General features: G+C 49.6%; 50 protein-coding genes and 2 pseudogenes (1 of these 52 running past the window's edge). 18 read left to right on the forward strand and 34 right to left on the reverse strand.

From position 1 onward, the window contains the following. The first annotated feature begins 259 nt into the window (after positions 1–259). Positions 260–2,449 (forward strand): glutamine synthetase III family protein, encoded by a 2,190-nt coding sequence (locus ACYVGO_RS24440; RefSeq protein ID WP_460971516.1) that lies wholly within the window; start codon positions 260–262, stop codon positions 2,447–2,449. 223 nt (positions 2,450–2,672) lie between these two features. Here ACYVGO_RS24440 and ACYVGO_RS24445 read toward each other — a convergent pair whose 3' ends face one another. The 18 genes and pseudogenes from ACYVGO_RS24445 to ACYVGO_RS24530 form a co-directional block, all read right to left on the reverse strand. Then, on the reverse strand, positions 2,673–4,247 hold the full coding sequence (locus ACYVGO_RS24445) for a glycoside hydrolase (protein WP_460971518.1): 1,575 nt from the start codon (positions 4,245–4,247) through the stop codon (positions 2,673–2,675). Positions 4,248–4,597: 350 nt separating this feature from the next. Continuing rightward, positions 4,598–5,092, reverse strand: coding sequence for a cupin domain-containing protein (locus ACYVGO_RS24450; RefSeq protein ID WP_460971519.1), 495 nt, complete (start codon positions 5,090–5,092; stop codon positions 4,598–4,600). Positions 5,093–5,133: 41 nt separating this feature from the next. Beyond that, a complete protein-coding gene (locus ACYVGO_RS24455; protein WP_460971520.1) occupies positions 5,134–5,859 on the reverse strand; it encodes a carboxymuconolactone decarboxylase family protein in 726 nt (241 codons plus the stop codon). Between the two features lie 26 nt (positions 5,860–5,885). Continuing rightward, on the reverse strand, positions 5,886–8,048 hold the full coding sequence (locus ACYVGO_RS24460; RefSeq protein WP_460971521.1) for a molybdopterin cofactor-binding domain-containing protein: 2,163 nt from the start codon (positions 8,046–8,048) through the stop codon (positions 5,886–5,888). A gap of 16 nt (positions 8,049–8,064) precedes the next feature. After that, positions 8,065–8,706 carry a hypothetical protein gene (locus tag ACYVGO_RS24465; protein WP_460971522.1) on the reverse strand — a complete coding sequence of 214 codons (642 nt, stop codon included), beginning with the start codon at positions 8,704–8,706 and terminating at the stop codon, positions 8,065–8,067. Between the two features lie 71 nt (positions 8,707–8,777). Continuing rightward, a complete protein-coding gene (locus tag ACYVGO_RS24470) occupies positions 8,778–9,260 on the reverse strand; it encodes a (2Fe-2S)-binding protein (protein ID WP_460971560.1) in 483 nt (160 codons plus the stop codon). A gap of 234 nt (positions 9,261–9,494) precedes the next feature. Next, positions 9,495–10,397 carry an alpha/beta hydrolase gene (locus ACYVGO_RS24475; RefSeq protein ID WP_460971523.1) on the reverse strand — a complete coding sequence of 301 codons (903 nt, stop codon included), beginning with the start codon at positions 10,395–10,397 and terminating at the stop codon, positions 9,495–9,497. Positions 10,398–10,622: 225 nt separating this feature from the next. Further along, entirely contained in the window at positions 10,623–11,606 is a 984-nt protein-coding gene (locus tag ACYVGO_RS24480) for an aldo/keto reductase (protein ID WP_460971524.1), read from the reverse strand. Between the two features lie 10 nt (positions 11,607–11,616). Next, entirely contained in the window at positions 11,617–12,246 is a 630-nt protein-coding gene (locus ACYVGO_RS24485) for a flavodoxin (protein ID WP_460971525.1), read from the reverse strand. 100 nt (positions 12,247–12,346) lie between these two features. Further along, entirely contained in the window at positions 12,347–13,522 is a 1,176-nt protein-coding gene (locus ACYVGO_RS24490; RefSeq protein WP_460971526.1) for an aldo/keto reductase, read from the reverse strand. A gap of 64 nt (positions 13,523–13,586) precedes the next feature. Beyond that, positions 13,587–14,069: a nuclear transport factor 2 family protein gene (locus tag ACYVGO_RS24495; RefSeq protein ID WP_460971527.1), complete on the reverse strand. Its 483-nt coding sequence runs from the start codon at positions 14,067–14,069 to the stop codon at positions 13,587–13,589. A 98-nt stretch (positions 14,070–14,167) separates the two neighbouring features. Beyond that, on the reverse strand, positions 14,168–15,619 hold the full coding sequence (locus tag ACYVGO_RS24500; RefSeq protein ID WP_460971561.1) for a PQQ-dependent sugar dehydrogenase: 1,452 nt from the start codon (positions 15,617–15,619) through the stop codon (positions 14,168–14,170). 129 nt (positions 15,620–15,748) lie between these two features. After that, positions 15,749–16,117, reverse strand: a pseudogene (locus ACYVGO_RS24505) (c-type cytochrome); the annotation flags it as partial. Between the two features lie 105 nt (positions 16,118–16,222). Continuing rightward, positions 16,223–16,702: a nuclear transport factor 2 family protein gene (locus tag ACYVGO_RS24510; RefSeq protein WP_460971528.1), complete on the reverse strand. Its 480-nt coding sequence runs from the start codon at positions 16,700–16,702 to the stop codon at positions 16,223–16,225. Positions 16,703–16,721: 19 nt separating this feature from the next. After that, positions 16,722–17,183: a cupin domain-containing protein gene (locus ACYVGO_RS24515; RefSeq protein WP_460971529.1), complete on the reverse strand. Its 462-nt coding sequence runs from the start codon at positions 17,181–17,183 to the stop codon at positions 16,722–16,724. 351 nt (positions 17,184–17,534) lie between these two features. Further along, positions 17,535–17,918, reverse strand: coding sequence for a nuclear transport factor 2 family protein (locus tag ACYVGO_RS24520; RefSeq protein WP_460971530.1), 384 nt, complete (start codon positions 17,916–17,918; stop codon positions 17,535–17,537). A gap of 128 nt (positions 17,919–18,046) precedes the next feature. Continuing rightward, positions 18,047–18,895 carry an aldo/keto reductase gene (locus tag ACYVGO_RS24525; RefSeq protein WP_460971531.1) on the reverse strand — a complete coding sequence of 283 codons (849 nt, stop codon included), beginning with the start codon at positions 18,893–18,895 and terminating at the stop codon, positions 18,047–18,049. Positions 18,896–18,920: 25 nt separating this feature from the next. Beyond that, positions 18,921–20,012, reverse strand: a complete 1,092-nt coding sequence (locus tag ACYVGO_RS24530; protein ID WP_460971532.1) for an aldo/keto reductase — start codon at positions 20,010–20,012, stop codon at positions 18,921–18,923. A 263-nt stretch (positions 20,013–20,275) separates the two neighbouring features. Here ACYVGO_RS24530 and ACYVGO_RS24535 point away from each other — a divergent pair, with 263 nt between their 5' ends. Then, positions 20,276–21,214 carry a helix-turn-helix domain-containing protein gene (locus tag ACYVGO_RS24535; protein WP_460971533.1) on the forward strand — a complete coding sequence of 313 codons (939 nt, stop codon included), beginning with the start codon at positions 20,276–20,278 and terminating at the stop codon, positions 21,212–21,214. Positions 21,215–21,320: 106 nt separating this feature from the next. Here ACYVGO_RS24535 and ACYVGO_RS24540 read toward each other — a convergent pair whose 3' ends face one another. Next, the gene (locus ACYVGO_RS24540) at positions 21,321–22,169 is read right to left on the reverse strand and encodes an aldo/keto reductase (RefSeq protein ID WP_460971534.1); all 849 of its coding nucleotides are present in this window, start codon (positions 22,167–22,169) and stop codon (positions 21,321–21,323) included. A gap of 156 nt (positions 22,170–22,325) precedes the next feature. On the opposite strand from ACYVGO_RS24540, the gene ACYVGO_RS24545 reads away from it, so the two are divergent. After that, on the forward strand, positions 22,326–23,228 hold the full coding sequence (locus ACYVGO_RS24545; protein WP_142773484.1) for a helix-turn-helix domain-containing protein: 903 nt from the start codon (positions 22,326–22,328) through the stop codon (positions 23,226–23,228). A gap of 163 nt (positions 23,229–23,391) precedes the next feature. Here ACYVGO_RS24545 and ACYVGO_RS24550 read toward each other — a convergent pair whose 3' ends face one another. Both ACYVGO_RS24550 and ACYVGO_RS24555 read right to left on the reverse strand, forming a co-directional pair. Beyond that, complete coding sequence (locus ACYVGO_RS24550) at positions 23,392–24,411, reverse strand: LLM class flavin-dependent oxidoreductase (RefSeq protein ID WP_460971535.1); 1,020 nt, start codon at positions 24,409–24,411, stop codon at positions 23,392–23,394. Between the two features lie 202 nt (positions 24,412–24,613). Beyond that, positions 24,614–24,994, reverse strand: a complete 381-nt coding sequence (locus ACYVGO_RS24555) for a winged helix-turn-helix transcriptional regulator (protein ID WP_460971536.1) — start codon at positions 24,992–24,994, stop codon at positions 24,614–24,616. A 106-nt stretch (positions 24,995–25,100) separates the two neighbouring features. Here ACYVGO_RS24555 and ACYVGO_RS24560 point away from each other — a divergent pair, with 106 nt between their 5' ends. The 3 genes from ACYVGO_RS24560 (at position 25,101) to ACYVGO_RS24570 (ending at position 27,399) form a co-directional block, all read left to right on the forward strand. Further along, positions 25,101–25,853 (forward strand): SDR family NAD(P)-dependent oxidoreductase, encoded by a 753-nt coding sequence (locus ACYVGO_RS24560; RefSeq protein ID WP_460971537.1) that lies wholly within the window; start codon positions 25,101–25,103, stop codon positions 25,851–25,853. Positions 25,854–25,904: 51 nt separating this feature from the next. Beyond that, positions 25,905–26,528: an NADPH-dependent F420 reductase gene (locus tag ACYVGO_RS24565; RefSeq protein WP_460971538.1), complete on the forward strand. Its 624-nt coding sequence runs from the start codon at positions 25,905–25,907 to the stop codon at positions 26,526–26,528. A 112-nt stretch (positions 26,529–26,640) separates the two neighbouring features. Then, a complete protein-coding gene (locus tag ACYVGO_RS24570; RefSeq protein ID WP_460971539.1) occupies positions 26,641–27,399 on the forward strand; it encodes an SDR family NAD(P)-dependent oxidoreductase in 759 nt (252 codons plus the stop codon). Positions 27,400–27,502: 103 nt separating this feature from the next. Here the strand turns inward: ACYVGO_RS24570 and ACYVGO_RS24575 are convergent, their stop codons facing one another. Together ACYVGO_RS24575 and ACYVGO_RS24580 are read right to left on the reverse strand one after the other, a co-directional pair. Further along, on the reverse strand, positions 27,503–28,759 hold the full coding sequence (locus tag ACYVGO_RS24575) for a PQQ-dependent sugar dehydrogenase (protein WP_460971540.1): 1,257 nt from the start codon (positions 28,757–28,759) through the stop codon (positions 27,503–27,505). Between the two features lie 80 nt (positions 28,760–28,839). Beyond that, a complete protein-coding gene (locus tag ACYVGO_RS24580) occupies positions 28,840–30,438 on the reverse strand; it encodes a carboxylesterase/lipase family protein (protein WP_460971541.1) in 1,599 nt (532 codons plus the stop codon). A gap of 307 nt (positions 30,439–30,745) precedes the next feature. Here ACYVGO_RS24580 and ACYVGO_RS24585 point away from each other — a divergent pair, with 307 nt between their 5' ends. The 6 genes from ACYVGO_RS24585 to ACYVGO_RS24610 all read left to right on the forward strand — a co-directional run bounded on the left by ACYVGO_RS24585 (position 30,746) and on the right by ACYVGO_RS24610 (position 39,868). Beyond that, complete coding sequence (locus tag ACYVGO_RS24585; RefSeq protein ID WP_460971542.1) at positions 30,746–32,407, forward strand: carboxylesterase/lipase family protein; 1,662 nt, start codon at positions 30,746–30,748, stop codon at positions 32,405–32,407. A 12-nt stretch (positions 32,408–32,419) separates the two neighbouring features. After that, on the forward strand, positions 32,420–34,861 hold the full coding sequence (locus ACYVGO_RS24590) for an alpha-L-rhamnosidase-related protein (RefSeq protein ID WP_460971543.1): 2,442 nt from the start codon (positions 32,420–32,422) through the stop codon (positions 34,859–34,861). A gap of 181 nt (positions 34,862–35,042) precedes the next feature. After that, positions 35,043–35,405 carry a hypothetical protein gene (locus ACYVGO_RS24595; RefSeq protein WP_460971544.1) on the forward strand — a complete coding sequence of 121 codons (363 nt, stop codon included), beginning with the start codon at positions 35,043–35,045 and terminating at the stop codon, positions 35,403–35,405. Between the two features lie 462 nt (positions 35,406–35,867). After that, complete coding sequence (locus ACYVGO_RS24600; RefSeq protein ID WP_460971546.1) at positions 35,868–37,001, forward strand: XdhC family protein; 1,134 nt, start codon at positions 35,868–35,870, stop codon at positions 36,999–37,001. A 59-nt stretch (positions 37,002–37,060) separates the two neighbouring features. Further along, positions 37,061–37,516 carry a (2Fe-2S)-binding protein gene (locus tag ACYVGO_RS24605; protein WP_142773472.1) on the forward strand — a complete coding sequence of 152 codons (456 nt, stop codon included), beginning with the start codon at positions 37,061–37,063 and terminating at the stop codon, positions 37,514–37,516. Positions 37,517–37,615: 99 nt separating this feature from the next. Continuing rightward, the gene (locus ACYVGO_RS24610; RefSeq protein WP_460971547.1) at positions 37,616–39,868 is read left to right on the forward strand and encodes a xanthine dehydrogenase family protein molybdopterin-binding subunit; all 2,253 of its coding nucleotides are present in this window, start codon (positions 37,616–37,618) and stop codon (positions 39,866–39,868) included. 120 nt (positions 39,869–39,988) lie between these two features. Here the strand turns inward: ACYVGO_RS24610 and ACYVGO_RS24615 are convergent, their stop codons facing one another. Continuing rightward, positions 39,989–40,174, reverse strand: a complete 186-nt coding sequence (locus ACYVGO_RS24615) for a hypothetical protein (RefSeq protein ID WP_168207819.1) — start codon at positions 40,172–40,174, stop codon at positions 39,989–39,991. A 226-nt stretch (positions 40,175–40,400) separates the two neighbouring features. On the opposite strand from ACYVGO_RS24615, the gene ACYVGO_RS24620 reads away from it, so the two are divergent. The 4 genes and pseudogenes from ACYVGO_RS24620 to ACYVGO_RS24635 all read left to right on the forward strand — a co-directional run bounded on the left by ACYVGO_RS24620 (position 40,401) and on the right by ACYVGO_RS24635 (position 45,834). Next, positions 40,401–41,132, forward strand: a complete 732-nt coding sequence (locus tag ACYVGO_RS24620) for an AraC family transcriptional regulator (RefSeq protein WP_460971548.1) — start codon at positions 40,401–40,403, stop codon at positions 41,130–41,132. A 32-nt stretch (positions 41,133–41,164) separates the two neighbouring features. Further along, positions 41,165–42,416 (forward strand): annotated as a pseudogene (locus ACYVGO_RS24625) (IS256 family transposase). A gap of 467 nt (positions 42,417–42,883) precedes the next feature. Further along, on the forward strand, positions 42,884–43,291 hold the full coding sequence (locus ACYVGO_RS24630) for a PadR family transcriptional regulator (RefSeq protein ID WP_460971549.1): 408 nt from the start codon (positions 42,884–42,886) through the stop codon (positions 43,289–43,291). Positions 43,292–43,326: 35 nt separating this feature from the next. Beyond that, a complete protein-coding gene (locus tag ACYVGO_RS24635) occupies positions 43,327–45,834 on the forward strand; it encodes a PspC domain-containing protein (RefSeq protein WP_142772909.1) in 2,508 nt (835 codons plus the stop codon). A gap of 88 nt (positions 45,835–45,922) precedes the next feature. Here ACYVGO_RS24635 and ACYVGO_RS24640 read toward each other — a convergent pair whose 3' ends face one another. The 10 genes from ACYVGO_RS24640 to ACYVGO_RS24685 all read right to left on the reverse strand — a co-directional run bounded on the left by ACYVGO_RS24640 (position 45,923) and on the right by ACYVGO_RS24685 (position 56,503). Next, positions 45,923–46,990 (reverse strand): AI-2E family transporter, encoded by a 1,068-nt coding sequence (locus tag ACYVGO_RS24640; RefSeq protein ID WP_142772910.1) that lies wholly within the window; start codon positions 46,988–46,990, stop codon positions 45,923–45,925. 181 nt (positions 46,991–47,171) lie between these two features. Further along, the gene (locus ACYVGO_RS24645) at positions 47,172–48,554 is read right to left on the reverse strand and encodes an L-serine ammonia-lyase (protein WP_460971550.1); all 1,383 of its coding nucleotides are present in this window, start codon (positions 48,552–48,554) and stop codon (positions 47,172–47,174) included. Positions 48,555–48,627: 73 nt separating this feature from the next. Next, a complete protein-coding gene (locus ACYVGO_RS24650; RefSeq protein WP_142772912.1) occupies positions 48,628–49,386 on the reverse strand; it encodes an oxygenase MpaB family protein in 759 nt (252 codons plus the stop codon). A 66-nt stretch (positions 49,387–49,452) separates the two neighbouring features. Continuing rightward, positions 49,453–50,181 (reverse strand): OmpA family protein, encoded by a 729-nt coding sequence (locus ACYVGO_RS24655; RefSeq protein ID WP_142772913.1) that lies wholly within the window; start codon positions 50,179–50,181, stop codon positions 49,453–49,455. A 105-nt stretch (positions 50,182–50,286) separates the two neighbouring features. Continuing rightward, on the reverse strand, positions 50,287–51,246 hold the full coding sequence (locus tag ACYVGO_RS24660) for a nitrilase family protein (RefSeq protein WP_460971551.1): 960 nt from the start codon (positions 51,244–51,246) through the stop codon (positions 50,287–50,289). A gap of 11 nt (positions 51,247–51,257) precedes the next feature. After that, entirely contained in the window at positions 51,258–52,409 is a 1,152-nt protein-coding gene (locus ACYVGO_RS24665) for a hypothetical protein (protein WP_460971552.1), read from the reverse strand. Positions 52,410–52,482: 73 nt separating this feature from the next. Then, positions 52,483–53,835, reverse strand: coding sequence for an erythromycin esterase family protein (locus ACYVGO_RS24670; protein ID WP_460971553.1), 1,353 nt, complete (start codon positions 53,833–53,835; stop codon positions 52,483–52,485). Positions 53,836–53,887: 52 nt separating this feature from the next. After that, entirely contained in the window at positions 53,888–54,496 is a 609-nt protein-coding gene (locus ACYVGO_RS24675; RefSeq protein WP_460971554.1) for a hypothetical protein, read from the reverse strand. A gap of 226 nt (positions 54,497–54,722) precedes the next feature. Beyond that, positions 54,723–55,793 carry a branched-chain amino acid aminotransferase gene (locus ACYVGO_RS24680; protein WP_460971555.1) on the reverse strand — a complete coding sequence of 357 codons (1,071 nt, stop codon included), beginning with the start codon at positions 55,791–55,793 and terminating at the stop codon, positions 54,723–54,725. 158 nt (positions 55,794–55,951) lie between these two features. Continuing rightward, positions 55,952–56,503, reverse strand: coding sequence for a cob(I)yrinic acid a,c-diamide adenosyltransferase (locus tag ACYVGO_RS24685; protein ID WP_460971556.1), 552 nt, complete (start codon positions 56,501–56,503; stop codon positions 55,952–55,954). Between the two features lie 173 nt (positions 56,504–56,676). Here ACYVGO_RS24685 and ACYVGO_RS24690 point away from each other — a divergent pair, with 173 nt between their 5' ends. Continuing rightward, positions 56,677–57,186 (forward strand): hypothetical protein, encoded by a 510-nt coding sequence (locus ACYVGO_RS24690; RefSeq protein WP_142772920.1) that lies wholly within the window; start codon positions 56,677–56,679, stop codon positions 57,184–57,186. After that, positions 57,179–57,671, forward strand: the start of a protein-coding gene (locus ACYVGO_RS24695) for an S-adenosylmethionine:tRNA ribosyltransferase-isomerase (protein ID WP_460971558.1). The gene runs 752 nt beyond the window's last position; only the first 493 of its 1,245 coding nucleotides appear in the window; it begins with the start codon at positions 57,179–57,181; its stop codon lies beyond the right edge, outside the window. The genes ACYVGO_RS24690 and ACYVGO_RS24695 overlap by 8 nt, the downstream gene beginning before the upstream one ends.

Below are 57,671 nucleotides of genomic sequence, written 5' to 3' on the forward strand. Positions count from 1 at the left end.
GGGATGGGATGATCAATACCTAATTAGGATGCTACTCAAGATTTAAATGCGTTTAACCTGGAGTTTTACCAGGGTTTATGCTTCGAGTCCAATCGCTCTGGTTGAACTTGACTGAAAAGGCTGCCTGGAAGACCGCTGGCCCAGCACCACAGCCCGGCTCCTTTCGCAGCCGGGCTTTTTTGTGGTATTCATTGTAATCTGTGCTGAAGGCGTGTAAGTTTGACAAATATTTAAAACCTAAAACCTTAAAGCCGTATCAATGTCAAATTTTCGGTTTAAAGCCCTCGAAATCGCTCAAAGTCGTCAAGCCATGGCGGTAGCTGCTCCAACTGAGCGTGTTGGCGATTTTTTTGGAAGTTATACATTCAATAATGAAGTCATGCGGGCGCTCCTCTCGCCCGAAGCTTATCTGAAAGTTACCGAAGCCATTAGTACCAATGGCCAGATTGATCGGGGTATTGCCGATGAAGTAGCCAGCGCCATGAAGTCGTGGGCAACCTCCAAAGGGGCAACCCACTACACCCACTGGTTTCAGCCGCTAACGGGCGAAACAGCCGAAAAACACGATGCCTTTTTTGATATTACCCTCGACGGTAAAGCCGTTGAGAAATTCAAAGGGAGTGCATTGGTACAGCAGGAACCGGATGCATCGTCGTTTCCGAATGGAGGACTGCGGAATACCTTCGAGGCTCGGGGTTACACCGGATGGGACCCCTCCTCACCTGCCTTTCTGATGGACAATGGGGCAGGGGGTAAAACACTCTGTATTCCATCGGTTTTTATTTCGTATACGGGGGAAGCGCTGGATTACAAAACACCCTTGCTGAAAGCACTGAATGCACTGGATAAAGCGGCAACGGCTGTTTGTCAGTATTTTGATCGGAATATCACGAAAGTAACCCCCACACTCGGTCCAGAACAGGAATATTTTGTGGTTGACCGGGCGCTGTTCTATGCCCGCCCTGATCTGGTACTGGCTGGCCGAACGGTATTTGGACATGCTCCGGCACGGGGCCAGCAATTGGAAGATCACTATTTTGGTTCTATTCCGCCACGCGTCAATGCGTTTATGGTGGACTTTGAGTTCGAGTCCATGAAACTTGGCATGCCGGTTCGGACGCGACACAATGAAGTGGCACCGGGTCAGTTTGAGGTAGCCCCGACTTTCGAAGAAGTCAATCTGGCCGTTGACCACAATGCGCTGCTGATGGATTTAATGGAAAAGATATCGGAGAAGCATAACCTGAAGGTGCTCTTCCACGAAAAACCATTTGCCGGAGTTAATGGGAGTGGCAAACACAATAACTGGTCGATGGGGACCAATACAGGTGTTAACCTGCTGGCTCCGAGCACCAAACCAAAGGAAAGTCTACGGTTTCTGACGTTTCTGGTGAATGTAGTAAAAGCGGTTCACGATAATGCCGATTTACTACGTGCCAGTATTGCCTCGGCGGGTAATGAACACCGGTTGGGTGCTAACGAAGCTCCCCCGGCCATTGTCTCGATTTTCCTGGGTGAAGCTTTAACGCTGGCTCTTAATGATCTGGAAACCAAGTCGGAAGTGACCGTGAATAAGGGCGATAACGTGTATTACAAGCTGGGACTCAACCGTATTCCCAGCCTGATGCGCGACAATACCGACCGGAACCGAACCTCACCTTTCGCCTTTACGGGTAATAAATTTGAGTTTAGAGCAGTGGGAAGTTCAGCCAACTCGGCGTCGACTATGACCGTTTTGAACGCCATTGTAGCCGATCAGTTGAACCGATTTAAAACCGATCTGGATGTACGGTTAGCAAAGGGTGAGAAGAAGGAACTGGCTATCGTTGATATTTTAAAAGAATACTATGCCAACAGCAAACGCATCCTGTTTGAAGGCAATGGGTACTCGGACGAGTGGGTTGACGAAGCGGCTCAACGGGGCTTGTCAAACATCAAATCATCGCCCGAAGCATTAGGCGTGTTTGTTCAGCCCGAATCGCTGGCCCTGTTTGAGCGGACGGGGGTTATGAACCACGCTGAGGTTGAATCCCGCTACGAAATTGAACTCGAAAAGTATATCAAAAACGTGCAGATCGAGTCGCGCGTGATGGGCGATCTGGCCATGAACCACGTAGTATCAACCGCACTGAAATACCAGAACAAGTTAGCCGAAACTGCCCGGAATCTGGTTGAGTTAGGCATGACTGCCGAAGCTGAACCGATTAAAGATATCCTGCGTGAAATTTCAACCCGGGTCATTGTGATCAAGAAGGGAGTGGAAGCCATGATCGAATCCCGCAAAAAAGCGAACAATGTAACCGATACTGCCGAACGCGCCAAACTCTACGCTACCGAAGTAAAGGATCACTTTGACCTGATCCGTTACGAAGTGGATAAGCTCGAAGAAGTGGTTGACGATGAAGACTGGCCATTAATAAAGTACCGCGAATTATTATTTGTGAAATAGAGTTTTGACCGATGCCCGTGGTCATAACTTTGTTACTGAACGAAGAAGCTGATTACTTATACGGGAGGATTAATGTCTAGTTATCAGGCGATTACTAACGAGAATGGTCAGCTTTAGAGCTGACCATTCTCGTTAAAAGATCAATGCTAATTTCAATGGTTCACCCATCTGCAATGGCATTTGTAATTTCCACTCCGTCAATAAACACGCATTAACTGAGCGTTTATTGAGTTAAATTCCCAACAACTGTAACGATGCTTTTCGCTCCAATAGTTAGGCTACCATCGTAGTTCCTGATAGAAACAGGGTCAAGATCTGCCATTGCCGACGTTGTATAGCGTGTTACGTTGGATAAATTGCCAGATGCCAAAATCAGCTTAACTAATTGGTCCTCACTCCCCGCGTTGATACATACGGTAACGAGTTGCTGGTTCTTGTTCCTATACGATGATACCAGAAGCCCTTCATTGCTTTGCGTAACCGACGTATTTACCCGCACGGCACCGGGACGTATAAATCGACTGAAATTGCCGAATGCCCAGAGCATCTTCGATGAATAGTAATTGCCGTCCGTTTTCGTTTTGTCGATATAGATCAACCCATCTTTGTAATTGTAAGGCGATATGGCAATCCACCAATGCCAGGCTGAGGCATTTGCATTGACGAGGTCAGTATGGATCACTTTCGCGACGTACAAGCCGGGGTCAATACCAAGTTCTCGTCCAGATCCGTTTATTTCCCCGCTGTTTTCGCCCAGAATGCAGTATTCCGACATCCAGTAGCCAAGATTCGGAACATCGGATACGCTAGTCGCAAGCTGGTTGCGCTTCTGCACGGCAATGTTGTACGGAGAGGTCGTAAAATAACTATGAGCAGAAACCGCCTTCGTGAGGTTCGGTAGATTACCAATATAGTCCGTTGAGGCTTTGTTGAAAAATGAACTGATCTGCTTGCCTTTTCCCTGACGATTGTGCTCTGAATACAGAAACTCAATCTGACCCGCTTCGGCGACATTTATCTGGGTAGCCAGTTTATTGTTCAAAAGGGCGCTACTGAGCGACCGGGTTATACTGGCGATCTGGTTGTTGTAAAAAGGAGTGCCCTCCTGACCCCCATCGCTCCAGTCCCATTGGGGTTCATTGACCGGACTGATGTAATTGAACAAAATCCCGGTTTTGTTGCGGATGCCTGTAATCACTGTAGCCAGAAACCCGGCGTACTGATCAAACTTATCCGCATTCAGATTAGGGATTGCTTTACTTGCATACCCTTTGCCATTGATCGTGTACTGGACGGGTGGGCTGTTTGGGAATGCTAAAAAGGTAGCGACACCGCGTTCTTTTGCAGCCTTTAAAAACCAGACTTGCCCAGCCTGCTTAGACCAGTTATAGGTTCCATCGTTGTTGAGGAATGATTCCGCACGTCGCCATTCATCCTTTATACCACTGCCATTGCCCTGTTCAGCGGTTCCCGCTCCAATGTTAAATCGCCAGAGCGACAAGCCAATTCCCTTAGGTTTTCCATTGGGGAGGGTATCCCTACTGAAGAGCAAATCGGCTATGGCCGTTTTTTTTGCCTCTGGCCATTGACCCACAAACTGGCAGGACCAGGCATCGGAAGCCCCAAAATGATCAATGGTTTGGGCTGTTTTTGCGGGGTCTATGGTAACCGTTATTCCTGTGGTAGCACCTGGTTTCGTCAGGATGTCTGTTCTAGGGCTGGCGTTGCTAACGATAGCAGCCAGCAAAAGGACAAGTACGTTTAAGAGTCGAAAAGAATAAGAATTGGGAAGATGCATAAATGAGGAGGGCCAGATTTAGATTGCCTAAACTAGGATTAACTCATCAATTCGCATACGAACAGCATGTATTTTTACGTAATTAGCTCTTTAGATTCATGAGCTAACCGATAGCCTGTAGCCAATTTACCGACGCTGAGTATCCTGACGGGAGGCCATTACCAATTAAACGGTCAACGTGTCAGCGCGGAATTATCCTGTCCTGGAAAAAGTTGACCATAAACTGGTTCACTAATGGATCCATTTATTGCCCAAAATTGGCCTGTTGACTTGCCCGGTGCCAAACAGACTTGACTGATAAAATTACTGGGGTATTCTTCAGTGAATTGCTAGATCAACTTGGTGAAAACTTACTTCTTAACGTTGTTGTACTCCTGATCCGTTACCGGTTGCATCCACGTTACCCGACCTGTAGCCGTGTTAGGCGTAATAGCGACTTGCCTAAATTCGACCGTTGGCGAAGCTCCATGCCAATGGGGTATGTTTGGTGGACATTTCACCGCGTCGCCTTTTCGGAGGATTTGAATGGGTTTACCCTGCTCCTGATAGTAACCAATGCCGCCCAGTGCCAGCAGTACCTGCCCGCCCGCGTGGCGATGCCAGTGCGAGCGGGCACCCGGCTCGAAGGTCACGTAGCCCACGGGAATATTGATCGCGCTGTCGGGCTCGATTAACTGCTGCACCCAGACGGTGCCGGTAAAGTTGCTGGCTAGTGCCCGCTGGCCTTTTGGAAAAATGGCACCCGCGTCCATCACCGTTGCCGGTTGGGTTTGCGCCCTTACCTCGCTACCGATCAATGAGATCAGTAAACCTACAGCTAGTAAGCCTATCGCGTTGTTTTTCATTGATTTCACTGTAAAAGCGCTCTCCTTGTATATAATTTCACTTACCGTCTGGCTGCTGTAGCCTGCGTCAAAACCAGTCGGCCAGCGTCGGCTTCCGATTTACCGACGGTTGTTTCGATCAGTGCCATCGCCTGCTGTAGCTGGGGTCCGGTCAGGCCCAGGTGCAAACAGATACCCAGGTGGCTTTGCAACATGGGCTCAACGCCCCCGATACTGGTCAGCACCGAAATGGTCGTCAGCTCCCGGTCGGTATAGCTGAGTACATCCCGCTCGAATAGATCGGCAAACAGGTGCTCTTTCAGAAACACGTCGATCTCCGGGCTAAACGCCGAGTACCCTCGCTTCGGCCCGGTTTCGGGCTGTCCACTCAGTTGTTCGAGGACCTTTTTGCCGCGCTCGTACTTCGGTTCGCTGCTGGTAATCGGTGAGGCTTCCCGGCCCACCTTGTCGGTGATGCCCTTTTTCTTGCGTTCGTCCAGTACCGTTATGAACGTCTGTAACCCACGAATACTTCGTGGAAATCCACAATAGGCATATAAATGGACCAGCACTTCCTTGATTTCGTTGACAGTCATCCCTGCATCCAGACCTGCGGTTAGGGCTGGTTGTAGTTTTTGCAGATCGCCCTTGGCGGTCAGGGAAGCAATAGCGACAATACCTTGTTGCTTCGGCGACAAGGTGGTTGGCTGACTCAGTTGGTTTTGCGCGTGGAGCTGGTTAACTGAGATACCCCAACTGACAAGCATACATACTAGAGCGATCCGCATATTAGGTAATAAGGAGATGGTATTCTTTATACCGATGTCAGATTAAACGGTAGCTTCCGGATGCGTTTGCCGGTCAGGTCAAATATGGCATTGGTCAGGGCAGGAGCAAAGGCAGGCAAACCCGGTTCGCCAACACCACCCGCCGGTTCGTCGTTGTCCATGACATACACATCAATGGGTGGAATATCGGTGATGCGGGGCAGTTGATACGAGTAGAAATTCTTGTCTACGGGCACGCCATCCTTGAATGTCACCTGATGCTGGGTAGCGGCTCCCAATGCCATCACAATAGACCCCTCTACCTGCGCTTTGATGGTATCGGGATTAACGTACCACCCGCAATCCATCACCGCCCAGACATGGTCGATTTTTAGTTTTCCGTCCGTGCCTTTTGATACTTTCACCACCTGCCCAACCGTACTGGAAAAACATTCGGTGATGGCCATACCGTACCCATACCCGTCACCTGGTTTATGGGTTTTCCAGCCCGATACCTCGGCCAGTTTGTCAAGTTGCCGATGCAGTCGCTCATCAGGCAGGTGTTCCCGGCGGAAGGCCATTGGATCTTGCCTGGCTTCATGGGCCAGTTCGTCGATGAAACTCTCGTAGGCAAAGCCGTTGGTCGAGGCATAGACCGACCGCCACCACATGGTTGGAATGGGCGTTTCGAAGGGCACATCGGCAATGCTGAGGTTTTTGATGCCGTCGGCATAGGGTTTCAGGAAGCCTTCCGACGTACTCCGATTGGCTTTGTCTTTCGGGCCTCCGCGCCAATGGTCATTGTTTTGACCAGCCATGCGAAGCTTGAAAGCACTGATTTTACCCTTATCGACAACCCCCTCGCACCGGTACGTAATACCGGGTCGATACGGGCCATTCGTTGCATCATCTTCGCGAGTCCAGACCACCTGCACCGGCGCTTTTATTTCTTTTGAGATCACAGCTGCTTCATGCGGATAATCCATAAATGCCTTTCGGCCAAATCCACCTCCCAGAAAGGTCATGTGGACAATTACCTTTTCGCGGTCCAGCCCCATTTCTTTGCTGATGGCATCCTGTACCCACTCGGGTGCCTGGATGGGTCCCCAAATTTCGAGTTTATCGTCCTGATAGTGGGCAATGCAGTTCAACGGTTCCATGCACGCGTGATACTGATAGGGCGTTTCATAGACAACATCGAGTTTCTTAGGTGCCTGAGCCAGAACGGCTGATGCGTCGCCCTGCTGCTTAAACGAAAGCCCTTCCTGCGTTTTTAGGGCTTGCTGTTGGCGTTTGAAAATCTCGTCGGTGTTTAGGTGCTCAAATCCACTATCGTCCCATTCAACTTTCAGGGCTTTTTTTCCCTGCAAGGCGGCCCAGGTCGAGGTGGCTACGACTGCTACGCCCTCACGGTACGTATTAAATACCAGCATTTTGGTCTTGAACACGTGTTTGACGCCGGGTACTTTACGAGTAGCCGTATCATCAAAACTCTTGACTTTACCCCGCAGACGGGGGTTACGTTCCACGGCGGCATAGAGCATACCCGGAATTTCTTTGTCCAGCCCAAACGTGGCCGTCCCATTGGTTTTTAATTTGGTATCCTGCCGAAGCAACGGCTTGCCAACGAGCTTGTAGTCGGATCGCTTTTTTAAGACGACGTTCTTGGGCGTTTCCAGCTTCATCGCGTCTGCCACCAGTTCTCCATAGTGGAATCGCTTGTTGCTGGGCCGGTGAATGACCTGTCCTGATTCGGCATAACAGTCCGCTATCGGCACGTTCCATTTGGTTGCGGCTGCCTGAATCAGCATTTGGCGGGCAGTAGCGCCCAGCGTCAGCAAGTTCTTGTAGGAACCCCGCACGGTTGAACTACCCCCCGTAACCTGATTGCCGTATTTTTTAGAATCCCCTTTGGCAAAAACGATATTTACTTTGTCCAGATCGACTTCAAGTTCTTCGGCAACCATCTGAGGAATGGACTGATAAACCCCCTGGCCCATTTCGGCCCGGTGCGAGAAAATAGTCACCTGGCCGGACGGTTCGATATGGACCCAGGCATTCATTTCAATACCAAAACTATCGGCTTCAGCCGCTTTGATCATTTCGGCTTCTTCGGCATTCGACGGGATATAGAATCCCAGCGAAAGCGCCAGACCGGTCAGGCCCGAGGCTTTCAGGAAATGGCGTCTGGATACGGGTTGTGTGTCCATGTTGATGTTGCTTTTGTTACCGTTGAGGGGCGTAGGCGCCTGTGTTGATCCAGGTCGTCCAGGCTTTTTTAAATTCAGCATGACTCATGGGGGGCAGCGTCCGGCCTTCACCGGGGTTCCAGCCAGCCTTTACCAGGCCATCGTCTGCGTGTTCCAGCAGTTTTTCCACGTTCTTATTCCCATTTTGCTTGGGATCGACCAGTTGTTTGGCTAATTGGCGGGGTGTTCGTCCCTGAAAAACCATACGCATAGTTGCCGGGGGTAAATGCCATTCTGGATTGCCCGGTGGCGTATGCAGACCCGGCGTGTTGGTTGGCTGATGGCAGTTCGAACATTTCATAGCATAGATCCCTTTGCCATCCGTACCCCGACGAGGGCCCATCGTGTGCAGGTGATTGTCGTCGCCCTGGAGCGGTATATCACCCGATGGATGACAGTTCATGCAGCGCGGACTCATCAGCACTTTGTAGACATTGGCAAACGCTTTCACCGACGTAACGCTGTCCCTCCGGACCGGATCTTTTTTGATGGGTGCAACATGGGCTGCTGTGTTCATCGGGCTGGTACTGATCGGATCAGTATGCGTGGTAAACGTAGAGGCCATAATCCCTGTCACCGACAGAAGAATGGCCAGGTTATAGATTGTTCGTAAAGGCATAGACGGACGTGCTTTCGTTTCTGAATGCGTTTATGGAGGTGGCTACCGGCTTTATTGTTGACGACGTAACATTACTCGCTTTTGCCGAGCTTTCGATCCGCTCCACTGGCGGCTACATGAATGGCTTTCCGAATGCGGGGGTACGTGCCGCACCGGCAAATATTGCCCGCCATAGCCGCATCGATATCCGCATCGGTCGGGTTGGGGTTCTCCCGAAGCAGCACCGCGGCCGACATGAGCTGTCCGGAGTGACAGTAACCACACTGGGGCACGTCGATTTGCTGCCAGGCCTGTTGCAGGGGGTGATCGTTGTTTTGAGAGAGCCCTTCAATGGTGACCACCCGCTGGCCAGCGGCCCGGCTCATTTTGGTGACGCACGAACGCACCGCTTCACCGTTCAGGTGGACCGTGCAGGCCCCACACTGGGCGACGCCACAGCCGTACTTCGTACCTTTCAGGCCCACTACGTCCCGGATGGCCCACAGGAGGGGCATCTGCGGATCGACATCCATCGATTGCTCCTTGCCGTTGATCGTTAACTTAATGATTGCCATAACGTTGCTGTTGAGAAAATACATTCAGTTGCCATTATAGTCGTAACAACAGCTCATGCTTGCCGTATGTTTAACCGATTAATCGCCAAAGTTCCTGCTGTTTCTTCAGTTGAATGGTATATAGATTACGGTATTTCATACCAAAATCACTGATTTGGCGGGCACAGGTCAGTAACTCACCCATCCCGGAAAGCTTGAAATTGCCCGATGTTCGCTTTAGGGTTGCCTGATTATCTAGTTGGTGAGATGGTTTTTCCAGAATTCGATGGCGTACTGCATCCAGCCTGCGGCATCGGTGCCTATCCCCGTCCCAAAGCCATGACCAGCCTGGTTGTATCGACGGTATTCGACGGCTACACCCGCGTTTTTTAAATTCTGAACACGCCGGTCCACCGTCATTGCGTTCGCGATCCCATCATTGGCACTAACGGTTATGAATGTCGGTGGAAAATTGGGCGAGTAACTGGACTGGCCGGTATAGGCAATAACAACAGTTGCCGGTTGAGGCAGGTTGCCTACGCCGTAACTGGCTACGCCGTTTAGCGCAATGTTACCAACCATTCGGGCACCTGCCGACCCGCCCCATAAGGAATAACCTTTTGTACTGACACCAAGAGTTTGGGCGTTCTGAAAAATATACGCGATAGCTGCGGCCAGATCTTCGGTGGCAACCTGTTCTCCAATGCGGTACCGGATCACAAACGCGTTCAGTCCTTCTTTACTGATCTCTTCGGCGAGCGGAAAGCCTTCGTGCAGCGAACCTACGTACGAAAAGCCACCTCCCGGACAAACGATAGCGAACGGAGCGCCCGGCTTGCCCCGGTAAAAAAACAAACCCGTTCTAGTTTTGGCCCGATCCGTTTGCTTTTGCTGGTCGGTGTAAACATCGTAAAAGACCTGCTTTTTTGCATCAACATCATCGATCATTCGGTTCAGTGCGCCTACGACAACGTCTGGGTTCACGTGACTGTGGTAGGGCATAAGTGAACCCACATCCTGCAAGCGCGTGTCATAATAACGGGTATTGTCATCCCAGGGCAACAGTAATTCGCCAAAGCCCTGAAAGGCCGAATGAGTGACAATGTCCCGGACGTAATTAGTGGTAGTTAAATGACCTTTTTTAGGTTGTGTTGCCATTCTACCATTGTTTAGTCTACATCCGATCTGGGTGTTGTTGCTACTGACCATAACTCTTTCCGCATCTGTAGTTTGTATCAGAAAGAGTAATCCGACTAGTAATTTCCCCGAGAAGCCAAAGGGCAAAACCAGTGCTTTTGCCTGAAAAAAATCCCAGGGCTGTTTCATATCTATCCAGACAGGTGATAGTAAGGATTACATAGCGGTGTCATGAGGGCGTTGCTCTTAATTACCCACCCGTTTTTGCAGGTGTGCCGGGTAACGATCTCCCTGTACCGGAATCTGGGAAAAGGCAGAATCAATCTGACTAATGTCATCAGGACTCAGTTCAACATCGACTGCTCCACTATTTTCTTCCAGACGGTGCAGCTTGGTCGTGCCGGGGATCGGGACAATCCAGGGCTTCTGCGCCAGTAACCAGGCCAGGGCAATCTGCGCCGGTGTGGCGGCCTTTTGTCTGGCCATATCGTCTAATAGGTCAACTAACTTCTGATTGGCTTTCCGGTTTTCTTCCGAGAAGCGGGGAACCACATTGCGGAAATCGGTCTTGTCGAACTGCGTATTTTCGTCAATTTTTCCCGTCAGAAACCCTTTACCCAGCGGGCTGAACGGAACAAAACCAATGCCCAGTTCTTCCAGGGTTGGTAAGATTTCTTTTTCCGGCTCCCGCCACCATAACGAGTATTCACTTTGCAAGGCGGCCAGGGGTTGTACGGCGTGGGCTTTACGAATCGACTGTACACCCGCTTCGCTCATCCCGAAGTGCTTTACTTTGCCTTCCTGGATCAGCTCTTTGACCGTTCCGGCCACCTCTTCGATCGGCACATTAGGATCAACACGGTGCTGATAAAACAAATCGATGCGGTCGGTTCGTAATCGCTTCAGCGCTTCTTCGGCCACCTGCCGGATTCGTTCGGGGCGGCTATCCTGACCTTTGGTGGAATCTCCCTGCTGAAACCCGAATTTAGTGGCAATCACCACCTGGTCCCGGAAAGGCTGCACCGCTTCACCTACCAATTCTTCGTTGACAAACGGACCATAGGCCTCCGCTGTATCGAAGAACGTAATGCCCTTATCGAACGCGGCACGAATCAAGTTAATCGCATCCTGCTTATCGGTTGCCGGGCCATAGCCATAGCTTAAGCCCATGCATCCTAAGCCCAATGCGGACACCCGTAGGCCACTAGTTCCTACTAATCTTGTTTCCATTATAGTTGATTTATTTCAATAGGTTAATCGTACGCAACCATTTCACTATGTTCGTTTCGGCTTCTTTGGCCTTATCGCCTTGAATAACCAGCAATTGACCGTCCCGTTCCGATCCACCCCGCATCGTAAAACCTTCCAGTATGTTGCTGTTGGGACACAACTGCTTTACCGTCTCGAACGTACTACCTATTCCATAACCGCCATTGCTATTAAACGGGATGATGGTTTTACCGCTGAAATCATACTGACGCAAAAAACTTTTCATGGGCGGGGGCAATTGCATGCCCCAGGTTGGGAAGCCAACAAACACAACATCGTACGTTTGGATGCTGTCAATTTTTGTTTTTAACGGGGGCAGGAAACCAGTCTCATTTTCCTTCGCTACCTGTTCTACGGTAGCCCGGTAGTTTGCGGGGTAGGGGGTCGACAATTCAAGGGCCACCAATGTTCCACCCACATGCTTGTGAATGATGTCCGCTAAGGCCCTGGTATTATTGGTTCTGGACAAATACACAATCAATACCTTGCCTGGCAAGGCGTTGCCGGGCTTTACAGTAGGCTCATCGGTAACCTGAACGCTCTCCGTTTGGGAAGAAGAGCAAGCTCCAATCAACAGAAGTAATGCCAACAGTATGTGCATTATAAAAGCAGTTATTCTCATTCCGGTCGGATGTTTCATGGCGACTAGCGTAGCTAAGCACAAAGGCTATAACTCACCCCAGTGAATGAAGCGTTATCTGTTACTTTTTCGCGGGTGCTTCCACATTCGAGAACGCAAGCACCATTTGCGGCAAACGCTCTCCCTTAACCTCAATTTTGGCTAATTCGGCATTAAATTGGGTTAGCTCATCGGCAGTAAACCGGACATCGGCGGCCCCAACGTTTTCGAGCATGTGCTCCATCTGCGTGGTGCCCGGAATCGGCACGATCCACGGTTTCTGCGCCAGCAGCCAGGCCAGCGATACCTGCGCGGGTGTGGCTTTTTTCTGAGTAGCCCAGCTTTTTACTACGTCCAGGAGTGCCAGATTGTGGGCCACATTCTCGGGCGAGAACCGGGACTCCATGCCGCGAATGTCGCCGGGCGCGTACCGGGTATTGGCGTCGATAGCGCCGGTCAGAAAACCTACGCCCAGCGGACTCCAGGGTACGAAGCCGATACCCAGTTCCTGGCAGAGTGGAATAATGACCTGCTCCGGTCCACGCCAAAGAAGCGAGTATTCGTTCTGAATGGCTGTAACCGGATGAATGGCATGGGCTCGCCGTACGGTTTGCGGTCCGGGTTCAGACAGGCCGTAGTGCAGTACCTTCCCTTCTTTGATCAGGTCTTTGATCGTTCCAGCTACGTCTTCAATCGGAACGGCCGGATCGACCCGGTGTTGGTACAATAAATCAATACGGTCGGTGCGAAGGCGTTTCAGCATGCCTTCCACGACCTCCTTGATGTGCTCGGGTCGGCTGTTCAAACCAGGCAAACGCTGACCGGTTTTCTGGTCGATGTTCCAGCCAAACTTGGTTTCGATCACCACTTTGTTTCGAATCGGGACCAGCGCTTCGCCCAGAATGCGTTCCACCTCAAAAGGCCCGTAGGCTTCGGCGGCATCGAATAGAGTAACTCCCCGGTCAAAAGCCGTCCGGATGATCTTATGCATTTCGGGACGGGAAGGGATCGTCGTCTGATAGGTACGACTCATATTCTGCACGCCAAGACCAATGCTGGAAACCTCCAGTGTACCCAGTTTACGACGTCCAGGTTTGGCGTTTGGGGCCATCGACGCTGGCTGACTCGATGGGTCGGTAGCCGAAAGAGCTTTAGCTTCCTGGCCTAACAAGGTACCGCCTGCCAGCGCCAGGCCCGATTTTAGGATGGTCCGACGAGTTAACTCAGTGTTGGCTTGTTGGTTGTTTGTCGATTGCATGGTTAATAGGTTGCTAATCTGTTGCTGGGTTTACTTATAGGTAGGCAGAAAACGAGATACCTCGTTAATGCTTAATCACATGGGTATCCCGAACACTGCTAAACGTCAGGGCTAATAGTTTCCAGTCTTTTCTTTGTTTTTTATAGACTTCGGTAACGGTAAACTCCACTTTTGCCTCACTGCCCCGAACCGTGGACTCCAGGGTAATGCGGGACCAGATAATGGCCGTGTCGTCAAATAGTTCTACCGCCACATCGTGCACATCCGCTTTTCGGTACCAGATGCTCCCGGTTTTGATAATATCGAGCTCTTCGTCCTTTTTCCAGGTGCCGCTCATATGGACAAATTTTGACTTATCGTCAAAGAGCTGCGCCAGCTTGTCTACATTTTTGTCGGCCATCCATTGCCATTTTTGCCTGGAGAGGTCAATGATTTCCTGCTGGGCTTTCGTGGGGGGTGTAGTAGCAGTGGTTGACGTTGGGGCCTGGGCGAAGGATGCTTGCATGCCCGTAAGCAGTAAACCCAGAGCGAGAATTGATGCTTTCATAGTACGCGATTGATGGAAAGATTAACTGTTTAGTAGTAATTCTTACTTTCTGTAGAGACAATAATGCCTGATTCAGCGCGAGCGGTATTGGTGAGAAACTATTTAACACTTATAAAAGCACGAATCATACCGTCCCCTTTGGTCAGCACGTACAGTTCTCCGTCGTTATCCTCGGCCAATCGTAGGTCAATACGACCTGCCCCCGCAACGGCTCCCCGGCCCGGTAGGCTCGGGTTTCGGCCACCGCGACGCCTGTAAGTCTCCTCCGACAGCGCTCGGACCCGTGTGCCCAGTTCGTGTAGTGGTGCCATGGTGAGCGGATTACTGTCATCGGCGGCCAACACGTCTTTCATGTTGGCATACCAGATACGACCCGTCGTAATATCACCGAACACTAGCGTCTCTTTCAACGCTGGAATTCGCTTCCCTCGATAGACGAAGCCGTTGGCAATCGCATCGCCACCGCCGGGCGTGTGAGGATAGGCAATAACAGCATAGGTAGGCTTCACGGTGCCATGTGTCACCGTATCTGAGACCTGGACAGGAAGCACATCGTCAGCCGGCAATGCCCCCATCCCGTTGCTTGCTGACATACTCTGTGTTCCCTCGCGAAATGGATAGCCGTAATTCGCCCCCTTTTTGATAATCGCCACGGTCTCCCAACTGACGAGGCCAATGTTGAAGGCAAGCAATACAGGTTCGCGTGGACGTGCGGGGTCGACATACCAGGTCAGGCGGTGCGGATTGCGCAGACCATACGCCCAGATTTCCTTTCGAGCGCCCTCAACCGAGACGAAGGGATTGTCGTTGGGAATTCGATAGCGGCCATTCTCACTGACTTTACTCGTCGACACGTGATCGCTCAGTGTCGGAATGATGCGAAGAATCTTTCCCTGGTACGTATCGAGCCGTTGGGCATGCAACCGCATAGGGCCTGGCCGCTCGCCCGTACCAGCGTCCCCAATGCCCAGGTACATAACTCGCCAGTCTGGGTCGCCCGGCCGAGCCGCCGGATTGAATGTGATTTCATTGAGGGGATGAAAGAGCCCCGGTACATACAGACGAAACACCTCACGTGCCGTCCCTTCGAACGTCATATTGCCGAGTTGCCGATCCGTCCACTCTACAATGACCAACTCACGCGCAAACCGCGCATCACTAGCTACTGTCGGCTTGGCCAGTGCCGGTGTGGTGGTGTAGCCTGCCAAATTTAGTCCGGGTAATACACCGGGCTTCGGTATAGCGCTCTCGTCTGGCGTAGTGGCATTTTCCATGTGCAGCGTATAGAAAATGCCGTTTCGCGCATAGTCCGGATCGAACACGAAGTTCATCAGACCCGATGCGTATCCCGTGGAGGCCGCGAATTTGGGGAACAACCCAGCGTGGTCGCCCGAGCCGTTGAAGTTTAGATAGGGCGTGAGTTGTTTGGTCTGCTTGTTAAGGATATAGAGCGGACCGTTCAGGTCGTTGACAAAGAACCGTTTGCCGCCCGGCTCGTCACGCAGGATGCTACCGCGCGCCAGCACTCCAGTGACACGATCTGCCGACATGTCGCCGGTAATCGGCAGCTCAACGTAGTCAGCTAACTCAAGCGTATGCTCCGTGCTTGGTGCGGCAGGTGCCTCGGCTTTCGGTACTACCGCGGTGGTCCCCGGCTGAGCTGACACGAGGGAACGAACATACGCGACCACGTTTCGGATCTGAACGTCCGAAAGGCGACCCTCGAAGGGCGGCATCATACTTGACGGAATTCCCTTTTTGACTGCGGTAAAAAAATCAGCATCGGTCGAACCGTGATCCCAAGTCTGATCGGTGAGGTCGGGCGGCTGCTTTCCGCCCCGCTCCGTGATGATGGAAATCTCGGTGCCCTCCTTGACCGCTCCCTGAGCGCGATCGCCGTGACAGTTGGCGCAATTGACAGCGTACAGACGTTGCCCGTCAGCTAGTGATTTGGGCGATGTCTGCGATCTAACTGATGTCGTAACTGTGGCGACAAGTAGCAGAGACGTCACAAATCCGTTGGCGATCTTCATAAGAAATTGCTTCATTAGATAAAGCGTTGAAATTCGTTCACCGTGAGCACAGTAAAAGCAGAGAGCCTAATTTCTGTAGGCATAATGTTGCCTGGTTCGGCGCGAGCAGCAATCCCGAAACTAGTTTTTGACGGGCCGCATCAGTCTGGAGAAGGAGAGTTGCCCTAACATCCATTTGCCGTTCTCTTTCACAAAAACCTCCGTCACCATAAAGGGATTGACCACTTCGTTGCCGCCTACGACGGCTACCAGATCGAGGTCGCTCAACAGGATGGCCGTATTGTCAATCATATGGAAGGTCGTTGAATGAACCGTCGCTTTCTTGTACCAGATATTTCCGCTTTTTATTACATCCAGTTCCTGGCCCTTGCCCCAGCTGCCACCCATGTGAACAAACATCGATTTGTCGTCAAATAAGGTTGTTAGTTTGTCCACATTCTTGTCAGACATCCATTGCCATTTGTCCTTCGAGAGCGCAATGATTTCCTGTTCTGAGTTCGGCGTTGCCTGCGCGCGGGCAGCTTGTGCGCTTAGCAGCGTAAAACAAAACCCCAGAATGGATAGGGCCAGGAGGTATTTTACCACGGTTGGTCGTTGCATAGGTTTATCGTTTAGGGGTTTATTTTTTGGCCGTATATTCTGCGTCGGTCACTCGTTGCAACCAGATTGTTTTTCCTTTTGCCGGACTGGTGGCCAGGTACGTAACACCCGTAGTCGGGGTGGCTCCGTGCCAATGTTCCACACCCGGTTGACATTTGACCATCTGCCCTTTACGAAGGGTTTGCCGGGGTTTACCCCGTTCCTGATAGTAGCCTTCTCCATCGGTAAAAAGAAGAATTTGTCCGCCTGGGTGAGAATGCCAGTCGAGCCGGGCGCCGGGGGCGAAAACGGCTTGTGCAATGCTGAATGCGAAGGTGCTGTCGGGACCGCTGACCTCGCTTAGCCAGACATCGCCCACGTGGGTTTTGGTGGTCGCCAGCTCCCCTTTGGGAAAGATGGAAGTGTTTTGTGCCATTGCCTGCGTCGAGAGTGTGGCTACGGCTACCAGCATGATCAGTTTACTGATATGTCTACGATTCATTGTTAGGGTGTTTTATTAGTTTAGTTCGCGCTCCCCGGCTAGTTGACTCTAGCCGGATTGTGGTGATTGCTAGCTCTGTAACCAATCACTCCGCAAAGTTCCGTCCTTTAACCCAGCAGAATGGTATATAGATTACGGATATAACTACCAGTTTTACTGATTTAAGCGGACTGCTTAGCAAACTGTAGGACAACTCAACTTAGTGTTCTTTCAATCAGCACGAAACCGCCCGTCTACTGATGGTGATTCTCCTGGATTTATCCTAAGTACAGTCCAGGCCAATGTCGTAGGATAGTTTGTAAAGAACTCAGGATCAATGGATCGACTATTGACTACGATGGGAGAAATGCGCTAGGGAACCAGTAGCTTGGTAAACGAGAGTGCCCCTAATTTCCAACCTGCCTGTTGCTGAATATAGACTTCCGTCACTTCAAATTCAGTGGTAATCTCATGCTCGTTAACTACCGCCAATAAGGTAATTTTAGTCAACAGGATGGCCGTTGAGCCGATGATATTGACCGACACTTTATGGATATCCACTTGCTTGTACCATACGAACCCGGTTGCAATGATCTCTAGTTCACGGCTCTTGTCGAAGCTACCACCCATGTGAACAAACATCGCTTTTTCATCGAATAAGTCATTTAGCTTGTCTACATTCTTGTCGGCCATCCACTGCCACTTGTCTTTGGAAAGGGTAATCAGTTCCTGTTCGATATTCGGGTTAGTTGTCATAAAATAGTTTGTGTTTTAGAATTGAGAGATGACTGTTGAACAATAAAATAGAAAGAGGGCAAAGCGTCAGGCAGAGGCTCCGGAATAAATTATCCCTGATCCTCTGCCTACCGTGTGTCAGTATGTTGTTAGTCAATTTTAAATCCACCCATCCATTTGACCATGGCTGGATCCCGATTATCGAAGAATAGGCTTGCCTTGGTGTCCAGAGTGGTAATGGCTTCCATGTCCTCAGCACTTAACTCAAAATCAAGGCTGTTAAAGTTTTCGGCCATGCGCTCTTTGCGAACCGATTTGGGAATGGCCACCACGCCCCGCTGGGTCAGCCAGCGCAGCACAACCTGAGCGATGGATTTGTTATATTTTTTCCCAATCGAACGTAGTAAATCATTGTGGAACAGGTCGTTTTTGCCTTCGGCGAAGGGGCCCCATGACTCGATCTGCACGTTGTTGTCGATCATGAACTGCTGGGTGTCGATCTGCTGATGGAACGGATGGGTTTCCACCTGGTTGACCGCCGGAACAACCTCATTGTGAATGATCAGGTCAATCAATCGGTCGGGCTGGAAATTGCTGACGCCAATGGCCCGAACCCTACCCGATTTGTAAATCTCCTCCATAGCCCGCCATTCGCCATACACATCGCCAATTGGCTGGTGTATTAAGTACAGATCCAGGTAGTCGAGTCCAAGCTTCTTGAGCGACTTGTCGAAGGCTTTTTTGGTCCCTTCGTAGCCATCGGACTGAATCCAGAGCTTGGTCGTAATAAATAGTTCTTCTCTGTTTACACCACTTTTTTTAATGGCCTGTCCCACGGCTTCCTCATTACCGTATGAAGCAGCCGTATCAATTGATCGGTAGCCGGTGGCAATGGCATCCAGCACACTGCGTTCACACTCAGCCGGATCGGGAACCTGGAATACGCCAAACCCGAGGATGGGCATTTCTACTCCGTTGTTTAATGTTACTTGTTGCATAGGTATTTACTATTTATTGTAATGATTAGTACCGGTCCTTGTCTGATTTTGGCGTCATCGGATATTCGTAGGGCGTGACCCCATTCACCGATATACCCCCGTGCTGGAAGCTGCTGGTGACTCGTTGCTGCATCGTGGTGAACATAGCCGGTGGCGTCGAAAGTTGATCCAGCGAGGCCAGTTCCTCCGCCGAAAGTCGGATATCCAGGGCCGCAACATTCGCCGTCAATTGGTCGAGTGTTCGGGCACCGATAATAGTTGAGGTAACCCCCGGACGACTGATTTCCCAGGCCAACGCAATGGCGGCAGAGGTGGTCTGATGGGTCTCGGCCAGTTCGGCCAGGCGGTCTAGAATGGTAAACGCCTTCTCATCCAGCAGTGACACCATCCCCATCACTTCGCCACGACTGCCACTCACTTGGCCCGCATTGGTCCGGGTGAATTTGCCCGACAACAGGCCTGACTTTAACGGCGACCAGGGCGTCACGCCGATTCCCAACGCCTGGGCCATAGGCAGCAGCTCGTCTTCTACCGTCCGTTCCAGCAGCGAGTGTTCAATCTGAAGGCCGATAAACGGCGTCCAATCCCGTAGCAGGGCCATGGTGTGGGCCTGCGCTACCTGCCAGGCAGGTGTGTCGGAAACACCGATGTAACGCACTTTGCCACTCGTAACTAAATTGTTGAGGGCTTTCATGGTTTCTTCCACCGGCGTGTTCCAGTCCCAATGGTGAATCCAGTACAGGTCTATGTAATCGGTTTGCAACCGACGCAGTGACTGCTCACACTGTTCGATAATCGCCTTGGTACCATTACCCCCTCCGTTTGGGTCGCCCGGATACAGGTTATTGGCAAATTTGGTCCCGATGACCATCCGGTCGCGTTTAGCGGATTCGCGACCAATCGAGTCCCCAATAATCTTCTCCGAATGGCCGTTGTTATACGCGTTTGAGGTGTCTAAAAAATTGCCGCCCAACTCCCGATAACGGGCGAGAATTGCTTCCGCTTCCTGTGGCGATGAGCCAATGCCCCAACCTTCTCCGAAGGTCATGGTACCCAGGCAGAGCGGGCTGACCCGCAGGCCTGATCGACCCAGGGTTACATACGAATTAAGTGACATGAAACGTAATTTTAAGTGAATACGACTGTACTAAAAAAGGCATCAGGAAACCCAAACAGGGTTGATATTTGCCACCCTGTTTGGGCTATCTGGCTTTAGTTGACCAGGCGAATGCCCTTTTGTTTGACAAAGGTCTTGCTGCTTTCTGGCCGGATAGGTATACGGATTACGGGTATACTTACCATTATTACTGATTCGGACTGGCCGACTCACGGGGGGAGGGATTAAGCGTTATTTTTGAGATAGATAAACCGATCATGCTTATGGATACTCCGCACCGCATTGAAACAATCAGAGCATTCAATGCCCTGAGCAATCAGGAAACATTACACCCGCTGGTGAGTGTCGTTGATATGTCAAAAGCAGCCCCAAGGAAGGCGTCCAGTGAATCCGTGGGGTTTTCCATGGATTTCTATACCGTCTTTTTGAAAGAAGTGAAATGTGGTGACCTGCGGTATGGAAAGAACACCTATGACTACCAGGAAGGAACCCTGGTGTTCATGGCACCTGGGCAAGTGGTTACGATTGAAAGTAGTGAAGACGTTTTAGAACCGAAAGGCTATGGCCTGGCCTTTCACCCCGATCTGATCCATGGTACGTCGCTGGGACGACATATGCAGGAGTACACCTTTTTTGGCTATCAATCCAATGAAGCGCTGCATTTGTCGGAACGGGAACGGCAAATTGTCCTGGATTGTCTGGCTCAGATCAACTATGAACTCCAGCATGCGATCGACAAACACAGCAAAAAGCTGATTGTGAGCAATATCGAGCTCTTTCTGGATTACTGCATCCGGTTTTATGACCGACAGTTTATAACCCGGAATCATGTCTATCAGGGCGTTCTGGAGCGGTTCGAAGCCCTGCTTACGCACTATTTTTCAACCGATATGGCTCAACGCAATGGCCTGCCATCGGTCAGCTACTGTGCCGAACAACTGAATTTGTCCGCTAACTATTTTGGCGATCTGGTGAAAAAAGAAACGGGTAGATCTGCCCAGGAGTACATCCATTCCAGGCTGATTGATGTGGCGAAAGAGCGACTTTATGACCGTAATAAACCGATCACTCAAGTCGCTGATGAATTAGGCTATAAGTACCCGCAGCATTTTGTTCGCCTGTTTAAGCAGCGGGTTGGGCAATCGCCCAGTGAATACCGTCGGTCTGCGGGTAGTGAATTTAACGCCCTAAGCGTACATTAATTCAGACTTTGAAATTTTGGGCTATTCCCTGAGCCGACAGAACAACTGCGGCTACAAGCATGGCCGATTTTGGATTGTGCATACTTGTAGCCGTTATGGGGTTTTACTAAGCCAGTTTTCGCTCGCCCAACCATTTGACCATGGCCGGATCACGATGGTCGAAGAAGAGACTGGCGTTTGTATTCAGGCTTTTGATGGCATCCATATCGTCGGCACTTAACTCAAAATCGAGGCTGTTGAAATTCTCTTCCATCCGCTCTTTTCGAACAGACTTAGGAATGGCCACAACACCCCGTTGAGTCAGCCAGCGTAGCACAACCTGAGCAATGGATTTGTTGTACTTTTCGCCAATTGACCGCAATAGGTCATTGTGGAACAGGTCGTTTTTGCCTTCGGCGAAGGGCCCCCATGATTCGATCTGCACGTTGTTGTCGATCATAAACTGCTGGGTATCGATCTGTTGGTGAAACGGATGGGTTTCCACCTGGTTGACCGCCGGAACGATTTCGTTGTGAATGATCAGGTCAATCAATCGGTCGGGCTGGAAGTTGCTGACGCCAATGGCCCGAACCCTACCCGACTTATAAATCTCCTCCATAGCCCGCCATTCGCCGTATACGTCCCCGAAAGGCTGGTGTATCAAGTACAGATCCAGGTAGTCGAGCTGTAGTTTTTTCAACGAAGTTTCGAAAGCTTTTTTGGTCCCTTCGTAGCCATTGGATTGAATCCAGAGCTTGGTGGTAATAAATAGTTCTTCTCTGTTTACACCACTTTTTTTAATGGCCTGTCCCACGGCTTCTTCATTACCGTATGAAGCGGCTGTGTCAATTAACCGATAACCGGTAGCGATAGCATCCAGCACGCTCCGTTCACATTCGGCTGGATCAGGCACCTGAAAAACGCCAAATCCCAGGATGGGCATTGATATCCCGTTGTTCAAAACTACGTGTTGCATTGTACTTACTTAGTTTACAGGGCAAAGGTCTCTTCATTTCTTCGCCCGAATGGTATATAGATTACGGACATTACTACCATTATTACAGATTAATGTTTACCCATCTGGTAGGCTGATAAGAATGCGGTAATTTTGGTGTAGATAACCAACCGTGCTATGGATACCCTGCGACGATTCGAGACAATTGCCGATTATAACGTCTTCAATAATAATGAAACCCTTCACCCACTGGTGAGTGTCGTTGATCTGTCCAAGGCCGATCCCCGACAAGGCTCCCGGATGTATTTTGGCTTTTACGGTATCTTCTTAAAAGATCTCAAATGCGGTGATTTGGTGTATGGCCGTCATACCTATGATTACCAGGAAGGAACGCTGGTTTTTATGGCACCGGGACAGGTGGCCGGTCTAAATAGTAACGGGGAAACCTATCAGCCCAAAGGGTACGCGTTGGTTTTTCATGCTGATTTAATTCATGGGACACCCCTGGGACGACATATTCAGGAATATAGCTTCTTCGGCTACCAATTCTATGAAGCGTTGCATTTATCGGGTCGGGAGCGGCAAATTGTGATGGATTGCTTTTCTAAAATCGAGTACGAATTAGAACATGCCATCGATAAGCACAGTAAAAAGTTGATTGTCGCGACAATTGAACTCTTTCTGGGGTATTGTACCCGGTTTTATGATCGGCAGTTTATTACCCGTGAAACGGCCCACAAAGGCACACTGGAACGCTTCGAGACATTGTTGAACGAGTATTTTCAGACCGACAAACCACAGACGATCGGCTTGCCTTCTGTAACCTATTGCGCGGGTGAATTGAATTTGTCGGCCAACTATTTTGGTGACCTGATCAAAAAAGAAACGGGCAAAACGGCGCAGGAATACATTCAGGCGAAGGTGATTGATCTGGCTAAAGAACGCATATTTGACCAAAGCAAATCGGTGAGCCAAGTCGCCTATGAATTAGGCTTCAAATATCCCCAACACTTTATCCGATTGTTTAAGCAACGGGTGGGACAATCCCCCAATGAGTACCGGATGCTCCACTACAATTAACGTCCAATTCAGACGGGAGGTAAGCTGCCAATTTTCACGATCTGTCAAACGCGACGAGTCGCATATGGGGACCTATAAACTAGCTTAAGAAATAAACTTAAGCTAGTTTAAGAATCAGGATGACGGGATATAGGGCTACCCCTTCTTGTTACCGTCGACATGTCTATTTCGGTTTGATCAGGGGCATAACCTCTTTGCCGATCAGCTCAATGGCGTTCATCAACTGCGAATGGGTGAGGCCCGCGTTATCCATTTGAAAGGTAAACCGATCAACACCCCCCAGGGCTTCACTGTGCCGCATCAGTTTTTCGGCAACCTGTTCAGGGCCGCCAACCACTAGTACGCCTTCCGGCCCCATCAGGGAATCGAACTGAACTTTTGTTACCGGAGGCCAGCCGCGTTCACGGCCCAGTTTCGTCCATAATTCAGCGTAACCAGGATAATACTCAGCAACCGCTTGCTCATTGGTGCGCGCAACATAACCAGGTGAGTGCAAACCAACGGTTAATTGGTCAGGCGTAAATCCGGCTTTTCGACCGGCTTCCCGATAGAGATCGATCAGGGGACGGAATCGGGCTGTATAGCCACCGATTATGGCCACCATCAACGGAAGGCCCAGGCTGCCCGCCCGAATAAATGATTCAGGGGTACCGCCTACGCCGAGCCATACGGGCAGTTTAGGTTGTACAGACCTCGGGTAGACGGGCAGGTTCTGGATGGCCGGGCGAAACTTTCCTGACCAGGTAACAAACTCGTTATCACGTATTTTTAGTAATAAATCCAGCTTTTCCTGAAATAGCGCATCATAGTCGTGCAAATTAAACCCGAACAGCGGATAGGCTTCCACGGATGAACCCCGCCCCACCACGAGTTCGGCTCGTCCTTTGGAGACCAGATCTAAGGTGGCAAAATTCTGGTAAACCCGCACCGGATCAGCAGTGCTCAGTACGCTGACGGCGCTCGTCAGTCGGATCCGTTTTGTCCGACCGGCGGCAGCAGCCAGTATCACCGCCGTTGCCGAATCCAGAAATTCCTTTTTATGATGCTCGCCAATACCAAATACATCCAGACCAGCCTGGTCCGCAAAAACAATCCGATCCAGTAATTGCTCCATCGCGTCCACGCTGCTAAGCGTATGGGAGCCATACATGGCAGACGCGAAACTATCTATTCCTATTTCCATGCTACAATCTTATTGGTCAGGCTACCAACAGAGCCTGATATTTACGGCTAGTCGTACTACACGGCAAGCTATATAGTAAAGCCGAGTCGGCCTGTTAGCGTTCCCCGCTTTGGCTGACTACTGGCAAAAGACCAAATTACGGAATAGTACCAGCCATCAAACCCATTTTTAGCTAACTGATAATGGGCCAGTTCCGGTCTTTTTAGGGTAAGCAGTCTGTGGGAAGCTTACTCCATTTGTAATCACCCTCTTTGTGGATTGGCGAGACTTCATATTTTAAATTCCATTCTTTTATGGCTTCTAAAATTGGTAAAAAAGCCAAGCCTTTTTCAGACAACTTATAATCTACCCTTGGCGGTAGTTCCTTATAGGCCAATCGTTCCAATAAGCCATCCTCTTCCAACTCTTTTAACTGTTCGGTCAGTACTTTCCTTGAAATGTGGGGTACGATGGCGTCTAACTGACCAAAACGCATGGTTCGGGTGCCAATGACATTGATAATGATCGGCTTCCATTTATTACCAATGGTGCCAATAGCTCTCGTAAATGGGCAATTCGCGTTGCAAAAGCGGTCGTCTCTCATACTTAAAATTTGTAGTTACCCCATAGTAACCAGAATAAACTATTATAGTTTCAAAGATAAACTATTGATAGTTCCTTTGTGAAACAAATGTAAAAGTAGCTAAAAAATGAGTAAGCTAACAAGTAAAGTTGCCGTGATTACAGGTGGTAATAGTGGTATTGGATTGGGCATTGCCCAGGCGTTTAACCAGGAAGGGGCAGTAGGCGCTATTGTCGGCAGGAATCAGGAAACGTTAGCGAGTGCTGCGGCTCTGCTTGGCGATACGTTTATAGCCATCAATGCCGATGTAACCAACCTTACAGACCTGGAACGAGTGTTTAAAGAAACCGCTGAAAAATTTGGTAAAATAGATGTGATTGTAGCCAATGCGGGTGGTGGAACAATTGGAACAGTAGCAGATATAAGCGAAGCCGACTATGACAAGGCAATGGATCTGAACCTGAAGAGTGTCTACTTCACAGTTCAGAAAGCACTGCCTTATATGAATGAGGGGGGCTCTATTATTCTTATCGGGTCCAATGCCGCGCATCGGGCCTATTCCTCTTTTACGCTGTATGGCGCTGCCAAAGCGGCTGTTATCTATTTAGCAAAAGGATTGTCAAGCGACCTTTTAGATAGAAAGATCAGGGCAAATGTCATAACACCCGGTACAACCGATACACCCGCATTTGACAAGTTTGTTCCCGCCGAACAAATTGAAGCAGTAAAAAAACACTATGCAGGTGTAATGCCAATAGGCAGAATCGGGCAACCTTCTGACATTGGTAAAACAGCGGTTTTCCTGGCCTCCGATGATTCTTCGTTTATGCTGGGTGCCGAACTCCTAGTGGATGGCGGTATGACCTATTTGTCTAAATAATTGAGTACACACGGGCACGCGTTCAAGTTCGTGCCATTACTGATTTTCAACATGAGTACATCAGAAAACAACGTAGCAAACTACGCCATTATCGGCTTCGGCAAAATCGGCAAGGCCCTGGCCAAGGCTTTTGCCCGCAAAGGCATTGAGGTATCCGTTGCCACCACGCGTGACCCGGAACGCTTTGCAGCCGATGCGGCCGCGATCGGTTCCACGATCATTCCCACCACACTCACGGAAGCTGTTAAGGCAGACATCATCTTTTTGGCGGTGCGTTTTGACGCGCACCCGGATGTTGCCAAGGCGCTGCCCACCTGGCAGGGGAAAACTATCGTCGATGTGACCAATGCCTACGGCGTACCCCCTGAGCAACTGGGAGGACAGCCTTCCGGCAGGGTTGTCGCCCAGGCCTTCACGGGTGGGAAACTGGTCAAGGGCTTCAACCATTTGGGCGCTGCCATCCTAGAACAAGATCCGGCCGTTCATGGTGGCAGGCGAGTCGTGTACCTGGCAAGCGACGATGACGACGCAGCAACGGAGGTTGGTGCGCTTACCGAAAACCTCGGTTTTGCACCTGTCCAACTGGGCGGAATTTCGGAAGGCGGACTGCTGGTGCAGGCGCGCGGAAACAGCTGGGGTCAACTGATCTTTATGGACTTGGTCAAGTTCGACTGATGAGTCGTTATCGCAACTGTCAATGCGATCCTGCTTAGTGGACAAAGTGAACTACAGATTAATTGAAGCGACTAAACTGAGTTTGTCGCTCAACCATAAATTAATAAACGGAATGAGTAAATTAAAAAACAAAGTAGCGGTCGTTACCGGTGCGTCAAAAGGGATAGGTGCATCGATCGCAAAACACGTTGCGGCAGAAGGCGCCAAGGTGGTTGTGAATTATGCCTCCAGTAAAGAAGGCGCCGATAGAGTGGTAAAGGAGATCACAGACAGGGGAGGAATCGCCATTGCAGTACAGGCCGATGTATCGAATGAAGCCGATGTAACCCGGCTGTTTGACGAAACAAAGAAGGCGTTCGGTACCCTGGATATTTTGGTCAACAACGCCGTCTTTCAGCAATTTTTACCAGTTGAACAGGCCTCAGTAGCCGCTTTTCATCAGCATTTCAACGTCAATGTGTTGGGCCCTGTCCTGACCATCCAGGCAGCTTTAAACCTGTTTGGTTCTACGGGCGGCACGATCATCAATATCAGTTCGGGTGCCAGCAAATCGCCGATGGCGGGCGTGTCGTTATATTCGGCTACGAAAGCAGCCTTAGATGCCCTAACGATTTCATTGTCGAAAGAACTGGGAGCAAAAAACGTTCGAATAAACTCGATTTTGCCGGGCGCTACGGAAACCGAAGGTGCAACCAGTGCTGGTGTAACGGCTGGTAGTGAGTATGAGAAACTATTTATTGCCAATACCCCGCTGGGTCGTAGGGGCCAGCCCGAAGATATTGCCAAAGCGGCCGTTTTTCTGGCTTCCGATGATGCTGCGTGGATCACGGGCGAGCAACTTTCGGTTTCGGGTGGTATGTATGGTTTTTAAATCAGTAATACCACTACTTTGTCCCAAAAGCAAAAAGCCACAGATACACCAGTTATCTGTGGCTTTTTGCTTTTGGGGCAACCCATTTGGGAGACGTATCCACCTACCGCCTATCGATTCGATACAGCCTTCCGGCGTCCGTAATGGCATATAAGGCTCCGTCCGGTCCCTGGGTTATATCCCGGAAACGCTGACCCTCACTCGCCAGCAATCGTTCTTCACCGACAACCCGATTAGCTTCGATCACCAGTCGGACAATGTGCATTCCACTCAGCGCCCCAATAAATAGATTGTTTTGCCACTCTGGAATACGATTGCCGGTGTAGAAGGTCATGCCACTGGGCGATACCACCGGGTCCCAATAGTAAACGGGCTGTTCCATGCCTGCTCGCTGCTGGATGCCATCTCCCAGGCGTTGTCCACTATAGTCGATCCCGTACGTAATGATGGGCCAGCCATAATTCGCCCCGGGCTGGATGCGGTTGATTTCATCTCCTCCCCGAGGGCCTAGTTCGCCTTCCCATAAATCACCCGTTACCGGATGGATCGCTAGTCCGTGCTGATTTCGGTGGCCAATAGAATACAATTCGGGACGGGTATCCGCCTGCCCGGCGAACGGATTACCCGGAGCGGCCATGCCATCGGTTGTGATCCGGACAATCTTACCCACTGCTGAGTTCAGGGCTTGGGCCTGTACCCGAATGCCCGGATCGGAACGGTCGCCACTACTCACGATCAGGTTTCCGGTCCGGTCAAAAATAACCCGGCTGCCGTACTGATTAACGCCTGTATACGCTGGCGTAGCCCGGTAGATAACCGTTACGCCTTCAAGTGCGGTTTCATTGGCTGAAAGCCTGCCCTTGGCAACGGCCAGTAGACTACCCGTAGCGCCCCGCTCCGAAAAGCTCCAGTAAACCATGCGATTGGTCGTAAAGGCGGGATCGACGCACAAGCCTAGCAAGCCACCCTGACCACTGCTATTGACCGCCGGTATGCCGCTAAGCGGAGCACTCACTTGCCCGGAAGCCGTGACCAGTCGCATCGTGCCTGCTTTTTCGGTGATGAGGAATCGGCCGTCCGGCAGGCTGGCAATGCCCCATGGACTCGCAAGGGTTGACGTTAAAACGGTGCTTGTGAAGGGGGTGGTGGTACGAACACCTGCCACTCGGGTTTGTCCCGAAAATGCGGGACTGTAGGTTGAGTTGGGCGGGTTCGTTTCAACCGGTGATGTACTTGTTGTCGTTGTTCCGGAAGTCGGCGGAGTTGTTCCTGTAGGGGTAGCTGGCGTATCGCTATCCGTTTTGCAAGAGGCCACCGCTAGTAGGGTACCGGCGGCAATAATGAGCAGTTGAGTTTTCATAGTTGTTGCGTTGAGTGGTAACGTCAATAAGTAGAGAAAGCCGGATTAACTGATTCGGCCTTCTCTAGTCTGTGTTTTCGCTAATTTACCTTCGCCGAATTAGCAGCCTTCTCGATCACATCCAGTCTGGCTTTCCGTTGATCGGGCGTACTGGCGGCTGTTCCATCGGATTTGAATTCGAAGACCTCATTCTTTTTTGGATCGTAGACCGGCCATTGGGGCAGTCCCTTGCCATTGGGATTACCCGTCCTGGCGAAGTTGGCCCAGTAGGTGTTCATCAGGCTGGCCACTTCTTTGTCTTTCGGTGTCACAGTAACGCCATTCCGGTCTCTCAGATTGTCGAACACATACCCAATTTCGGATGCGTGTGCTGCGCCAAAGCGCATCCTGGCCTGCAAGGCGGTGGGAACATAGGAAAAAAGATAGAGGTAAGCCGGTGCGCCTTTAGCGACAAAGGACCGTGCGGAGAACCGGGCTGGCTCCGCCCAAACCTTATCGGTGTTGACTAGGGAGAGCATTTTAGCGAAATCCGTCATACCATCTGGATCGTAGGCAGCGGTCATTTCATCTTTTAGGGGCGCAAACATAGCCAGCAATTCCTCCTTCGATCGGGCATTGACAAAGCCAGCGGGCACTTCGGCACTGTTCGACCCGATGAGCAGCGGAACCTTCGCCTGCCTGCCCGCTTTAAAGGCACTCTCAGCCGTTTCTACCACGAGCTTACCATCGAGAATCGGGCCTGAGTAGGTTGGCGGGCCACCCTGACCAGCCGTTTCCTGTCCACCATCAACAATCTCGGCCGCAGAGAGCGCCCGGAGTTTGGCCAACGCAGCGGCATCTGTACCCTCAATGCTATATCGCTTGGCGAAGTTTACGCCCATAGTTTCTGCTGAAATTGGGTAATTGACATCCGCGTTTTCTTTGTTGATCGGTCGACCGGTCAGCACACCGTCGCGGGCACCACCTGATTCACTGATCGCTTTCTGGAAAAGACCTTTTGCAGACGGTATCGACAGCAATGAAAGCACCGAGACACCACCGGCCGACTCTCCGAAAATGGTCACGTTTTTGGGATCTCCGCCAAACGCGGCAATGTTCTGTTGTACCCACTTGAGCGCAGCAATCTGGTCCATATATGCATAGTTGCCCTTGGGCTCTTCCGGATGTTCTTTACTCAGCGCGGGGAACGCGAAGAAGCCAAGCCGACCCAGCCGGTAGTTGAACGTGACCAGCATGACGCCCTGTTTCGCAAACTGAGTCCCATTGTAATCTGGCTGAGAGCCGCTGCCAAATACGAAGGCTCCTCCGTAAATCCACACCATAACCGGAAGCTTTGTTTTGGCCGTTGCATTGGCTGGTTTCCACAAATTGAGAAACAGGCAATCTTCGGAGGATGTTGTCGACATGGCGGCAGCACCCGGCCCAAAGCCCCGCTGCGGGGGATCGGCTCCAAACTGACTGGCATCACGCTCTCCCTGCCAGGTAGGAGCTGGTTGGGGTGGGCGCCAGCGATTAGCCCCAATCGGGGCGGCTGCATACGGAATGCCTTTGAAGCTGGAAACATCTCCCTCGGTCACACCACGCACGACGCCCGATGCCGTCTGAACCGTAGGCCCAGTTTGTTGTGCCTGTAAGGCATAAGTAATCAAAAAGGAAAACCCCAGAATTAGTTGCTTCACAGTACTCGCGTTTAGGTGATTATAGGTTGCAGCAGATTAGGCTACCCGACAAAGGTCACCTATATGTATGGAGTAACTGGTATACAGATTACGGATGTTACTACCATTATTACTGATTTAATTGGGGCAAACCACGCCAGAAGGTCTGTAAAGACTATCTTTGGCGATCGTGGAAACTTCCTATTTAATACGTGTAAAGTGTAGTTTCTGGTAATACGTGAACGGATTGAACTCCTTCCTAGTCTATCGCCGGGCTTTGCCGATAGTTTCGAACCCTATTTAGTCTAAACCCTGACCAATAAAGCTTATGAACCGAATTGATCGCCGAACATTTTTAGGGAATCTGTCGCTGGTTACGGCCGCTATGGCTGCACCCCAATATGGGTTTCCGTCGATTGCGAAAGCCGACGAGTTTGTTGAGGTGAATACCACGCATGGCCGTATTAAAGGTATGCGAAATGAGGGGGTAAGTGTCTTCAAAGGTATACCGTACGCAGGGCGTATCTCCGGTGACCGGCGCTTTCGGCGACCGGCTCCCCTCGAACCCTGGACGGGTGTTCGGGATGCGTTGCAATTTGGTGCACCCGCCATCCAGGCACCGCGTCGGAACGAACCCGCTCCAGCCGAAGATTGCCTGTTCCTGAATGTGTGGACGCCCGCCAGCGACAATCGCAAACGCCCGGTGATGTTCTACAGCCACGGCGGTGGGTTTGTGATTGGCTCGGGGGCTTCGGGCGGTCAGGATGGATCGAATCTGGCTCGTAACTTCGACGTAGTGGTCGTTGAAACCAACCACCGCTTAGGCTTGCTGGGCTTTCTGTATCTGGATGAGCTAGCCGGGTCCGACTATGCTGGCTCTGGCAATATGGGTATGCTCGATATTGTGGATGGGCTAAAATGGGTCCATGATAACATTGCGCAGTTTGGGGGCGATCCGAATAATGTGATGATCTGGGGTGAATCGGGTGGGGGAGCCAAAACGTCCTGCTTATATGCCATGCCTTCAGCAGCTCCTTATTTTAACAAAGCCTCCATTGAAAGTGGGCCGGGAGTTCGGATGACGCCGAAGGAGACGGCTGCTGAAACAACCGCTCTACTGCTGAAAGAACTAAACATTGCGCCTAAAGACTGGCGTAAATTATTGGATATACCAGCGGCCGACTTGCTGGTCATGCAGGGCAAACTGCCTTCTGTTGCCCCGTTTCTCGGGAAAAGTAACACGAAGGGAGCCGCCCCCCGTCGGGCTGGAGGATTTGGTCCTGTTGTCGACGGCCATGCGCTACCTCATCATCCCTTTGACCCGACGGCCCCTGACCTATCTCGAAATAAACCGTTGTTAGTTGGCTGGAATGAGGATGAGTTCACTTTTTTTGCCTGGGAGCGCAAAGACACGGAGTTTGCCAAACTGGATTTCGAGGGATTACAGAAACGGCTGGAGCCCCAGTACGGTGAGGATACGCCTAAACTGATCGAAGCCTATCGCAAAGCCACACCCAACGCGACGGCCCCGCAACTCTATATCGCCATTTCTTCTATTGCGATGATGGGCCTGGGCTCGGTAGACATTGCGGAAAAAAAGGTCAAACAGGGGGGAGCGCCGGTTTACCTGTATAATTTCGGCTACAAGTCCGAGAAACCGATTCCCGGTACGGATTATCCGATGGGTACGCCCCACGCCATGGATATTTCCTTCAAGTTCAACAATGAAATTCCGCCCCGCGACGGCTCTGCGCCTAAGGAAAGCTTCTTCGGGGGCAATCGACCCGAACGCTTCGTGGCTTCACGTCACTTTGCCGAACTGTGGACCACCTTCGCCCGGACAGGTAAACCAGCTGCCAACGATGTGCCCCAGTGGCCAGCCTATAACCTCAAAACCCGACCCACGATGCGGATCGATGCCACCTGTGAAGTGATTGACAATCGGTTCAGCCAGGAACTGGCACTATGGCGGTCCATTGGGAAATTGTAATTAACTCCGACTATGAAATTGACTAAAATTCTCGGAGCGTGCTTTTGGGCAACGTCCTTCCTGCTGGCCCTCCAATTGCCCGCCCAGCCAATAAATCCTGACATACTAACAAAGCCCTGGAAAGCGCAATGGATCACCGGACCCGGTAGACCCATCAATCGGTTCACGGCAGCCTCTGATCTCACCCTGAAAGAGTATGGCGTTGTCAAATTCAGAAAAACGATCACGTTGAACGCCAAACCCACGTCATTCGTCATTCACGTGTCGGGGGATAATCGCTACAAGCTGTTTGTCAATGGCAGGCAGGTGGGGCAGGGTCCCGCCCGTGGCGATCTGTACTTCTGGAATTTTGAGACGGTTGACATTGCCCCCTACCTACAGGCGGGAAATAATCTGGTAGCGGCTGTGGTCTGGAACGATGGCCGTCAAAAGCCGGAAGCCCAGATTTCGTATCTGACCGGGTTTATCGTGCAGGGTAATACGGCCGCCGAAGAAATCCTCAATACGGACGATAGCTGGAAGGCTGCTAAAGACGACAGTTACCAACCCTTGCCGGTGCGTGTGCCGGGATATTACGTGGCCGGTCCTTCAGAACTAGTCGACATGAGCAAGCACCTGAAAGGGTGGGAGCGGGTGGATTTTACTGACAGCAACTGGACCAAAGCGCGTACGATTGGACCAGGTATAACCAAAGCTACGGCCGTCAACTCGACGGGCTGGATGCTGGTGCCGTCGCCCCTGCCACCCATGGAAATGACTCAACAGCGGCTGGTGGCCACCCGCAAGGCCGAAGGCGTCGACGTACCGGCGAGTTTCCCCGCTACGCCCACGAAAGTAACTATTCCAGCCAACACAAAGGCGACCATTCTGCTCGATCAGGGAATGCTCACTAACGCCTATCCAACACTCGCTTTTAGCGGTGGGAAGGAGGCCACGCTTTCGATGGGCTATGCGGAAGCCCTTTATTTGCCGAGAGCACCCAGTACAGGCTCAGGCCGTCCGGCTCCACCCGCCAAAGGGAACCGCAACGACGTGGAAGGGAAGACCTTCATCGGTAAAGCGGATAGTGTGTTATCCTATGGATCGGCCAATCAGGTGTATAGTCCGCTATGGTGGCGAACGTATCGCTATATACGCCTGATGGTCAACACGAAAGCGGAACCATTGGTCATCGATGACTTGTATGGCACGTTTACCGGCTATCCGTTCGAGGCAAAAGCCAAACTCCAGACGGAGAACGCTGAACTTGGCAAGATGCTCGACATCGGCTGGCGAACGGCCCGGTTGTGCGCCTTTGAAACCTACATGGATTGCCCCTACTATGAGCAGTTGCAATACATTGGCGATGCGCGGATACAGGCTATGGTTTCGCTTTTCTACGCGGGCGACGACCGATTGGCGCGTTATGGGCTGACGTTGATGGACCATTCTCGTATCCCCGAAGGCATCACCCTGAGCCGGTACCCTACTGATCTGCATCAGCAAATTCCCACGTTTTCGCTGTGGTGGGTGGCTATGCTTCACGACTATTATATGTACCGGCCCGACAGCCAGTTTATTAAAGACAAGTTACCCGGTGCCCGACAAGTGTTGTCATTTTTTGAACGCTACCAGCAGGCCGATGGCTCGCTGAAGAACGTTCCCTACTGGGTATTTACGGACTGGACACAGGGAAAAGGGTGGAATTTCGGGATGGCCCCAATCGGTCAGCAGGGCGAATCGGCGGTGCTGGATATGCAGCTCATGTGGACCTACCAGTTAGCCGCTGATCTCGAAAAGCAGTTGGGCGTAACCGAGTTAGCCACGCTCTATCTGCGCCGGGCTGAGCAGTTAAAACAAACCATTCAGCGAAAATACTGGAATCCGGGTAAGCAATTGTACGCTGATACGGAAGCTAAGGACACCTATTCCCAGCACGCTAATTCGTTAGCCATCTTAGCAGGCGTACCGCCAGTAAGCCAGGTTAAGCTGATTGCCGGAAAAATGCTGACGGATACGACGCTGGCACCCGCTTCGATCTATTTTAAATATTATCTCCACCAGGCGCTCGTTCAGGCGGGCCTGGGTAATGACTACCTAAACTGGTTGGGCAAATGGAAAGAGAACATGGCGATGGGGCTAACCACCTGGGCCGAAACGTCAGACGTGAACACATCCCGTTCCGATTGCCATGCTTGGGGAGCCAGCCCTAACATTGAGTTCTTCCGCACCATTCTTGGTATAGAAAGCGGTGCTCCCGGCTTTACCAGCGTCAGGATTACGCCCCACCTGGGTTCCATTCGTTCGATTAGTGGAGAAATGCCCCATCCCAATGGGAAGGTTGCTGTTAATTACAGGGTTCAGCAAGGGGCACTACGGGCTGACATTTCACTTCCGCCAAAAACCACCGGTAGTTTTGTCTGGAAAGGAAAGACACATGTACTCAAAGCTGGAAAAAATAGCCTTGCGTTATAAAGCAAACTCTTGTCTGACTATCAGTCTTTCTTACTCGTAATGATTTGTTTCCCGGTCTAAAAAAACGCGACGGTAGGGGCAAAACGAGCCCAGCTAAAACCGGGCAGTTGTGCCTAGCCAATGATCCTAATAGGTCGAACGAGCTAAATTAATTTCAGCACTTGAAGCCAGATCAGCTGATATGAATTCAGAGGACTATAAAGAGCTAATTCTGGAATTAGCCTATGAATGGGCCAGAGCCAGGCTACCCGGTAAGCGTATATCCTACGGTAACTGCATTGAACTGATTGCTGAACTATTACTCATAACTCGGGACAGGGATCGTACCAGAGAAATTTTCATGGCTGTGCTTAGTCAGGCAATTGACCTAGATAAAACATCAGCCTGGGTTGAAAATGAACTCTTTTTTGAAGTTATGGCGATAACCTTCGACGGAAACAGAGAGGATGCATTGAAATATGATTTGAAACTCACTAAAATCGTTGGTGATCAGGCGCTTGACCTATACAATGAACGTCGAAAAAGGTTTTTGCAGGACAATTGAGGCTGACCGTAAGTTGAATTTCTTGTCTCGTTTAGCCTGGATTTTAGCCAGGCTGGTTTAGCGGTATATAGGGCACCAGTTCGCCAATCAGATCAACGACCGATTTTTACGACCAACTGCACTGGTTGCTCTTTTTGGTTGTTTGGCGGTGTTTGCCGGTCGTTTGTCTGAAAATTTTCCTGCATCTGGAAATAGTGTATTATCTTGCTTAAGTGGAACTTTTCCTGGGTTTTTCTCAGCTAATATCTACTACCGTCTAAGGTAGGTTTAACAGAAATTCAGGGTGATTTGGCTCGGTTAAATCAGTAATATTGGTAGTAATATCCGTAATCTGTATACCAATCGGTAGGCGTATAAACGAGACATTTGTTCGGATACTATCGAGTTCAATTAGCGGATGGCGGCCCGCTCAGATCTTGTTTTCGAGCGTTGCTGGCTACCATCTCAACGGAGCATAAGGGCATGAAAGAAATTAACCGTATACTGGCCATTTATGATCAGATTGACCATGCTCAGCGTAAAGTGGCATTGGCAACGGTCGTTTATGTAGAAGGGTCGGCCTACCGACGGCCCGGTGCCCGGATGCTGGTGAGTGACGATGGCCGCTGGGAAGGAGCCATCAGTGGTGGCTGTCTGGAAGGGGATGCCCTGCGCAAAGCCCGCCAGGTCATGCTCGATGGCAAGCCCATGGTCGTGCGCTACGATACCATGGATGATGACGCCAATAGCCTGGGGGTTGGCCTGGGTTGCAATGGCATCATCGACGTATTTATTGAGCCTATCGATCCCGCCGATTCAACCAACCCGATTGCCTTGTTGCGCGAATTTAGTTTGCTTCGTGACCGGCGCGTTATCGCCACCGTTTGCCGTAGCACAAGTGGAACAGGCATATGGGAGGGGAGTCGCTTTGTGCTCACGGGGCAACCAACGGATCAGATTCCAGGCTGGCTTCGGCAGGATATGGAACTGGTCATGGAGGTCGGCAAGCCGTTGACGTCAATTATACCGGTTGTCGGTGGTTTCGTCGACGTGTTTATCGAGCGCCTGGATCCGGGTATTGAGCTGGTTATTTTCGGGGCGGGTTACGATACGATTCCGCTCACCCGGCTAGCTACCGAAATCGGCTGGCGGGTTACGGTGACCGAAGATTGCATTGCCCACCTGGCACCCAAACGCTTTCCGGAGGCAACCTGCCTGCTCTATGCCGATGCCGATGCAGTGACCGATAAACTTGTCTTCACGGATCGGACAGCTGCGATCCTGATGTCGCACAACTACAAGTACGACCTGGCGGTGCTGACCAACTTGCTATCGACCCAAGTTCCCTACATTGGCGTACTTGGTCCGCGGAAACGCTATGATAAAATGAAGAACCAGTGGGATAAAACGGGCCCGTCTTTTGCCCCATCAGTGCTGAAGCGGGTGCATTCACCCATTGGCTTAGACCTGGGAGCCGAAACCCCCGATGAGATCGCACTGTCCATTTTAAGTGAAATCAAAGCCTTTTTCAGCCAGCGGAACGGCGGATTTTTAACTGACCGAACCGGACCGATTCATGAGCGGATATCGCTTGAAGAGGAACAGTTTTTAGCCTAATCGCGATTATACGAATCGACCGATACTAGTTCAATTTAAACCCTTTATCTCTTACCACTGTGGCAAAATATAGCTTAAAAATCAACGGTAAAATCAGGCAGCTGGACGTCGATCCAGCCACGCCCATGCTTTGGGTGCTACGCGATCACCTGGATATGCCCGGCACCAAATACGGCTGCGGCATTGCCCAGTGCGGAGCCTGCACGGTTCATTTAAACGGAACAGCAGTACGTTCCTGCCAACTACCCGTTTCGGCCGTAGGCAAAGAAGCCATCACCACCATCGAAGGGCTGTCGGCGAATGGCGACCATCCGGTGCAAAAAGCGTGGCTGGAACACGATGTGGCGCAGTGTGGCTATTGCCAGTCGGGGCAAATGATGAGCGCGGCTTCCTTGCTAAAGACTAACCCGAAGCCCACCGATGCCGACATCGATGCGGCCATGAGTGGCAATATCTGCCGGTGTGGAACGTATTTACGCATCAAAGAGGCTATCAAATCAGCATCTAAAAAATAATGCCTAATGCATGATGGATAATGCACAATGATTATCAGCCATTATCCATTATGCATCCGCGGCCGCCCGTGCGATCCATTATTCATATCCCTTAATGACATGACTACAAATAAAACATCCGTTACCAGGCGTTCTTTCTTAAAGGCTTCGCTGCTGTCAGGTGGTGGCATGCTACTCAGTGTGAGCTGGCTATCCAACGCGAAAGCGGCCGATAAACTACAGGCGCTGAATGTACCCGAGCAATGGGCGCAACTGAACGGTTATATACAGATTACCCCCGATAACGTTATCAAACTCATATGCCCTAACCCGGAGTTTGGGCAGAACGTGATGACGTCGCTGCCGATGATGGTGGCCGAAGAACTGGATGCCGACTGGAAAAACGTGGTGGTTGAAATGGGACCGCACGACAACGCCAAATTAGGTCCCCAGTTTACGGGAGGCAGTAACTCGGTTCGCATGTACTGGAAACCACTCCGGGAAGCCGGGGCAGCCGCTCGCCAGATGTTGTGCGAAGCAGCCGCTCAGACATGGAGCGTGCCCGTCGGCGAAGTGACGACCAAAGCGGGCGTATTGCATCACGCGAGCGGGAAGTCGGCCAAGTATGGCGAAATGGCCGGTAAAGCCGCTACGTTGGCTGTGCCCAAAGGCATGAAGCTGAAAGCCCCCCAAGACTTTACCATTGTCAGAAATTCCAAGAAGAATGTTGAAGGGAAAAAAATAGTTACCGGCAAGCCCCTTTTCGGATTGGACTATCGGGCAGATGGGATGTTGATCGCTATGATTCAGCATCCGCCTGGGTTCGGGATGAAACTTAAATCGTTCGATGCCTCGCAAACCATTAAAATGCCGGGTATCAAGGATGTGTTCACCCTAAAACTGTACCCGGATGGTTTCGAGCAGGGCGGTTTCGACACCCGTACCTTCAATGAGTTGCTGGTCGTGGTGGGAAAATCCACCTGGGAGGTCATGAATGCCCGTAAGAAGCTGAAAGTGCAATGGGAACCCATCGGTGACACTAAGGATACCATGATGGGCCGGGGCGGCAAACGGGAAGTGGCGGTTCCCGGTGAGTTGGAAAGTACCGCTTCCCAGCTTGAAAAAATGGCAGAATGGGCCAAAAAGCCCGCGCAACAATTACGGAAAGACGGCGACCCAGAAACGGCCTTCAAAAATGCAGCTCAGGTCATCGAACGCACCTACAATGCGCCCTTTTTAGCCCACAACACCATGGAGCCGATGAATTTCTTCGCCCATGTAACGGATGAAAAAGCGGTAGTAGCCGGACCTCTGCAGGCACCGGGTTGGGCCGAACCCACGCTCTCGAAACTGTTAAACCTGCCTGCCGACAAGATTGAGATTCAGATGACGCGGATGGGCGGGGGCTTTGGTCGTCGGGCGTATAGTCAATATATGTATGAAGCGGCTCTGATCTCCAAACATGCCAAAGCCCCCATCAAACTGATCTACACCCGCGAAGATGACATGACCTATGGCATCTATCGGCCCATGTACACGGCTACGTATCGGGCGGCTCTGGATGCCAACAAGAATCTGATTGCCTTCCACGTGAAAGGGGGCGGCATACCGGAACATGCCATTCATGCCAATCGTTTCCCGGCCGGAGCCGTGGATAACTACCTGGCTGAAGGCTGGGAGATTCCGTCCAATATAACCATTGGTGCCTTCCGCGCTCCGCGCTCCAACTTCAATGCAGCCGCCGAGCAATCCTTCCTGGACGAAGTGGCCGAGGCTATGGGCAAAGACCCCATTGAGTTCAGACTTGACCTGTTAAAAAAGGCAAAGACGGCTCCCGTTGGCAAAAACAATGAGTATGATGCCGACCGATATGCGAGTGTACTCACGCTCGTACGCGACAAGTCGGGCTGGAATAAGCCGGGTAACGAGAAATACAATCGTGGCGTCGCGGCTTATTTCTGCCATAACTCCTACGCAGCCCACGTGGTCGACATGGTTACCCGGGATGGGGAACCGTATGTAGAACGCGTATTTAGTGCGATGGACTGCGGTATTGTGGTAAATCCCGATGCGGCCCGGAACATGGTGCAGGGCGCGGTAGTCGACGGAATCGGGAATGCGTTTTACGGTGCTCTGACGCACAAAAACGGGGCTGCCGATCAAAGCAATTTTCATAACTACCGGCTCATCCGGCATAACGAGGCCCCACAAAAGATTGAGGTTCACTTCGTGGAAAATGACCTCGATCCAACGGGCTTAGGCGAACCGCCTTTCCCACCAGTGTTTGGCGCAGTGGCCAACGCGTTGTACAAAAACAAGGGGAAGCGTTTTTACAATCAGCCCTTTAAGCCTGAGCTTGACAAGCGGATTTAAGGATAGTTAACTAGAACGCAGAAAGCCGGAGCTGAGTAGATCAATTCCGGCTTTCTGCGTTTAGGTCAGATAAGTGGCATACTAGTATCTCCTTGTCGGTACCAACGTTAGCCTTTCTGACTACTTAGCCGGTTTTGGTGGATTGGGGTGTTCCATAACCGACTCAGTATTTATTACCGTATCTGATTTGGTCACGCTGGCCGACGTATCGGTTGGTGACTGACTGGTCGATTTGTCGGTCGAATTGCAGGCAAGTAGACCACCAATTAGTAAAGAGACTGTGAGTAGTTTTAATACGAGCTTCATTTTCATAGCGTGTCGACTTTAAGACGTACATGTCAATTAGTTCAACTGCAAACCGAAACGTTTGTTCGGAACGTATGCTTTTGCAACTGGCTGTATACTAGTAGTCTTTCAATTCAGTTTCTATAAATTCTCTTGATTCGATCAGCGCTGATTATCCATTCAATAGGTATGCTTTCTGTACCTATCTAACCTCTGCGGAATTGTTTGATTTAGTTAATTTTTTGCCATGGATAGTCAACTCGTTTCACCGGTTAGCGAATTTAATACGGTTGATTTACGGCTCAAAGGATTCAAGGTTTATGAAATAGACACGGCAGTTAGTCCTATGCCTGTTTATAGCCGACGAGACTTTTATAAGATCTGTTTAGTAACCGGCCAAAACAGGATTCATTATGCCGACCGGGGAATTGAAATAGAAGGGACCTCACTGCTATTTGCGAATCCGCATATCCCGTACTCCGCCGAAGCCCTTTCTGGCCAGCAGCAAGGCTATGCCTGCCTGTTTACCGAGGAGTTTTTAACCACCCATGATCGTTCGGAGAGTCTTCAGCAATCCCCTTTATTTAAAATTGGCGGCAGCCCGGTTTATTCGCTGACGAACGAGCAAAAAGACTTTCTGACGACTATTTTTCAGAAGATGCTCGCCGACCAGGATACGGATTACCTCTTTAAAGGCGAATTGATTCGGGATTGTATCAATCTGATCATCCACGAGGCCATAGAATTACAGCCTGCTGATAATTTCTTTAAACCCATAAATGCGTCTTCCCGCATTGCATCGTTGTTTCTGGAACTGCTGGAACGACAATTTCCCATCGAAAGCCCACAGCGGCCGTTAGCCCTCCGATCAGCCCAGGAATATGCAGATCGGTTGTCGGTCCACGTCAATCATCTGAACCGCTCCGTTCGTGAGGTGACGGGTAAACCGAGACTGCTCGCTAAACTGTGTCACAGGTGAATAAAGGGGTAAAAACTCTTAATTTCACTATCATGACTAATGAGTTCGATTTCGAGGCCTTCAAACAGGCCGCTATCAAAGGCCTTTACGAAGGCAAACCCTTGACGGGTGAAAACGGCCTATTCGCCCCTTTGCTCAAACACTTTTTAGAGTCCGCATTGGAAGGGGAAATGGATGGCCATTTGGCACAAACCCGACTCCCTGAGCAGAACCCTCGGAACGGCAAAACCACTAAGCAGGTCAAAAGTAGCGCTGGCCCTTTAGAGTTGCAGACTCCACGAGATCGTACCGGGAGCTACCAGCCTCAAATCGTGCCCAAGCGACAGGTCGTACTTACGCCCCAGCTTGAACAAAAGGTACTTTCCCTCTACAGTGTGGGCAACAGCTATGCTGATATTAGCCAACATTTATTGGAGATGTACGGCTATTCGCTGTCAGACAGCGAGTTAACGGCTATCACGGATAAGGTTATTCCAGCCATGCGGGAATGGCAGAACCGGCCATTGGAAAGCCTCTACAGGCTGGTGTGGCTCGACGGTATTTATTATAAGGTGCGTCATGATGGCAAAGTGGTCACGCGTGTACTCTACAGTGTGATCGGACTGAGTTTATCAGAAAAAAAGCAGGTTCTAGGCATCTATACGGCTGAAAGTGACGGGGCCGCCCGTGCGGTCGGCTAAGTTTTGGCTGTCGGTACTAACCGATCTAAAACAACGGGGGGTAGATGATCTGTTGATTACCTGTGTGAATGGTTTGAAAGGTTTCGATACCGCCATTGCCAGCGTTTTCCCGACCACAGCAGTGCAGTTGTGCATTGTTCATCAACTCCAGAACAGTTTTCGGTTCGTGCCCGACAAGTTATTAAAAGACTTAGCTAATGACCTGAAGACCGTTTACCAAGCTCCCAACCGGGAGCAAGGCCTAGAAAAACTGGTACTGGTACAGGAAAATGGGGTTCAGCTTATCCCAAAGCGATCCAATCTTGGGTGGAAAAGTGGGAATTGCTGTCGCCGTTTTTCGATTACCCACCCGCCATCCGCAAAGTGATGTACACGGCACCGGCCGCCCGGCACCAATACGGTGGAAGGCTATCATCGTCAGTTGCGTAAAGTAACCAAGACGAAGGGTGCCTTTTCCTCGGATGTAGCTTTACAAAAGTTAGTCTATTTGGTTATCCAGAATTTGCAGATCAAACGGGAAACAACGACCTACAATTGGAAAGAGGTAATCAATCAGTTCAGCATTATCTTTGAAGAACGAATTAAATCACATCGCTTCGAATAAAGCCTGCTGACACAGTTCACCGATCACTCCCGACATTCCATTGGCTTTAACTGTTAAGAGACTTGTCTATACCGGTACTTCACAAATAATTGAATCTCATGCATTAGTCATGAGCTTTAGTCTTTCATGAGCTGTCTGGTTCGAACGTGTTCACTCTTATCTTTTTTCGCAAAAGACCAGTTTTACCTTGGCAACTGTCTACAAGTCAGCGACTTTTGTCCATATCAATATTTAAACGTCGATCCTACTTCTAGACAGTAGTCTTTAACTGCTATATAGTGAATTCACGAAAGTGTCGCATTTAGTATCGTGGTGTCGCATTTACTATCGTGGCCCACAAAATTTCCATTCATCCCCAAATTTTGCCACTAATAACAGATTTAAGGCAAAAAATAACAGGTACCTTGCATCGCATAGTACCTTTTTGTACCTTTGGGATATGAAATTCACGAAACCAGTCTATTCCAATGAATATTGAAAACGCTCAGGTGCAAATGCGGAAGGGCATTCTGGAGTTCTGCATCTTGCACATCATATCGCGGGGCGAAATCTATGCCTCCGATATGCTCGACGAGCTGACCTCTGCCCGAATCATGGTTGTGGAAGGTACTTTGTACCCCCTGCTAACTCGTTTGAAAAATGCCGGTTTGCTCGATTATAAATGGGTAGAGTCTACATCCGGGCCACCACGTAAATACTATATTCTGACCGATCTTGGTCGCAATTCCTTAGAAGCCCTGAACGAAACCTGGCAGGAACTTGCTGAGTCCGTTAATGCGATTGTCGGGAAGATTGAGCAACACAAAAAACTCACAAATGGCGCCGTGTCTGTTTCACCATCGCCAGATCCAACCATTCCTCCAACCAACGCTTAACCTATTCTTTTCTAAAACCGAATCGTCGGACTGCAATGAAAAAGACCATAAGCATAAATATTAGTGGCGTCATCTTTCATATAGAAGAGGATGGCTACGACAAACTGAAAAATTACCTGACAACCGTACAACAGTACTTTTCGACCTACGAAGACAGTCAGGAAATTGTAACAGATATCGAAAATCGAATCGCTGAAAAATTGCTGGCTAAATTGAAATCGGCCGACAAACAGGCTGTTTCACTTGAAGATGTCAACGAACTCATTGCCGCAATGGGCACCATAGCCGACTTTGAGGCCGTAGAGGAGGAAGAAGTTTTAGTGACCACCGGTGGCCGTAATTCTGCATCGGGTACGGGGCAGGGCGCACGGAGTACGGGCGCATCAAACCCTGTTCCAGGCACCCTGCCAAACGCCCCTAACACATCACATGAACCGCGCCGACTCGTGCGTGACGTGCGCCGGAAAACCCTGGGCGGTGTATGTGCCGGATTAGCTCATTACTTCAATGTGGATGTGGTATGGATACGGCTTATTTTCCTGGTTCTCTTTCTGGCAATGCCGCCATTAGGACACGAATTTGGGGCTGGCGTATCAAGCTTTACGTTCATTATCTACATTGCCATGTGGATTGCACTTCCTGGTGTTACTACGATTGAGGATGACAAAACGGTAAAAAAGTTTTTCCGTAATCCCGAAGACAAAGTGCTGGGGGGCGTTGCATCGGGTATTGCTGCTTATTTTGGGGTTGATACGGGTATTATCCGGCTATTGTTTGTACTGGGTATTGTGTTCTTTGGCGTTGGGTTCCTGCTCTACGTTGTGCTGTGGATGATTGCGCCCCAGGCCAATACACTTACCGAAAAAATGGAGATGCAGGGGCAACCCATTACGCTTTCTAACATTGAACATAGCATTAAGCAGAACCTGAATATCAACGAAACCGTCCACAATGAAAGCACATTAACACGCCTACTGCTGTTCCCGTTTCGGGCTATTGCTACCATTATTGGTGGGCTGGGTAGCGCACTTGGGCCGTTGTTAAATGGAGTTGTGTCGTTGATTCGGGTTTTTGCCGGGGTAATAATGTTAATTCTGGCCTTTGCCGGGATGATTGTTTGCCTGGCATTTCTGGGAGCTGCAATTGGTATCGGAACAGGTAACGCATTCACGGGTAGCGATTTCCCGATCGAAATGTTTCGTCACGATATTTCTGCACCCATGGTGCTGGCTGGTGTTTTAGTGGGCCTGATCCCTGCGTTTGGTTTAGCTATTCTGGGTATTATGCTAATTACCATGAAGAGCGTATTAAGCAGCCGTACTTCTTTAACATTGGCTGGCGTTTGGTTGGTTAGTCTGGTGGTTTTCGCCGGAACAGCCACGCCACTGATCTCGAGTTTCCAACGTCGGGGAACGGTTGAAGAAACGAAAGTGCTGAATGTACCAGCGGCTATTCCAACCTTCGCCATGAATGAGGTGGAAAATGACGATAACTGGCGTCCCTCAATTGATGTAAAAGGTTACGATGGCACAAGTATAAACCTGGTGCAGTATTTCAGGTCACAGGGACGCAGCCGGGCCGACGCACAGACTAATGCTCGCCAGATTAAGTATGCGTACACGATTAAAGATTCGACCGTACGTTTCAATGAAACCCTGGAACTGGCTCCCAATGCTCGTTTCCGGGGACAAGATCTGGATATTGACTTGCTGGTTCCTTATGAAAAGCCGTTTCGAATGACCCGTGATTTCGCCCGCTTTATCCGGAATGAATTTGGTGAGAAAGAGTTTGATCGGATGGCGTCCAGCATCTGGAAATTCACGAAAGACGATGGGTTGGTTTGTATCAACTACCCACGTGAGAAAGACCAGGATGATGATAGTGAAGACAACGACGTTACTGACCTCACCGATGACGTACAGAGTGCCGTTGCCAGCGAATTAGGGGATGACTTCGATCATATCGGCGATCATACCCGTCAATTTAACGTCAGCGATTTCTCGAAAGTAGATATTGGTGGCGCGTTTGTAGTCCGTTTCCGGAAAGGAACAACTTACAAAGTGGTGGCCGACGGACGTGAGAAGGACCTGGACGATGTGAACGTGAAGGTGACAGGCAACAAACTGGAAGTATCCGTTGACCGAAACGGCTTGTTCGATTGGAGCAACCGAAAACGGATTGGCCTTACAATTACAGTTCCGTCTATTGAGGAATTGAAACTTTCAGGCGCATCAAAAGCTAGTCTGGTCGAATTCGGAAATTTCAAGAGTTTGAACATCGACATGAGCGGTGCCTGCCGGACCGTCTTCGACGGATCGGTTGAGAAACTTAACCTCGAATTATCGGGTGCGTCGAATGCCGTACTGCGTGGCCATGCAAACCAACTGGAAGCTGACCTCAGTGGAGCCAGCAAAATTGAAGCAACTAACATGGACGTAACCAAAGCCTCTGTGGATGCCAGTGGAGCCAGTCACGCTAACTTTGGGCACGTTGGTTCAATCGAATCTGAAACCTCTGGTGCTAGTAAAGTTACGCGGCAGTAAATTAGTTGAGAATGAATAATGGATAATGTAGAATGGATAATGAGCAAAGAAGATTCTGACTCATTACCCATTCTACATTATCCATTATTCATTTACGTTTTTCGGCGGCTTCTTCCACCTTCTCTTCTGCCAAAGCCACTTCTTTCTCCTGCTTTTTGTTTTCGCGTTCGAAAACCTTAATGAGCACGATGAAGTAGGAGAGGAGTAAAGGGCCAACTACCAGGCCAAGAATGCCGAAAATTGGTACGCCCAAAACAATACCTGCCAGCGTAACGAGCGGGTGAATATCGCCCATGCGTTTGGCTAGCATAATGCGGAGTAGATTATCGATATTGATGATCACGATTACGCCAACGATGAGAATCCCTGCTCCCTGTCCCGTATTGCCCTGCGAAAGTTGAATCAGTCCGGCGGGTCCCCAAACAAGGGGCGTACCGAGTACAGGAATGAAGGCCATGAAAAAGGCAACCGTTCCCCAGAATAGCGAATCAGGTACACCAAAAATCCACAGCGTTAGCCCGGTTAATACACCCTGAACCAAACTAACCAGTGCCTGTCCTAGTACATTGGCATTGACATTGTTTTTGAGCGATTCGCCTAGTTCCTTTTGAGTATCCCGTTTAAAGGGTAGGTATTTCTGAAGCCCTTTTTGAAAGCTCTCCTGCTGCACAAACATGAAATACAAGGTAAACAACATAAGGCCCAGTATGACAATGAAATCCAGTGCTCCCCCTGCCAGTGAGGGAAGAAGTTTACTCGCATAGGAACCACCCTGCCGTAAAACAGCCTGGATGTTTTGCTGACTGGTAATCTTATAGCCGGTAAGTTCTTCTGCTTTTTTGACTAAATTCAGAATATCTTCGGTGTGCTGAGAATAGTATTGAATCCGGTCGATGAGCAGTAAACTCAATGTCAAAAAAGGCATTATAATAACAACCACCGAAAACACAATTAGAAGCGAGGTGACCAGCGAGCGATTCCAGTTTCGTTTGATAGCAAGCGCTGTAAACCACGGACGGAAGACCACGTACAGAATGCCTGCACCCAGAAAGGCCGATATGTAGCCACTCAGGCCAAATAAAATAAAGCCTGCAATCACGATCAGGCTTGTTATTAATAATACGCGTTGTTGCTGGGGCGTATAAATATTGGTCATAAGTCAAATCAATGCACTGTTAATGTACACATTTTATTAAAAACGCATTAAACAGCCTGAAATGTTTTAAAAAAGGAGGAAGGGGAGAAAAGGGACGAGAGGGAGGAAGGTAAAAAAAGGCAGCAAGTGTCCTCATTTTTCCTTTCCTCCTTCTCGTCCCTTTTCTCCCCCTCCTCCTTTTTTAACATTCTGTTGCACTCAAAGCCAATCCAGCTTCTGATGTTTCTTTGTATTTTGTAGACATATCGCGCCCGGTGGCTTTCATGACTTTGATAACCGCATCGAGCGAGATTTTCTGGAACGAAGCTGCCCCCGAAGTTGCCAGTAGAAAAGCGTTGTAGGCTTTCACAGCACCCATTGCATTGCGTTCGATACACGGAATCTGGACGTAACCGCCAATGGGATCGCAGGTCATACCGAGGTGATGCTCAATACCGATTTCAGCAGCAGCTTCTATGGGGCCAATGTCGCCTGAGGGTTGGGCGCAGCGCGTCAGGAAAGCCGCTCCCATGGCTGAAGCAGTGCCAATTTCGCCCATGCAGCCCATTTCGGCACCGGAGATACTGGCATTATGTTTCACTAAAAAACCAATGGCCGCAGCGGCAAACATGCCCGCCCGCAACGTTGCCCGATCGTAATGGAAGTGGTGTTTGGCCAGGTAAGTCAACCCAGGAATCACACCCGAAGCACCTGATGTTGGAGCCGTGACAACAATGCCTCCGGCGGCATTTTCTTCCGAAGCCGCCAAACAATAAGCATTTAGGAAAATCAGGAAGCTGTCTGACGACTGGCTCATTCCTTTCGCCTGCTGGAACAGAATAGGGGCTTTACGACTCAGTTTGATAGAGCCTGGTAGTATACCCTTGTGTTTAAGCCCCCGCCGAACAGCCTTATGCATGAAATCCAGAATCTGATCCAGTCGTTGATTGATTTCGGCGCGACTTCGGCCGGTTAAAGCCATTTCGTTTGCCATCAACAACTCCTCCAGCGATATGTTGTCGGTTTTGAGATGGGTTTTCAACTCAGCCATTGTTGCATAGGGGTAGGGGACCGATAGACTGCCGGGCGCTACTTCTGGCTCACCTTTTCGTATGATGAATCCACCCCCAATAGAATAGTATTCTTCTGAAAACAGGGTTTGATTGTCGGCCGCGAGCCGTAATACCATCGTATTATGGTAAGGAGAGTCGTATCGGACGCGTTCGAAATGAATATGCTGAGGCCCAACCTCAATAACGTGGTCTCCAACAGGAACAGCGTACGTTATTGATGGATCGCGCAATAGTTTTAGTAAAGCAACGGGGTCTGTGGTTTCGGGCTGCCAGCCTAATAATCCAGCCACTACCGCCCGATCGGTACCGTGCCCTTTGCCCGTGGCGCTCAATGAGCCATAGAGATGAACATGGACAGAGTCAGCCTGTTGATGAACATCGGTTGGTAAATGAGCTAGCCGTTGCCGAAAATCGAACGCGGCTTTCATTGGGCCAATTGTATGCGAACTCGACGGCCCCGGTCCGACCTTAAACAGATCAAAGACTGAGGTTGTAATAGGGGTTGTTGGCATGTTGATGAAGAAGGTTTGCAGGCTGATGGCGTAAGGCTGGAGCCTTGCGCCATCGATCCATCAATTAATTAAATCACTTGTCCAAACCCCGAATCTGATCCAAATACTCGGTTGGAAGCAGTACCCGTTGAACAACCGATCGAAGTCCAATGGCATTCAATACGCTATATAAACCAATTGAATAGGTAAGGAGCGGTTTTTTAGGAAGATCCAGCAACTCGCTTACCTGTTTTGGTACGAGTATGCCCTGCACTTGCCGAAGTAAATCGTATCGCCAGTTCCCCAGTGCTTCCTGATATCGCCGGAACAATTTATCCGTAAACTCACTATGAACCAAATCTCGGCTCAAGTGAACATCCCGATCAATGCGCCAATCAGTGTAGGTAGTTGGTAAATTGGGTACGCCCATACCTCGGCCAACTTCCTGAAACGTCGTAAATAATTCTTCCCGTTCTGGGTTGGTGAGTGGCCGCTTCAGCGTTTCATAGGCTCGTTCGGAGTAGTCGATGAGCATGTAGAGCACATCCCGGTAGGCCCAGTCTGGAATTTGATACCCTCGCTTTTGCTCAATACCCACATGAATGGCCCCCATCCGGGCAACGGCTTGCCGTGCTTTGTCATCCGGCAGAAAAACGATTTCCTGTGCGTAACGAACGGTAGAAAACAGGCGACCAATAGGATCGGCGGGTAATTTGCCGGTATAAAAAAGCCAGTCAACGGCCCGGTTGAGGGCGAACTCAGCCGCCGATCCGGCAAAGACTAACAGAATAACATCGGCATTCCCCCAAATCTCGCGAACGATGGAGCCAGGTTTAACGAAATAGGTTGTCATTGATGATCAGAAAATGGTCAGAAGTAGTCTGGGTATTGTTAAGTCCTGATAGTACCCAGACAAATCTTACATCGCTAATACAACGAATTCAACGCGTCGGTTCTTTCGTTTGTTTTCTTCTGAATCGTTTGGAGCAGCTGGCTTAGCATCGCCATAGCCGTTGTGATGCAGCCGTTTTTCCGCGATGCCGTTACGGACGAGGTAATTAGTAATTATTTTAGCCCGGTTCTCGGATAGGGCCTTGTTCAGTCGCTTATCGCCAACATTGTCAGTATGACCTGCTATTTCGATGACCAGATTGGGCGTTGTGGTCAACGTTTTTATGAGCTTGTTCAACTGAGGATACGACTCCGGGCGTAACACATAACTGCTTTGATCAAAATACACATTGTCGAGCCGGAATGCCTGATTAACCTGCAAATTTCGGAATATACTGTCGGCCTTTGGGTCTTCTTTTTCGAGCCGGACAACATAGCCATAATCGGTACAGGTGTCGCAGGAAACAACCATTAACTCTTCGGCTTCGTAGTAACCGGGTGCACTGGCTATTACATTTAACGTGTCAGTACGAGTCAACACAAAGGCAAACGGTTTGCCGTCTGGCTGGCTCTTACCTACGAATTTCTTGTTGGCCTGCTTTGCCTGAATCGTGAATTGTGCAGCTACCTCTGCCGATGTCTTATCGTCTACCGCTGAGATGGTAAACAGTGTTTTCTGTGATTTAACAAGGGTTGACGGCTGACCAACGCAAAAAAGGGGTAAGCAGCACAGCCACAGATAACGAACTATAGTCATTAGCTTACTGGATCGGGGCTTGAGAAAATACCATATAAATGATGGTTGGCAAATCTCGTACCAAAACAGGAGGCTAACTGAACAGGCTCTGGAATTTAGTAAGTGCTAAATCGATGATTTCTCTGTTAACCAGACAACCTTTTGTTCAGACTGGTGAGCCTGACCAATAATATCTCGGTAAAGTTCTGGTCGCCTTGCTTTGATATACCGATGGCCTCCTGCCTGTGTCAGTTTTTCTGGCGTTAGGGTAGCTGTTACAAAATCGTCGCCCAGTGTTCGACATTCGGCTAAAACATCGCCAAATGGGTCAATAATCATTGAGCATCCATTTTTCAACTGGTCATCATCCATGCCGATTGGGTTTGAGAAAACGGCATAAATTCCGTTGTCGTAGGCCCTTGCCGGAAGCCACTTCATGAGCCAGTCTCGGCCTTTCATTCCCTCAAATTCGAGCCGTAATGAAGTTGGATCAGATTCCCGGTTCTCCCAAAGCTTCGGATCGACAAAACCAGCTCCCGGTCGGGTAGAGGGGGTGCACATGGTTACGTGGGGCATGAAAATTACATTAGCACCCAAAAGCCGGGTAGCGCGTACATTTTCGATGACGTTATTATCGTAGCAAATTAAAATGCCACATGTCCAGCCGTAGAGGTCAAAGACACAATACGCATTACCTGGGGTCAGGTGGGGATTTATAAAGGGATGCAGTTTACGGTATTTGGCAACCAACCCATTTCTATCGACGCACACATATGCCTTAAATAAATTGTCGTCTTCGTCTTTCTCAAAAAGACCAGCTAGAACGGCAATGCCATAGGCTCGAGCTATTTCGATCAATCTGGCAATGCTCGGCCCATCTGGAATAAACTCTGCCAGGTCCAGCATCTGTTCTTTTGACAGATGTCGGGCAAACGTGTAACCCGTAATCGAGCACTCATGAAAGGCCACTACGTTCGACCCTTGCTCGGCTGCTTTTCGCGAAATGGTATCGATAACTGAAAGGTTATACGCTTTATCGCCACTTCTATTTTCAAATTGAGCCGTTGAGATTTTAAGATTGTTCATCCGGTATCTAGCTATTTATAATATCCCCAAACTTCTCTACTCGTCGTGATCGGGGTTGTAACAACGTAAGGTACAACAACTTCTTCCAGTAGCTGGCGTCCACCGAGTCGATCATCAGGTAAACGATTGATTGGAACATGTGCACCCGACTTTTCCTTTGTATTGGCATACGTGAAAGCAACTGGCAATGCGTATTTACCGTTAAAAGCCGGATCGACGGTGGCGAGCATTTCCAGTGCTTTTATTACCTCCGACGTAAAGCCGAAGCCAACATTATCGGGGCTTAGAATCACCACATTTTTGATTGCCCCCTGCGAATCAACGTCAAATCCTGCGTACACACGCCCATATATTCCCTGTTTCCCAACCCAGCCTGGGTACTTAATTTTAGCTTGAAGCGTTCGTTTGAACAGTTCTTCCTTACTTAAATGAGCCAGGTTTTTTCGTTCTGCAACTGTCAGCGAATCATAGACATTGATGACGTCGATAATATCGTTCGGTGTAAGTTGGCGGGAAGGTATTTTTGGTTCAAGTGCTGCTGCCTGGTCGGCAAAGGCATCCAGAAGCAGTTTTTTGGATAGGTTGACGAGCCTGGGTTCACCTTCCCCTTTCTGGATATAATACTTCGTTTTGGTGCGATAGATACCCTGAATATTTAAATCCTTATAATAACGCGTCTTAATTTCTTCGGCGCCGTTCCTGGGCTCTATCTGATTGTTTAAGCTCATCCAAAGCTTGGTTGGCCCCGTATGCACGATTGAAAAATACGTTCGATAGGCTAACCCGGCTATACTATTCTGTAGCCGGACGAAGGTCGTATTATTAATGGTAAATCGTTCGGGGGTAATGACTTTCACAGCCGAATCTCCTGCAAACCGACACAACACGTCACTTGTGACTAGGTTGTAAGCCAGTTGGCAATCCAGTTCCTTGCCTGATTGATCCAGTTGAACTTTACCTTCCTGCCAGACAGGAAAGGTGAAAAACGGACTTCCCAAAAAAGTTACCTTGTTGTAGGAGGCTGTAGCCGTGGTTTGCCTGGCCGCATACGCATCGCTAGTTGTGAAAATTTGACCTTTTTCGTCCTGATAAACAGTAATTTGCCCGTGCGCTTTTACTGTAACTAGTAATAAGGTAAAAAGTAATAGGTTGAGCGGCTTCATAGTAGTCGGTATTGGAAAACAAAAAGTGAATAGAAGCATAAACCAGTTTAGAGCGTTTCTCTACAGAAGTTTTTTAGGGAAGTAGCTGTGTAGGTGTAGTGTCCCGAAAATGAATCAATAGATCGTAACGTCCTGTCAATGCCGTTATGCTATAATATTGCTCGGGTTTACTTTCATCAAAAAGGGCACCGACTTCGAAGAGAGGGTGCTTGGCACTCAGCCAAGCTGTTAAGGTAGAGCTTAACCGGGCATCGTGAAGATTCAAGGCAAAGTTGGCGTATTGCCCTTTTCCAAGTAAATAGTTAAATGAATTATTTACCCCTTCAGTACGAACTGATAAGGTCTTTAAATTACGACTGCTCTGAGAGGCATCAACTACGGTAAACGAACCATTCGTAAGCAATTGACCCACCATCAGGTACTTATTGGTCAATTGTTCTTTCAGGATAGCGCCCATTGATGGAAAGTTACAGGACGCATAAGGAATATTGGCAATATGATAGTTGTGGGCCCATAAGCTTAGTTTGCCAATGTTCGCCCTCGTTAACATCCATTGAACATTCTCAGCCATGTACCGATCTCGTTTGACACTATAATTGCAGGAGCTTGCATCGCCTAAATCCTGTTGCTGAAAGAGAACGCGAGCGGCTTGTCTGGCAATTTCGTACTCCTGTCGCCCCCCTAAAGCAACCCATTGACTTTCATTCGAGATAAAAAGATTAGATAACGTGGTCAACTGTTTTGCATACTGTTGCCGGAGTTGATCCGTTACTGAAGCTTGACCGAGGAGTGCCAATTGACTGGCTAACGAATCAACTCGTGGTATAGAAGCTGGGTCGACTTTAGCTAGAAACTCGGTAAGCAATGGAAATTCATCATCAGCATACTGGCAATCAAACCCGTAGAACGATAGTTGTTTGTCAGCCGATTTACCAATATTGTAGTCTTTCATCCACTGGAGTAACTCCCGTACTTCGTCAGTCGACCACGTCCAGAAATACATACTTTTGGCGGCCATGGCTGCTGAAGCCAGCCCCGTACTTTGGCCATGAATAAACCGGTTTACAATCACTGCACGCCCGAAATTAGCTTCAAAAGCGATGGTCTGATGGCCGTGTTTTTGAACCAGATAGCGAAACAGTCGGTCTTTCATTCGAAAGAACTCGCGTGTACCATGGGTGCCTTCGCCCATACCCACTACCTGCGCTTTTGCCAGAACGGTATCAAGCGGTGCTAATTCAGCAAAATCATGCGTGGGGGCAGCATCCTGTAGCGGCAGAATAACTTTGTTAAAATCCTGAACAACAGCGATTTTATCAGAAGATAAGTCTGCCAGTGGGTCAGGGTCAGCCTTTTTGCAACTTGCCACAAACAGGCTGGATCCAAGATAGAACAAAAGACGAAAAGCAGGGTAGGGCCTTAGCATAACCGAATAAGGGAGTGAAATCTGCCTGATGGCTATCAACGTTTGCAGTTTCTTAATTCACCGATAAGGACACATCATCGTAATAAGCGGTACCCGTAGTTTTTGGTAAGAAAAAGAATAGCACATAGAAGCTGTAGGTATTAGCAGGGAATGAATCAAAGGTTATGGTATATTCTTTGAAATCATTGGTTCCCGTAATAGATACTTTCCCTCGGCTTTCTGTAAAAAAAGCAGATGCATAATTATCGTTGACTCCCTTATTGCCCCCCATAGCCATAGAAATGCCTTCACCCTGCATATTAACGGTCTTAATTTTTGCCTTTAACGTCAACTTGGCGCCAGTAGGAATAGGCGTAGAAGACGTATAAAAAAACTGCTGAAAAAGTTGATAGGTAGAGTCACTCGGAGCCGCATTGCAACTAACCTTTATCGAATGAGTGGGTGATGAGGCTGCTTCGGTTGAGTAATCAACTGTGTAACTGGTGGGTCTAGTCGTATTATTTTTGTTAACATCCGTCCTCCAGGTCGAGTAAGGAGATGTTTCAAAATCGCCACCCGTAAGTACATTCGCAATTTGCACAGGTTGAGCGTCGTCCTTTTTACAGGAATTAAACAAAAGGCCAATACTGAGTAGGAAGAGGAATAGCTTGGTCGCTTTCATGACAAAAATGTAATGATGTAGATAAATAAGAGGAAGAAGAAAAGTTGCCCCAATAACTACTATAATTGAAAAAGGCCAATTAAACCTATGTTAAATTTTATTTATAGGTTTGATACCTCCCAATAGATACATGTTTGAACGAGCTATGGCTATTAAATACAAACGCCCTGACCGTTTGGCCAGAGCGTTTGTACATGTGTATAGTATAGATAGTATAGTTGTTTAACTATACCCGGTGCATCCAGCCAAACGTATCGGTCAGTTTACCCGTGCGCAGATCGCCTAAGTAATTTCTTACCCGAACCGCAACGGAATCTTCGGGAGCGAACTCAGGTAGCATATAATCTTTTCCGTTATAGCCAATGAGTGAGTAGGGCGATGAACCAACCGCTGTACCGGCGCCGAAAGCTTCCGTTAACCGACTCGTTTCGATACCGCTAATCACTTCATCGATAGAAACTAATCGTTCTTCGACTTCCATGCCCCAACTGCGGGCAATTTTCAGGATCGAATCGCGGGTAACACCTTTCAGAATTGAATCCGATGTGGCTGGAGTCACCATCTTGCCATCAATGATAAAAATGATGTTCATCGTACCTGATTCCTCAATGTATTTGTGCTCGCGGGCATCAGTCCAGATCAACTGGTCATATCCTTGTTGCTGGGCCATCAACGTTGGATAGAGCGAGCCACCGTAGTTACCAGCACATTTGGCATAGCCCACACCACCCGGAGCCGAGCGAATGAACTCGGTTTCAACTTTCAATTTTGGAGGATTAGAATAATAGGCTCCAACCGGGCAGGTGAAAATGCAGAAACGGTACGTTTTTGAAGGAGCTACACCCAGGTACGTATCAGTGGCAAACATGTAGGGACGGATATAGAGCGAGCTATCAGGTGTATTGGGCACCCAATCCGCATCTATACGAAGCAACGCTTCCAGTCCACCCATGAATACCTCTTCGGGCAGCGTAGCCATGCACATCCGCTTGGCTGACTCGTTCATACGCTCGAAGTTGGCAAGTGGACGGAACATCAACACGTCACCGGCCTCATTCTTGAACGCTTTCATGCCTTCAAAAATAGACTGGCCATAATGCAGCGACGACAGAGCGGGGCTTAGGGTGAAGTTGTCGAACGGCACAATCATTTGATTTTGCCACTCACCATCTACGAAATCGGCCACAAACATGTGGTCCGAGAAATGTTTTCCGAAAGGCAGATGATTAAAATCTACCTCTTGAAGGCGGGAGCGTTCCGCTTTCCGCAGTTCAATTTGCAATACGTCCGTCGTCATAACAGCTGTGGTTAATGAGTTAGCCTGCTGATGGTCAGGCTGCGGCAAAGCTAAAAAATTAGATTGAGTAAGTTTAGTTGTCAAGACAACTTTTTTTTTCGTGGTGTTATAGATACGCCATATTTTGGAAATATGGCGTATCTATAACACCACGAAAATTAGTTTCTAGGCTTCCAGGCTACTTCTTCAGCAGTCAATTCCTGTGCCATTTTTCGGCTGAGCACAAACAGATAATCGGACAGTCGATTCAGATACTGGATCACCAACTCATCTACGGGAGATTCCTCCAGTAAAGAAATGACTAATCGTTCGGCCCGGCGGCAAACCGTTCGGGCTAGGTGGCAGAACGAAACGGCCTGATTGCCACCGGGTAAAACAAAAGCCCGTAAATCGGGCAATTCGGCATCCATGGCATCCATTGCCTGCTCAAGTTGGAATACATCATCTGGAATAATAATTGGTATTGCCCGCTTGGGAGCCTTTTCTGGATCCGTGGCAAGCTCAGCACCAACCGTGAACAAACGATCCTGAATTTCTTTCAACAACTCTTTCCGGTTATCATTTACGGGTTGGTCGCGAACCAGACCAATCCAGGAATTCAGCTCATCAACTGTTCCGTAAGCATCAATTCGTAAATCTGCCTTGCTTACCCGACGCCCGCCAATCAACGCTGTTTGGCCTTTATCACCTGTTTTTGTGTAAATTTTCATGATATAGCTAAACCAAAATGCTCAACAAATGGCTAAGCTAACGGATTTCCCCCGATCGAGCCGTACCTTTGCGCCCTGATTTGAAAAAGCCAGTTATAAATCTCATAAAGTGATTTTGGACGATTAGAGCTATTTACTTAATCACTTAATCACTCAATCACTCATTAGTATTAATGAAAGCAGGTACTTTTTTCGTCCGCGTGTGGCGTATCATGTCCATTGTCGGATTCATTTTAGCGTTGTTTAGTAGTTATATTTCGTATCCCGATGAGGTAGCGGTTCGCTTCGATGAGCTAAACCATCCGATTCAAACCGTTAACCGCGAGGCTATTTTTTACATTGCTATCGCTATTTTTCTGATCAACAACACGCTGGTTAAAGCTGTTTCCCGACTTTTTCTGCGCGTTCCTACAGCCCAGCTCCTGATTCCCAACCACGAGGTCTGGGCTGCTCACCGTCCCAAACTCGACCGTATTTTTAAGGAATGGTTTAGCTTGTTGATTGCTTCTATTAATACGATATTAGGCTTAGGGTTATTAGTGCTTTCGTTCCTGAACCGGTCTGACCGACCGATTCGAGCTATTGAGTATGCCTGGTTATTACCCCTAAGTACAGCTATCCTTATTGGCGTGCTGGCATGGTTACCGATTCGTTTGTTCATGAAACCCGGTGACGATGACTAAAAAAAATGAACTGTTATTGAGCCAGTTTCAGTACGATCTGCCCGACGAGCGTATTGCCCGATTTCCATTACCTGAGCGTGATGCATCCAAATTGCTTGTCTATAAAAACGGACAGATTCGTCACGAGCACTTTACCCAGTTACCTGAGTTGCTACCTGCAAACAGTTTCCTGGTTTTCAATAACACGAAGGTTATCCCCGCGCGACTGCATTTTACAAAACCAACGGGCGCGGTCATTGAGTTGTTTTTGTTGAACCCTGTGTCAACCAGCCCTGATTTGGACAAGTCGGATATAGAAAGTCAACCCATTAGTCTGGCAATGGAAGCTACGGGTTCATCTGTTTGGCAGGGGATGATTGGTAACCGCAAACGCTGGAAACCTGACGAAACACTTAAAACGACCCTGTTCACGCCAGAAGGAGAGGTTATCCTTACAGTAAGCTGGTTTGACTATGATCAATCTACGGTTCAGTTAAGCTGGGAAC

It is taken from the genome of Spirosoma migulaei, assembly GCF_054776855.1.

What these genes read in the sequence shown, in the direction of transcription:
- ACYVGO_RS24440 (WP_460971516.1), top strand. Translation starts at nt 260, where the DNA reads ATGTCAAATTTTCGGTTTAAAGCCCTCGAAATCGCTCAAAGTCGTCAA.
- ACYVGO_RS24675 (WP_460971554.1), bottom strand. Translation starts at nt 54,496, where the DNA reads ATGAAAGCGACCAAGCTATTCCTCTTCCTACTCAGTATTGGCCTTTTG.
- ACYVGO_RS24590 (WP_460971543.1), top strand. Translation starts at nt 32,420, where the DNA reads ATGAAATTGACTAAAATTCTCGGAGCGTGCTTTTGGGCAACGTCCTTC.
- ACYVGO_RS24470 (WP_460971560.1), bottom strand. Translation starts at nt 9,260, where the DNA reads ATGGCAATCATTAAGTTAACGATCAACGGCAAGGAGCAATCGATGGAT.
- ACYVGO_RS24485 (WP_460971525.1), bottom strand. Translation starts at nt 12,246, where the DNA reads ATGCACATACTGTTGGCATTACTTCTGTTGATTGGAGCTTGCTCTTCT.
- ACYVGO_RS24655 (WP_142772913.1), bottom strand. Translation starts at nt 50,181, where the DNA reads ATGACTATAGTTCGTTATCTGTGGCTGTGCTGCTTACCCCTTTTTTGC.
- ACYVGO_RS24640 (WP_142772910.1), bottom strand. Translation starts at nt 46,990, where the DNA reads ATGACCAATATTTATACGCCCCAGCAACAACGCGTATTATTAATAACA.
- ACYVGO_RS24490 (WP_460971526.1), bottom strand. Translation starts at nt 13,522, where the DNA reads ATGCAATCGACAAACAACCAACAAGCCAACACTGAGTTAACTCGTCGG.
- ACYVGO_RS24450 (WP_460971519.1), bottom strand. Translation starts at nt 5,092, where the DNA reads ATGAAAAACAACGCGATAGGCTTACTAGCTGTAGGTTTACTGATCTCA.
- ACYVGO_RS24670 (WP_460971553.1), bottom strand. Translation starts at nt 53,835, where the DNA reads ATGCTAAGGCCCTACCCTGCTTTTCGTCTTTTGTTCTATCTTGGATCC.
- ACYVGO_RS24575 (WP_460971540.1), bottom strand. Translation starts at nt 28,759, where the DNA reads ATGAAAACTCAACTGCTCATTATTGCCGCCGGTACCCTACTAGCGGTG.
- ACYVGO_RS24525 (WP_460971531.1), bottom strand. Translation starts at nt 18,895, where the DNA reads ATGCAACAAGTAACATTAAACAACGGAGTAGAAATGCCCATCCTCGGG.
- ACYVGO_RS24565 (WP_460971538.1), top strand. Translation starts at nt 25,905, where the DNA reads ATGAGTACATCAGAAAACAACGTAGCAAACTACGCCATTATCGGCTTC.
- ACYVGO_RS24515 (WP_460971529.1), bottom strand. Translation starts at nt 17,183, where the DNA reads ATGAATCGTAGACATATCAGTAAACTGATCATGCTGGTAGCCGTAGCC.
- ACYVGO_RS24495 (WP_460971527.1), bottom strand. Translation starts at nt 14,069, where the DNA reads ATGAAAGCATCAATTCTCGCTCTGGGTTTACTGCTTACGGGCATGCAA.
- ACYVGO_RS24455 (WP_460971520.1), bottom strand. Translation starts at nt 5,859, where the DNA reads ATGCGGATCGCTCTAGTATGTATGCTTGTCAGTTGGGGTATCTCAGTT.
- ACYVGO_RS24635 (WP_142772909.1), top strand. Translation starts at nt 43,327, where the DNA reads ATGAAAAAGACCATAAGCATAAATATTAGTGGCGTCATCTTTCATATA.
- ACYVGO_RS24630 (WP_460971549.1), top strand. Translation starts at nt 42,884, where the DNA reads ATGAATATTGAAAACGCTCAGGTGCAAATGCGGAAGGGCATTCTGGAG.
- ACYVGO_RS24615 (WP_168207819.1), bottom strand. Translation starts at nt 40,174, where the DNA reads ATGAAGCTCGTATTAAAACTACTCACAGTCTCTTTACTAATTGGTGGT.
- ACYVGO_RS24595 (WP_460971544.1), top strand. Translation starts at nt 35,043, where the DNA reads ATGAATTCAGAGGACTATAAAGAGCTAATTCTGGAATTAGCCTATGAA.
- ACYVGO_RS24620 (WP_460971548.1), top strand. Translation starts at nt 40,401, where the DNA reads ATGGATAGTCAACTCGTTTCACCGGTTAGCGAATTTAATACGGTTGAT.
- ACYVGO_RS24530 (WP_460971532.1), bottom strand. Translation starts at nt 20,012, where the DNA reads ATGTCACTTAATTCGTATGTAACCCTGGGTCGATCAGGCCTGCGGGTC.
- ACYVGO_RS24500 (WP_460971561.1), bottom strand. Translation starts at nt 15,619, where the DNA reads ATGTCGGCAGATCGTGTCACTGGAGTGCTGGCGCGCGGTAGCATCCTG.
- ACYVGO_RS24520 (WP_460971530.1), bottom strand. Translation starts at nt 17,918, where the DNA reads ATGACAACTAACCCGAATATCGAACAGGAACTGATTACCCTTTCCAAA.
- ACYVGO_RS24445 (WP_460971518.1), bottom strand. Translation starts at nt 4,247, where the DNA reads ATGCATCTTCCCAATTCTTATTCTTTTCGACTCTTAAACGTACTTGTC.
- ACYVGO_RS24480 (WP_460971524.1), bottom strand. Translation starts at nt 11,606, where the DNA reads ATGGAAACAAGATTAGTAGGAACTAGTGGCCTACGGGTGTCCGCATTG.
- ACYVGO_RS24600 (WP_460971546.1), top strand. Translation starts at nt 35,868, where the DNA reads ATGAAAGAAATTAACCGTATACTGGCCATTTATGATCAGATTGACCAT.
- ACYVGO_RS24555 (WP_460971536.1), bottom strand. Translation starts at nt 24,994, where the DNA reads ATGAGAGACGACCGCTTTTGCAACGCGAATTGCCCATTTACGAGAGCT.
- ACYVGO_RS24685 (WP_460971556.1), bottom strand. Translation starts at nt 56,503, where the DNA reads ATGAAAATTTACACAAAAACAGGTGATAAAGGCCAAACAGCGTTGATT.
- ACYVGO_RS24535 (WP_460971533.1), top strand. Translation starts at nt 20,276, where the DNA reads ATGGATACTCCGCACCGCATTGAAACAATCAGAGCATTCAATGCCCTG.
- ACYVGO_RS24690 (WP_142772920.1), top strand. Translation starts at nt 56,677, where the DNA reads ATGAAAGCAGGTACTTTTTTCGTCCGCGTGTGGCGTATCATGTCCATT.
- ACYVGO_RS24585 (WP_460971542.1), top strand. Translation starts at nt 30,746, where the DNA reads ATGAACCGAATTGATCGCCGAACATTTTTAGGGAATCTGTCGCTGGTT.
- ACYVGO_RS24510 (WP_460971528.1), bottom strand. Translation starts at nt 16,702, where the DNA reads ATGCAACGACCAACCGTGGTAAAATACCTCCTGGCCCTATCCATTCTG.
- ACYVGO_RS24680 (WP_460971555.1), bottom strand. Translation starts at nt 55,793, where the DNA reads ATGACGACGGACGTATTGCAAATTGAACTGCGGAAAGCGGAACGCTCC.
- ACYVGO_RS24545 (WP_142773484.1), top strand. Translation starts at nt 22,326, where the DNA reads ATGGATACCCTGCGACGATTCGAGACAATTGCCGATTATAACGTCTTC.
- ACYVGO_RS24610 (WP_460971547.1), top strand. Translation starts at nt 37,616, where the DNA reads ATGACTACAAATAAAACATCCGTTACCAGGCGTTCTTTCTTAAAGGCT.
- ACYVGO_RS24550 (WP_460971535.1), bottom strand. Translation starts at nt 24,411, where the DNA reads ATGGAAATAGGAATAGATAGTTTCGCGTCTGCCATGTATGGCTCCCAT.
- ACYVGO_RS24465 (WP_460971522.1), bottom strand. Translation starts at nt 8,706, where the DNA reads ATGCCTTTACGAACAATCTATAACCTGGCCATTCTTCTGTCGGTGACA.
- ACYVGO_RS24650 (WP_142772912.1), bottom strand. Translation starts at nt 49,386, where the DNA reads ATGACAACCTATTTCGTTAAACCTGGCTCCATCGTTCGCGAGATTTGG.
- ACYVGO_RS24665 (WP_460971552.1), bottom strand. Translation starts at nt 52,409, where the DNA reads ATGAAGCCGCTCAACCTATTACTTTTTACCTTATTACTAGTTACAGTA.
- ACYVGO_RS24645 (WP_460971550.1), bottom strand. Translation starts at nt 48,554, where the DNA reads ATGCCAACAACCCCTATTACAACCTCAGTCTTTGATCTGTTTAAGGTC.
- ACYVGO_RS24560 (WP_460971537.1), top strand. Translation starts at nt 25,101, where the DNA reads ATGAGTAAGCTAACAAGTAAAGTTGCCGTGATTACAGGTGGTAATAGT.
- ACYVGO_RS24475 (WP_460971523.1), bottom strand. Translation starts at nt 10,397, where the DNA reads ATGGCAACACAACCTAAAAAAGGTCATTTAACTACCACTAATTACGTC.
- ACYVGO_RS24570 (WP_460971539.1), top strand. Translation starts at nt 26,641, where the DNA reads ATGAGTAAATTAAAAAACAAAGTAGCGGTCGTTACCGGTGCGTCAAAA.
- ACYVGO_RS24540 (WP_460971534.1), bottom strand. Translation starts at nt 22,169, where the DNA reads ATGCAACACGTAGTTTTGAACAACGGGATATCAATGCCCATCCTGGGA.
- ACYVGO_RS24660 (WP_460971551.1), bottom strand. Translation starts at nt 51,246, where the DNA reads ATGAACAATCTTAAAATCTCAACGGCTCAATTTGAAAATAGAAGTGGC.
- ACYVGO_RS24460 (WP_460971521.1), bottom strand. Translation starts at nt 8,048, where the DNA reads ATGGACACACAACCCGTATCCAGACGCCATTTCCTGAAAGCCTCGGGC.